General features: G+C 65.5%; 57 protein-coding genes and 1 other RNA gene (2 of these 58 running past the window's edge). 32 read left to right on the top strand and 26 right to left on the bottom strand.

From position 1 onward, the window contains the following. Positions 1 to 530 precede the first annotated feature (530 nt). The gene (locus BRO63_RS02415; RefSeq protein WP_054458545.1) at positions 531 to 1,007 is read right to left on the bottom strand and encodes an Lrp/AsnC family transcriptional regulator; all 477 of its coding nucleotides are present in this window, start codon (positions 1,005 to 1,007) and stop codon (positions 531 to 533) included. Between the two features lie 156 nt (positions 1,008 to 1,163). On the opposite strand from BRO63_RS02415, the gene hppD reads away from it, so the two are divergent. Beyond that, complete coding sequence (hppD, locus tag BRO63_RS02410) at positions 1,164 to 2,276, top strand: 4-hydroxyphenylpyruvate dioxygenase (protein ID WP_088138369.1); 1,113 nt, start codon at positions 1,164 to 1,166, stop codon at positions 2,274 to 2,276. Positions 2,277 to 2,358: 82 nt separating this feature from the next. On the opposite strand, the gene msrA is transcribed toward hppD, so the two are convergent. From msrA to ilvD, 3 genes are all read right to left on the bottom strand, one after another. Continuing rightward, the gene (gene msrA, locus BRO63_RS02405) at positions 2,359 to 2,913 is read right to left on the bottom strand and encodes a peptide-methionine (S)-S-oxide reductase MsrA (protein ID WP_088138368.1); all 555 of its coding nucleotides are present in this window, start codon (positions 2,911 to 2,913) and stop codon (positions 2,359 to 2,361) included. A gap of 79 nt (positions 2,914 to 2,992) precedes the next feature. Next, positions 2,993 to 3,328 (bottom strand): c-type cytochrome, encoded by a 336-nt coding sequence (locus BRO63_RS02400; protein ID WP_088138367.1) that lies wholly within the window; start codon positions 3,326 to 3,328, stop codon positions 2,993 to 2,995. Beyond that, positions 3,312 to 4,997, bottom strand: a complete 1,686-nt coding sequence (gene ilvD, locus BRO63_RS02395) for a dihydroxy-acid dehydratase (protein WP_088138366.1) — start codon at positions 4,995 to 4,997, stop codon at positions 3,312 to 3,314. The genes BRO63_RS02400 and ilvD overlap by 17 nt, the downstream gene beginning before the upstream one ends. Positions 4,998 to 5,122: 125 nt before the next feature. On the opposite strand from ilvD, the gene lgt reads away from it, so the two are divergent. Then, the gene (gene lgt, locus BRO63_RS02390) at positions 5,123 to 5,911 is read left to right on the top strand and encodes a prolipoprotein diacylglyceryl transferase (protein ID WP_088138365.1); all 789 of its coding nucleotides are present in this window, start codon (positions 5,123 to 5,125) and stop codon (positions 5,909 to 5,911) included. Here lgt and BRO63_RS02385 read toward each other — a convergent pair. From BRO63_RS02385 to BRO63_RS02370, 4 genes are all read right to left on the bottom strand, one after another. Then, positions 5,886 to 6,644, bottom strand: coding sequence for an SIMPL domain-containing protein (locus BRO63_RS02385; RefSeq protein ID WP_088138364.1), 759 nt, complete (start codon positions 6,642 to 6,644; stop codon positions 5,886 to 5,888). The two genes, lgt and BRO63_RS02385, sit on opposite strands and share 26 nt — an antisense overlap. Before the next feature lie 81 nt (positions 6,645 to 6,725). Then, a non-coding RNA gene (gene ssrS / locus BRO63_RS02380) (6S RNA) lies at positions 6,726 to 6,910 on the bottom strand. 33 nt (positions 6,911 to 6,943) lie between these two features. Beyond that, positions 6,944 to 7,255 carry a cell division protein ZapA gene (locus BRO63_RS02375; protein WP_006388757.1) on the bottom strand — a complete coding sequence of 104 codons (312 nt, stop codon included), beginning with the start codon at positions 7,253 to 7,255 and terminating at the stop codon, positions 6,944 to 6,946. Beyond that, entirely contained in the window at positions 7,255 to 7,701 is a 447-nt protein-coding gene (locus BRO63_RS02370) for a hypothetical protein (protein WP_088138363.1), read from the bottom strand. The genes BRO63_RS02375 and BRO63_RS02370 overlap by 1 nt, the downstream gene beginning before the upstream one ends. A gap of 424 nt (positions 7,702 to 8,125) precedes the next feature. Here BRO63_RS02370 and BRO63_RS02365 point away from each other — a divergent pair, with 424 nt between their 5' ends. The 4 genes from BRO63_RS02365 (at position 8,126) to BRO63_RS02350 (ending at position 12,884) form a co-directional block, all read left to right on the top strand. Next, complete coding sequence (locus tag BRO63_RS02365; protein WP_013391508.1) at positions 8,126 to 8,590, top strand: tripartite tricarboxylate transporter TctB family protein; 465 nt, start codon at positions 8,126 to 8,128, stop codon at positions 8,588 to 8,590. Positions 8,591 to 8,603: 13 nt separating this feature from the next. Next, on the top strand, positions 8,604 to 10,109 hold the full coding sequence (locus tag BRO63_RS02360; RefSeq protein WP_088138362.1) for a tripartite tricarboxylate transporter permease: 1,506 nt from the start codon (positions 8,604 to 8,606) through the stop codon (positions 10,107 to 10,109). A 188-nt stretch (positions 10,110 to 10,297) separates the two neighbouring features. Continuing rightward, positions 10,298 to 11,902, top strand: a complete 1,605-nt coding sequence (locus BRO63_RS02355) for a gamma-glutamyltransferase family protein (RefSeq protein ID WP_088138361.1) — start codon at positions 10,298 to 10,300, stop codon at positions 11,900 to 11,902. A gap of 76 nt (positions 11,903 to 11,978) precedes the next feature. Next, positions 11,979 to 12,884 (top strand): NAD(P)-dependent oxidoreductase, encoded by a 906-nt coding sequence (locus BRO63_RS02350; protein WP_088138360.1) that lies wholly within the window; start codon positions 11,979 to 11,981, stop codon positions 12,882 to 12,884. A 66-nt stretch (positions 12,885 to 12,950) separates the two neighbouring features. Here BRO63_RS02350 and BRO63_RS02345 read toward each other — a convergent pair whose 3' ends face one another. After that, a complete protein-coding gene (locus BRO63_RS02345) occupies positions 12,951 to 13,580 on the bottom strand; it encodes an FMN-dependent NADH-azoreductase (RefSeq protein WP_088138359.1) in 630 nt (209 codons plus the stop codon). 152 nt (positions 13,581 to 13,732) lie between these two features. Here BRO63_RS02345 and BRO63_RS02340 point away from each other — a divergent pair, with 152 nt between their 5' ends. Beyond that, positions 13,733 to 14,668, top strand: coding sequence for a LysR family transcriptional regulator (locus tag BRO63_RS02340; RefSeq protein WP_088138358.1), 936 nt, complete (start codon positions 13,733 to 13,735; stop codon positions 14,666 to 14,668). Here the strand turns inward: BRO63_RS02340 and BRO63_RS02335 are convergent. From BRO63_RS02335 to BRO63_RS02310, 6 genes are all read right to left on the bottom strand, one after another. Continuing rightward, positions 14,662 to 15,591, bottom strand: a complete 930-nt coding sequence (locus BRO63_RS02335) for a 2-hydroxyacid dehydrogenase (RefSeq protein WP_059373023.1) — start codon at positions 15,589 to 15,591, stop codon at positions 14,662 to 14,664. The genes BRO63_RS02340 and BRO63_RS02335 overlap by 7 nt on opposite strands. A gap of 109 nt (positions 15,592 to 15,700) precedes the next feature. Then, positions 15,701 to 17,230, bottom strand: coding sequence for a tripartite tricarboxylate transporter permease (locus BRO63_RS02330; protein WP_088138357.1), 1,530 nt, complete (start codon positions 17,228 to 17,230; stop codon positions 15,701 to 15,703). A 6-nt stretch (positions 17,231 to 17,236) separates the two neighbouring features. Then, a complete protein-coding gene (locus BRO63_RS02325) occupies positions 17,237 to 17,665 on the bottom strand; it encodes a tripartite tricarboxylate transporter TctB family protein (RefSeq protein WP_088138378.1) in 429 nt (142 codons plus the stop codon). Between the two features lie 243 nt (positions 17,666 to 17,908). Next, the gene (locus tag BRO63_RS02320) at positions 17,909 to 19,411 is read right to left on the bottom strand and encodes a sensor histidine kinase (protein WP_088138377.1); all 1,503 of its coding nucleotides are present in this window, start codon (positions 19,409 to 19,411) and stop codon (positions 17,909 to 17,911) included. A gap of 30 nt (positions 19,412 to 19,441) precedes the next feature. Further along, positions 19,442 to 20,128, bottom strand: a complete 687-nt coding sequence (locus tag BRO63_RS02315; RefSeq protein WP_008157866.1) for a response regulator — start codon at positions 20,126 to 20,128, stop codon at positions 19,442 to 19,444. Continuing rightward, positions 20,109 to 20,681, bottom strand: coding sequence for an RNA pyrophosphohydrolase (locus BRO63_RS02310; protein WP_013391497.1), 573 nt, complete (start codon positions 20,679 to 20,681; stop codon positions 20,109 to 20,111). The genes BRO63_RS02315 and BRO63_RS02310 overlap by 20 nt, the downstream gene beginning before the upstream one ends. Before the next feature lie 65 nt (positions 20,682 to 20,746). On the opposite strand from BRO63_RS02310, the gene BRO63_RS02305 reads away from it, so the two are divergent. From BRO63_RS02305 to BRO63_RS02260, 10 genes are all read left to right on the top strand, one after another. Next, positions 20,747 to 22,474: a proline--tRNA ligase gene (locus BRO63_RS02305; RefSeq protein WP_088138356.1), complete on the top strand. Its 1,728-nt coding sequence runs from the start codon at positions 20,747 to 20,749 to the stop codon at positions 22,472 to 22,474. Positions 22,475 to 22,527: 53 nt separating this feature from the next. Further along, positions 22,528 to 22,950, top strand: a complete 423-nt coding sequence (gene ybgC / locus BRO63_RS02300; RefSeq protein ID WP_088138355.1) for a tol-pal system-associated acyl-CoA thioesterase — start codon at positions 22,528 to 22,530, stop codon at positions 22,948 to 22,950. 2 nt (positions 22,951 to 22,952) lie between these two features. Continuing rightward, positions 22,953 to 23,633: a protein TolQ gene (gene tolQ / locus BRO63_RS02295; protein ID WP_054458511.1), complete on the top strand. Its 681-nt coding sequence runs from the start codon at positions 22,953 to 22,955 to the stop codon at positions 23,631 to 23,633. Continuing rightward, positions 23,633 to 24,091: an ExbD/TolR family protein gene (locus tag BRO63_RS02290; RefSeq protein WP_054458509.1), complete on the top strand. Its 459-nt coding sequence runs from the start codon at positions 23,633 to 23,635 to the stop codon at positions 24,089 to 24,091. The genes tolQ and BRO63_RS02290 overlap by 1 nt, the downstream gene beginning before the upstream one ends. A gap of 39 nt (positions 24,092 to 24,130) precedes the next feature. Beyond that, positions 24,131 to 25,252, top strand: a complete 1,122-nt coding sequence (gene tolA / locus BRO63_RS02285; RefSeq protein ID WP_088138354.1) for a cell envelope integrity protein TolA — start codon at positions 24,131 to 24,133, stop codon at positions 25,250 to 25,252. Between the two features lie 16 nt (positions 25,253 to 25,268). Continuing rightward, on the top strand, positions 25,269 to 26,591 hold the full coding sequence (tolB, locus tag BRO63_RS02280; protein ID WP_179215022.1) for a Tol-Pal system beta propeller repeat protein TolB: 1,323 nt from the start codon (positions 25,269 to 25,271) through the stop codon (positions 26,589 to 26,591). A gap of 31 nt (positions 26,592 to 26,622) precedes the next feature. After that, positions 26,623 to 27,123, top strand: a complete 501-nt coding sequence (pal, locus tag BRO63_RS02275; protein WP_088138352.1) for a peptidoglycan-associated lipoprotein Pal — start codon at positions 26,623 to 26,625, stop codon at positions 27,121 to 27,123. An 87-nt stretch (positions 27,124 to 27,210) separates the two neighbouring features. Further along, complete coding sequence (gene ybgF, locus BRO63_RS02270) at positions 27,211 to 27,900, top strand: tol-pal system protein YbgF (protein ID WP_088138351.1); 690 nt, start codon at positions 27,211 to 27,213, stop codon at positions 27,898 to 27,900. Then, entirely contained in the window at positions 27,900 to 28,943 is a 1,044-nt protein-coding gene (locus tag BRO63_RS02265; protein ID WP_088138350.1) for a FecCD family ABC transporter permease, read from the top strand. The genes ybgF and BRO63_RS02265 overlap by 1 nt, the downstream gene beginning before the upstream one ends. Next, positions 28,940 to 29,755, top strand: a complete 816-nt coding sequence (locus BRO63_RS02260) for an ABC transporter ATP-binding protein (protein ID WP_088138349.1) — start codon at positions 28,940 to 28,942, stop codon at positions 29,753 to 29,755. Before BRO63_RS02265 ends, BRO63_RS02260 begins: the two co-directional genes overlap by 4 nt. A gap of 18 nt (positions 29,756 to 29,773) precedes the next feature. On the opposite strand, the gene BRO63_RS02255 is transcribed toward BRO63_RS02260, so the two are convergent. Beyond that, entirely contained in the window at positions 29,774 to 30,271 is a 498-nt protein-coding gene (locus BRO63_RS02255; RefSeq protein ID WP_088138376.1) for a YbaK/EbsC family protein, read from the bottom strand. Positions 30,272 to 30,402: 131 nt separating this feature from the next. Between BRO63_RS02255 and BRO63_RS02250 the strand changes: the two genes are divergently transcribed. Next, on the top strand, positions 30,403 to 31,212 hold the full coding sequence (locus tag BRO63_RS02250; protein ID WP_088138348.1) for an alpha/beta fold hydrolase: 810 nt from the start codon (positions 30,403 to 30,405) through the stop codon (positions 31,210 to 31,212). 28 nt (positions 31,213 to 31,240) lie between these two features. Here BRO63_RS02250 and BRO63_RS02245 read toward each other — a convergent pair whose 3' ends face one another. Then, a complete protein-coding gene (locus BRO63_RS02245) occupies positions 31,241 to 31,711 on the bottom strand; it encodes an Lrp/AsnC family transcriptional regulator (protein ID WP_088138347.1) in 471 nt (156 codons plus the stop codon). Between the two features lie 244 nt (positions 31,712 to 31,955). On the opposite strand from BRO63_RS02245, the gene BRO63_RS02240 reads away from it, so the two are divergent. Then, positions 31,956 to 32,912 carry a DMT family transporter gene (locus BRO63_RS02240; protein WP_256943225.1) on the top strand — a complete coding sequence of 319 codons (957 nt, stop codon included), beginning with the start codon at positions 31,956 to 31,958 and terminating at the stop codon, positions 32,910 to 32,912. 7 nt (positions 32,913 to 32,919) lie between these two features. Here BRO63_RS02240 and fusA read toward each other — a convergent pair whose 3' ends face one another. The 4 genes from fusA to BRO63_RS02220 form a co-directional block, all read right to left on the bottom strand. Then, positions 32,920 to 35,031 (bottom strand): elongation factor G, encoded by a 2,112-nt coding sequence (fusA, locus tag BRO63_RS02235; RefSeq protein WP_088138345.1) that lies wholly within the window; start codon positions 35,029 to 35,031, stop codon positions 32,920 to 32,922. Positions 35,032 to 35,301: 270 nt separating this feature from the next. Beyond that, the gene (locus BRO63_RS02230; protein WP_013391481.1) at positions 35,302 to 35,766 is read right to left on the bottom strand and encodes a universal stress protein; all 465 of its coding nucleotides are present in this window, start codon (positions 35,764 to 35,766) and stop codon (positions 35,302 to 35,304) included. 100 nt (positions 35,767 to 35,866) lie between these two features. Beyond that, positions 35,867 to 36,211 carry a TIGR01244 family sulfur transferase gene (locus BRO63_RS02225; protein WP_042796377.1) on the bottom strand — a complete coding sequence of 115 codons (345 nt, stop codon included), beginning with the start codon at positions 36,209 to 36,211 and terminating at the stop codon, positions 35,867 to 35,869. A 38-nt stretch (positions 36,212 to 36,249) separates the two neighbouring features. Then, entirely contained in the window at positions 36,250 to 37,665 is a 1,416-nt protein-coding gene (locus BRO63_RS02220) for an aminotransferase-like domain-containing protein (RefSeq protein ID WP_088138375.1), read from the bottom strand. 193 nt (positions 37,666 to 37,858) lie between these two features. Here BRO63_RS02220 and BRO63_RS02215 point away from each other — a divergent pair, with 193 nt between their 5' ends. Further along, the gene (locus tag BRO63_RS02215) at positions 37,859 to 38,773 is read left to right on the top strand and encodes a DMT family transporter (RefSeq protein WP_088138374.1); all 915 of its coding nucleotides are present in this window, start codon (positions 37,859 to 37,861) and stop codon (positions 38,771 to 38,773) included. After that, positions 38,770 to 39,414 (top strand): LysE family translocator, encoded by a 645-nt coding sequence (locus tag BRO63_RS02210; RefSeq protein ID WP_088138344.1) that lies wholly within the window; start codon positions 38,770 to 38,772, stop codon positions 39,412 to 39,414. The genes BRO63_RS02215 and BRO63_RS02210 overlap by 4 nt, the downstream gene beginning before the upstream one ends. An 8-nt stretch (positions 39,415 to 39,422) precedes the next feature. Here BRO63_RS02210 and BRO63_RS02205 read toward each other — a convergent pair whose 3' ends face one another. Both BRO63_RS02205 and BRO63_RS02200 read right to left on the bottom strand, forming a co-directional pair. After that, positions 39,423 to 40,115, bottom strand: a complete 693-nt coding sequence (locus BRO63_RS02205; protein ID WP_088138343.1) for an LrgB family protein — start codon at positions 40,113 to 40,115, stop codon at positions 39,423 to 39,425. Then, on the bottom strand, positions 40,105 to 40,509 hold the full coding sequence (locus BRO63_RS02200) for a CidA/LrgA family protein (RefSeq protein ID WP_088138342.1): 405 nt from the start codon (positions 40,507 to 40,509) through the stop codon (positions 40,105 to 40,107). The genes BRO63_RS02205 and BRO63_RS02200 overlap by 11 nt, the downstream gene beginning before the upstream one ends. Before the next feature lie 97 nt (positions 40,510 to 40,606). Between BRO63_RS02200 and BRO63_RS02195 the strand changes: the two genes are divergently transcribed. From BRO63_RS02195 to BRO63_RS02155, 9 genes are all read left to right on the top strand, one after another. Further along, entirely contained in the window at positions 40,607 to 41,494 is an 888-nt protein-coding gene (locus tag BRO63_RS02195; RefSeq protein WP_088138341.1) for a LysR family transcriptional regulator, read from the top strand. Positions 41,495 to 41,532: 38 nt separating this feature from the next. Further along, the gene (locus BRO63_RS02190) at positions 41,533 to 42,420 is read left to right on the top strand and encodes an alpha/beta hydrolase (protein ID WP_088138340.1); all 888 of its coding nucleotides are present in this window, start codon (positions 41,533 to 41,535) and stop codon (positions 42,418 to 42,420) included. 256 nt (positions 42,421 to 42,676) lie between these two features. After that, on the top strand, positions 42,677 to 43,588 hold the full coding sequence (locus BRO63_RS02185; RefSeq protein ID WP_088138339.1) for a dihydrodipicolinate synthase family protein: 912 nt from the start codon (positions 42,677 to 42,679) through the stop codon (positions 43,586 to 43,588). Positions 43,589 to 43,677: 89 nt separating this feature from the next. Beyond that, entirely contained in the window at positions 43,678 to 44,433 is a 756-nt protein-coding gene (locus tag BRO63_RS02180) for an ABC transporter ATP-binding protein (RefSeq protein ID WP_088138338.1), read from the top strand. After that, complete coding sequence (locus BRO63_RS02175) at positions 44,426 to 45,145, top strand: ABC transporter ATP-binding protein (protein ID WP_088138337.1); 720 nt, start codon at positions 44,426 to 44,428, stop codon at positions 45,143 to 45,145. The genes BRO63_RS02180 and BRO63_RS02175 overlap by 8 nt, the downstream gene beginning before the upstream one ends. A 57-nt stretch (positions 45,146 to 45,202) precedes the next feature. Next, positions 45,203 to 46,408, top strand: a complete 1,206-nt coding sequence (locus BRO63_RS02170; protein ID WP_088138336.1) for an ABC transporter substrate-binding protein — start codon at positions 45,203 to 45,205, stop codon at positions 46,406 to 46,408. A 112-nt stretch (positions 46,409 to 46,520) separates the two neighbouring features. Further along, positions 46,521 to 47,423, top strand: coding sequence for a branched-chain amino acid ABC transporter permease (locus BRO63_RS02165; RefSeq protein WP_088138373.1), 903 nt, complete (start codon positions 46,521 to 46,523; stop codon positions 47,421 to 47,423). Position 47,424: 1 nt separating this feature from the next. After that, positions 47,425 to 48,390 (top strand): branched-chain amino acid ABC transporter permease, encoded by a 966-nt coding sequence (locus BRO63_RS02160; protein WP_088138335.1) that lies wholly within the window; start codon positions 47,425 to 47,427, stop codon positions 48,388 to 48,390. After that, positions 48,390 to 49,040: a GntR family transcriptional regulator gene (locus tag BRO63_RS02155; RefSeq protein WP_088138334.1), complete on the top strand. Its 651-nt coding sequence runs from the start codon at positions 48,390 to 48,392 to the stop codon at positions 49,038 to 49,040. Before BRO63_RS02160 ends, BRO63_RS02155 begins: the two co-directional genes overlap by 1 nt. Here the strand turns inward: BRO63_RS02155 and BRO63_RS02150 are convergent. Further along, the gene (locus BRO63_RS02150; RefSeq protein WP_054458466.1) at positions 49,015 to 49,497 is read right to left on the bottom strand and encodes a multidrug/biocide efflux PACE transporter; all 483 of its coding nucleotides are present in this window, start codon (positions 49,495 to 49,497) and stop codon (positions 49,015 to 49,017) included. The two genes, BRO63_RS02155 and BRO63_RS02150, sit on opposite strands and share 26 nt — an antisense overlap. A 109-nt stretch (positions 49,498 to 49,606) precedes the next feature. On the opposite strand from BRO63_RS02150, the gene BRO63_RS02145 reads away from it, so the two are divergent. After that, entirely contained in the window at positions 49,607 to 50,470 is an 864-nt protein-coding gene (locus BRO63_RS02145; protein WP_088138333.1) for a LysR family transcriptional regulator, read from the top strand. Between the two features lie 33 nt (positions 50,471 to 50,503). Here BRO63_RS02145 and BRO63_RS02140 read toward each other — a convergent pair whose 3' ends face one another. After that, on the bottom strand, positions 50,504 to 51,319 hold the full coding sequence (locus BRO63_RS02140) for a ChbG/HpnK family deacetylase (RefSeq protein WP_088138332.1): 816 nt from the start codon (positions 51,317 to 51,319) through the stop codon (positions 50,504 to 50,506). 36 nt (positions 51,320 to 51,355) lie between these two features. Between BRO63_RS02140 and BRO63_RS02135 the strand changes: the two genes are divergently transcribed. Next, on the top strand, positions 51,356 to 51,725 hold the 5' portion of the coding sequence (locus BRO63_RS02135) for a GtrA family protein (protein ID WP_088138331.1). Its footprint extends 26 nt past the window's final position; the window shows 370 of its 396 coding nt (coding positions 1–370); it begins with the start codon at positions 51,356 to 51,358; its stop codon lies beyond the right edge, outside the window. After that, positions 51,711 to 51,725, bottom strand: the 3' end of a protein-coding gene (locus BRO63_RS02130) for an ArnT family glycosyltransferase (protein WP_088138330.1). 1,563 nt of this gene lie beyond the right edge of the window; only the last 15 of its 1,578 coding nucleotides appear in the window; its start codon lies beyond the right edge, outside the window — the gene reads right to left on this strand; the stop codon is at positions 51,711 to 51,713. The two genes, BRO63_RS02135 and BRO63_RS02130, sit on opposite strands and share 41 nt — an antisense overlap.

Below are 51,725 nucleotides of genomic sequence, written 5' to 3'. Positions count from 1 at the left end.
CAACTGCCAAGCCCAAGACTATAACACGATTTTTGCAGATTGTGCAACCGGCTTTTGCCTAATTTGCACCCTATCCTGCAACCCCGCAGCCCAACTTTCGTCTCAGCCTTGGCCCTGGAATCCAGGGATCGGTTACCGCCACCGGGTGGCTGGAAATATAAGGGAAAACCCTTGCTTAACATCTCCAGCCAAGCCCAAGACTATAGCACGATTTTTGCGGATTGCGCAACTAGCTTCTGCCTGATTTGCTGCAATCCTTGCAATAACCGCTGAGCTGGCATCGCTGCCTGCCTGGCGGCAGGTCGACTTGGTTGCCCATGTTGACCTGTGTGCTTGCTTGGTTTCGCGTTCCGAAAACTGCCCGAATCGCGAAGGAGCGAGACTATAGCACGGAATTTTGCCTGGACTTGGAAGGTGACACCCTTTTTTCAAAAAGATGAAGATTTTTGGGGACGCAGTACTCGTTCCATGCATCTGCCCCGGCAGGATCCATACAACGATGCCTATATATAGGGGCACAAGACAAGCGGCTAGAGCCGGAGCTCCGTGGTCTCCTTGATTTGCTGAAGCGCGAAGAACGAGCGCATGTCCACCACTGCGGGGTGCCGCATCAGCGTGTCCATGGCGAACCGGGAGAAGTGCGCCAGATCGGCAACCTGTATGCGCAACAGGTAGTCCATGTCTCCCGACATGGCGTAGCACTCGACCACCTCCGGCCAGAGCTGCACATCGCGGGCGAAGTCGCTCATGGGGGCATGACTGGATCCGCTGTGCTTGTTCAGGCGGATGTTCACGTAGGCGAGCAGGCCCAGGCCGACTTTCTTGGCGTCGATCAGCGCGACGTACTTCTTAATGAAGCCCTTCTCTTCCAGCCTCCGGACCCGCCGCAAGCAAGGGCTGGGCGATAGCGACACGCGGTCGGCCAGTTCCTGATTGCTGAGGCGGCCATCGCGCTGCAGCTCGGCCAGAATCCGTATATCTGTCCTATCTAGCTCAATGTCAGACATTTTCAGCCCTGAATATTTTATGTACAGCAATATTATTGCTCAACCTCCTGGCTTTCGCGACATGTTTGCAATTGTCTGCCCGTCGTTCCTTCCTACAATCTCCGTCTAGACTTGAAGAACAAGTCGTCCTTAAAAACGATGCAAGGGAGCAGACTTATGAGCAGCGCTTTCCAACCCTGGGAGAACCCGATGGGCACCGCCGGGTTCGAGTTCATTGAGTACGCCGCGCCGGACCCCGCCGCGCTGCGCAAGGTGTTCGAACTGTTGGGCTTTAAAGCCATCGCCAAGCACCGCCACAAGGATGTGACCCTGTACCGCCAGGGTGGCGTGAACTTCCTGATCAACGCCGAGCCGGATTCCTTCGCCCAGCGCTTCGCGCGCCTGCACGGCCCGTCGATCTGTGCGATCGGCTTTCGGGTGCAGGACGCCAATGCTGCCTACAAGCGCGCGCTGGAGCTGGGCGCGTGGGGCTTCGATTCGCACAGCGGTCCGATGGAATTGAACATTCCCGCGATCAAGGGTATCGGCGACTCGCTGATCTACCTGGTGGATCGCTGGAGCGGCAAGGACGGCCACGGCGGCATCGGCGACATCAGCATCTACGACGTGGACTTCGTGCCGGTGGATCCTCAGAACGCCCAGGCCGACCTGAATCACCGCGGCGCCGGCCTCACGCTGGTGGACCACCTGACGCACAACGTGCACAAGGGCCGCATGGCCGAGTGGGCCGAGTTCTACGAACGCCTCTTCAACTTCCGCGAAGTGCGCTACTTCGACATCGAGGGCAAGGTGACGGGCGTGAAGTCCAAGGCCATGACCTCGCCCTGCGGCAATATCCGCATTCCGATCAACGAGGAAGGCACTGAAGAGAAGGGCCAGATCCAGGAATACCTGGACCTGTACCGTGGCGAGGGCATTCAGCACATCGCCATGGCCACGGAAGACATTTACGCGACTATCGAGGCGCTGCGCCAGAATGGCGTGGTGTTCCTCGATACGCCGGAAACCTACTACGAACTGCTGGACCGCCGCTTGCCGAACCACGGCGAGGACGTGGCGCGCCTGCAGAAGAACCGCATCCTGCTGGACGGCGCCCCCGGTGGCGGCCTGCTGCTGCAGATCTTCACCGAAAACCAGATCGGCCCGATCTTCTTCGAGATCATCCAGCGCAAGGGCAACGACGGCTTCGGCGAAGGGAATTTCAAGGCCCTGTTCGAATCGATCGAACTGGACCAGATGCGCCGCGGCGTGGTGAAGACCGTCGAATAAAGACTTCCCCCGCCAGCGCCCGGTGCTCGGGCATCTGCGCTGGCTTTGAAACCTCACCTTGCGGTGAGGTTTTTTTTGCCCATTACTTTTGCAGCCGGTCCTGGAACTGCTTGCGGAACTTGGCGACCTTGGGCGCGATCACGAACTGGCAATAGCCTTGTTCGGGATGCAGGGCAAAGTAGTTGCTGTGATAGTCCTCGGCCTGCCAAAACTTGGCGGGTGGCAGCACCTGCGTCACGATGGGCGCGTCATAGACTTTCTGCGCCTCGACCTCGGCGATGACCGATTGCGCCTGCTCGCGCTGCGTTTCGTTCTGCCAGAAGATGGCGGATTCGTATTGCGGGCCAACGTCGTTGCCCTGGCGGCCCGGCGTCGTGGGATCGTGGGTCGCGAAGAATACGCGCAATAGATCGCTGTAAGACAGCTCGGCGGGGTCGAACTCGATGCGGGCGACTTCGATGTGCCCCGTGCCCTTGCCGCAGACCTGTTCATAACTGGGATTGTCCACATGCCCGCCGCTGTAGCCGGGCAGCACGCTTTTGACTCCACGCAGCTCGGTGAACACCGCTTCGACGCACCAGAAGCAACCGCCGCCGAGTACGGCGACTTCGTTGCCCGCAGAGGGTTGTTCTGCCATGACGATTCCTTCCTGATAGGCGGCCGCGGAATGCGGCCAGGCGACCCGGCTTTCATGCGCGGGGCGCGAGAGATTAAGACTACTGCTTGGGCGGAGCCAGCGACAAGATCCATTCGGCGAGCGCGCGGGCGTCGTCCGGGCTGACCTGGGTTTGCGCGGGCATGGGCACGGCGCCCCAGGCGCCGCGGCCGCCGCCGCGGATCTTGCCTGCCAGGTAATCGACCATGGCGTCGCCCTGCCCCGCATAGCGTTCGGCCACGCTCTTGAGCGGTGGGCCGACGCGCTTGGCTTCGACCTGGTGGCAGGCCATACAGGCCTTGTTCTTGGCCAGATCCAACCCGGTGGTTTGCGCTTGTGCCGCCCCCACGCCCAGGACGCAGGCGGCGGCCAACAACAGACTACTCTTCAAATGCATCGGTAACTGCCCCACGGCTCGCGGTGCTGGCGAGCTTGCCGAACTTGGCAAGCACACCGCGTGTATAACGCGGCCGGGGCTGCACCCAGGCCTGGCGACGAGCCGCCATTTCTTCGTCGCTGATATTGAGCTGCAACAGCAGCTTGTGGGCATCGATGGTAACCGAATCGCCCTCGCGGATCAGCGCGATGGGACCGCCCACGAAAGCCTCCGGCGCGACATGGCCCACGACCATGCCCCAGGTGCCGCCGGAAAAACGGCCGTCGGTGATGAGACCCACCGTTTCGCCCAGTCCCTGTCCGACCAGCGCGGAGGTCGGCGCGAGCATCTCGCGCATGCCGGGACCGCCCTTCGGACCTTCGTAGCGGATGACCACCACATCGCCATCGCGGATCTCGCGCGCCATGATGGCCGTCATGGCGTCATCCTCGGAATCGAAGACGCGCGCCGGGCCCGTGATGACGGGATTCTTCAGGCCGGTGATCTTGGCGACGCAACCTTCGGGCGAGAGATTGCCTTTCAGGATGGCGAGATGGCCCTGCGGATACAGCGCCCGGTCCAGCGGCATGATGACGTCCTGGTCCGCCCTGGGCGCATCAGGCACGGCGGCCAGGGTCTCGGCGATGGTCTTGCCGGTGATGGTGATGCAGTCGCCGTGCAACAGGCCGGCATTGAGCAGCAGCTTCATGACCTGCGGAATGCCGCCGGCGCGATGCAGGTCCGTCGCCACGTATTTGCCCGAGGGCTTCAGGTCGCACAGCACGGGAACGCGTTTGCGGATGCGCTCGAAGTCGTCGATGGTCCAGGGCACTTCGGCGGCATGCGCGATTGCCAGGAAATGCAGCACGGCATTGGTGGAGCCGCCCGTGGCCATGATGACGGACACCGCGTTTTCGATGGACTCGCGCGTGATGATGTCGCGCGGGCGCAGGCCCTTCCTGACCGCTTCGACCAATACGCGCGCAGATTCCGCGGCCGATACGACCTTTTCCTCGTCCTCGTTGGCCATGGTGCTGGAATACGGCAGGCTCATGCCCATGGCCTCGAACGCGGAGCTCATGGTGTTGGCCGTGTACATGCCGCCACAGGACCCCGAACCCGGAATCGCGCATTTCTCTATCTGCTTGAAGTCTTCTTCGGCCATGCGGCCCATGGTGTATTCGCCCACGGCCTCGAAGACGGAGACGATGGTGAGGTCATTGCCTTTGTAATGGCCGGGCTTGATGGTGCCGCCATAGACATAGATGCCGGGCACGTTGGTGCGCGCCAACGCGATCATGCCGCCGGGCATGTTCTTGTCGCAGCCGCCTATCACCACCACGCCGTCCATCCACTGCCCTTGCGCGGCGGTTTCGATACAGTCGGCGATGACTTCGCGGGAGACCAGGGAATACTTCATGCCCTCGGTGCCCATGGACATGCCATCGGAGATGGTGGGCGTGCCGAACACCTGGGGGTTGGCGCGCGATGCGCTGATGGCGTCGATGGCGGCATCGGCCAGGCGCTGCAGGCCGCTATTGCACGGCGTGATCGTCGAATGGCCGTTGGCCACGCCGATCATGGGATTCTCGAAGTCGGTTTCCTGGTAGCCCAGCGCGTAGTACATGGCACGGTTGGGCGCGCGCGCGACACCGTGCGTGATATGGCGGGAACGATCGTTATGCGGCATGGTCTGTCTCCTGTCGGCCGCCGGGGCTCGGACATGGCGACCGCCCCGGGGAACTGGCTCGCTTGCGCGCGAATCTTCAATGTTCGCCGGTTATTATCATTCAACTTTATTGTGTCGGGCAGAACATGCTGCAATATCCCCAATTTGACCCCGTCGCCCTGCAGATCGGGCCGCTAGCCATCCACTGGTACGGACTGATGTACCTGGTGGGCTTTGCCCTGGTGTACCTGCTGGGACGCCGGCGCATCACCAGCGGCCACACCACCTCGCTGAACGTGAAGGACCTGGAAGACCTGATCTTCTATAGCGTGCTGGGCGTGGTGCTGGGCGGGCGGCTGGGCTACGTGCTGTTCTACAAGCCTTCTTATTACCTGTCCCATCCGCTGGAAGTGCTGTACCTATGGCAGGGCGGCATGTCGTTCCATGGCGGCCTGATCGGCGTGATCGTGGTGATGCTGCTGTTCGCGCGCAAGAAGAAGCTGCCGTTCTTCGCGGTCAGCGATTTCATCGCGCCGCTGATTCCGCTGGGCCTGGGCTTCGGCCGCCTGGGCAATTTCATCAACGGCGAACTCTGGGGCCGGCCCACCGATGTGCCGTGGGCCATGGTGTTTCCGAGCAGCGGCGACGGCCTGGCGCGCCACCCGTCGCAGCTTTATGAGCTGGGCCTGGAAGGCATCGTGCTGTTTGCGCTGCTGTGGTGGTTTTCGAGCAAGCCACGCCCGCTGGGGCAGGTGAGCGGGCTCTTCCTGATGGGTTACGGAACGTTCCGCTTCCTGGTGGAATTTACCCGCGAGCCGGACAACTTCCTGGGCCTGCTCGCGGGCGGTTTGAGCATGGGACAGTGGCTGTCCGTGCCGATGGTCGCCCTGGGCGCCATCATGTTCAGCCTTACTGCAAAACGATCGTCCCGTTGACCGCGATGCTGACCGTGACGTTGCCCGCTTCCAGCGGCACGTCCGGACTGTAGCCACCCGAGGCGTCCTTGGCCATGGCCGCGGCGCCCATCATGCGCGGCATCGGCACCGGGCCGCCCGAGCCGCCCAGCTCCAGCTTGGACAGGCGATAGCCCGAGAAACCGAAGGCGTTGGCTGCGGCCAGCGCGCGGTCCTTGAAGGCTTGCGCGGCTTCCTTGAGCAGCTTGCGTTCCTCGGCCTCGCGCACTTCGCGCGACAGCAGGAAGCTGATGTTGGAGATGGCGGTCTTGTCGGACAGCTTGGACGCCAGTGCGGCCGCGGCTTCGAAGTCCTTGGATTCCAGGATCACTTCGCCCTGGCCGCGCCAGGAACCGATCTTGCCCTTGCTGGACGTGTTCGGCCAGACGTTGTAGCCGCCCGTGCGTACTTCCACGCCCTTGACGTCGCGCGCGCGCTTGACCACGTCGTCCAAGGCCGCGCTCAGCTTCTTGCCTGCGGCGGGCTGGTCGGGCGCCTCGACTTCGGCGGACAGGGAAATGCGAACCGTGTCCTGCTTGACCTCGGAAGACGCATTGGCCTGCAGCGTCAGTTCCGGCGCGCGACTGGCCGCGGCTTCCGTCGCGGCGGCGGGCGCCTGGGTCTGCGCATGGGCAAGCGGCGCGGCGCTCAGAGCGGCCACGGTTGCGCACGCCGCGCCGAGTTTGGTCAGCGAGAAAACAGGGTGTTTGAACATGGACTGGTCCTAGGAGGGAGGACGAAGGGGAGTGGTGAGGCGCCCGGGGCGGACCTGCTCTTATGGCAGGCCCGCTGGGATAGATGCCCCGCCTGTGCCGTCAAGGCCGGCATCTCGAACCCTGAGGTTCAAGGTGGTCGCGTTCCGAAGAGCGTCGGGTTCGTCTACAGGAGACGATCACTCCAGCTCTGCACTCCCGCAACCAATATGCCAAAAGACATAGGTTCAGAGAATGTATGGCCTAGTCACGAACACGGCAGGGACAAACTGAAAATACTTGAATACTGCTTTATGAACTGTCAGAGCAGCTTTTCCTGACCCGACAAGGCGTCATCGAGTACTGCGTTCATATCCTCGATTCTACGCTTGAAGTCGCCGACCGCCAAACCGCCCAGCGGACCATCGGGCGCTTTCATGGCGAGCAGTTCGCCCGCGACTTGCAGCGCTGCCATCACGGCGATGCGTTCATTGCTGGAGACCTTGCCGGTGCCCTGGATGCGCAGCATCAGCTGATCAACATGGCGCACGGCGGCCAACAGCGTCGGTTTCTCTTCGGCGGAACACGCCAGGGAATAGTCGCGCCCCAGTATGGTGACATCTACGCGTTCCATCAGTGTTGCTCTCCAGACGGTGCGCCCGGCAGGCGGGCCAGCACGGCGTCAATGCGCTCGCGGGCCGATGCGGCGGCCACGCGCAAGCGCTGTAATTCGGTGTCGCGGGTCTGCAGATTGCCCTGCAGTTCGGTTTCCCTGGCGGAGAAACGCGATTCGAGCGATTGGCGCTCGGAGGTTTCGCGAGCCAGCTGCTCGCGCAGCGAGGCTTCAGCCTGCTGGGCTTGCTCGAGCATGGCGGTGACCGCGCCGTCGTTGTCCTGAAGCTTGCTCTGCAGCGTGACGATCTCGGCCTCGCGCTCGGCGGCGCGCTGCTTGAGCACGCGCTGCTCAGCTTCGGTTTCGTTCAGGCGGTTGCGCAACGCGTCACGCTCTGCGTGGAGTTGGCGGGTGCGTTGCACCAGTTGCCCTATGCGGGCGGCGAGTTGGTCTAGATCTTGCAGCATGGGCGCTATCGTAAACCATCCTGAGTTGAACGGGGTCTCTTCACGCAAGGTGAGAAACCCGGCAATATTCAGTAGGATTTAGGCCTGCCTCGTTCGAAAGCCACGCATCCGGCCGATCCTGCTTTCGTCTTTCTTTCTATAAACTTTCACTTAGCTTTCAAAAAGCCCTCAAACTTCCTGGCCCGTTACAACTCGGGGTCGGGAGTTCCCGAATTCTAGGGAAAACCCCAGCCTTTCACCGACCTTACAGGGTTTGCAGCGTGGCGGGCGTCCATTACCATTCGCCCTTTCAAGAATCCCAGCCTTACCTTTCATAAGAACAAATGGCACCCCGAAGTGCCTTTTTTGTGCCTGTCACTCGCCTGTCGGCGGGATTGGCCACAGACCTTTTTATCTACATGCTGTAAACAGGAGCCAACCAATCATGCAGCTACGCAATCGACAGGACTTCTGGTCGGGGGTGATGTTCATCGCCCTTGGACTGGGATTCGCCTGGCAGGCCAGCAGCTACCAAATGGGTACTGCCGCCCGAATGGGCCCAGGGTATTTTCCTTTCTGGCTAGGCATTGTTCTGGCATTGCTGGGCGCCATCGTGCTGCTTGGCTCGATGTCGAAGAAGGCGCACGACACCCACGTCGACAAGTTCGACTGGCGCATCGTGTTCCTGGTGGTCGGATCGGTCGTGCTCTACGGCTTCATCCTCAAACTGCTGGGCATCTACATCTCGGTGTTCGTCCTGGTTGTGGTCAGCAGCCTGGCCAGCCATGAGTTCAGCCTGAAGGTCGCCGTCGCCAACGGCATCTTCCTGGTGCTGTTCTCGTATCTGGCATTCGTCAAGGGGCTGGGGCTGATTTTCCCGCTGTGGCCGTCGTTTCTGGGCATGAACTAAGGAGCCTCCGGTCATGGAACTGTTTGACAACCTCATGTTGGGCTTCTCGGTGGCGTTCACGCCCGAGAACCTGCTTTACGCATTGCTGGGCTGCATCCTGGGCACGCTGATCGGCGTGCTGCCGGGCATCGGCCCGGTCCCGACCATCGCGATGCTGCTGCCGATCACGTACGTGCTGCCCCCGGTGGCCGGCCTGATCATGTTGGCAGGCATCTATTACGGCGCCCAATACGGCGGCTCCACGACGGCAATTCTTGTGGCCTTGCCAGGGGAAACGTCCGCGGTGGTGACCGTGCTGGACGGCCACCAGATGGCCCGCAACGGCCGTGCTGGCGCCGCGCTGGCAATCGCCGCGCTGGGTTCGTTCTTCGCGGGCTGCGTGGCCACGCTGCTGCTGGCCGCCTTCGCGCCCCCGCTGGCTGAAGTCGCGTTCAAGTTCGGTCCTGCCGAATACTTCTCGCTGATGTGCCTGGGCCTGGTCGGCGCCGTGGTGCTGGCTTCGGGTTCGCTGCCCAAGGCCATCGCGATGATCCTGCTGGGCCTGCTGCTGGGCATGGTGGGCACCGACGTGAACTCGGGCGTTGCCCGCTTCGACTTCGGCATCCCCGAACTGCAGGACGGCATCGACTTCGCCATCGTGGCCATGGGCGTGTTCGGCTTCGCCGAAATCATGACCAACCTCGAGCAGAAGGAAAACCGCGTCGACATCACCGACAAGATCGGCACGCTGTACCCCAACAAGCAGGAATTCAAGGAAGCCGCTCCCGCCGTGCTGCGCGGCACGGCCCTGGGTTCGGCCCTGGGCATCCTGCCGGGCGGTGGCGCGGTGCTGTCGTCGTTCGCGTCCTACACGCTGGAAAAGAAGATCTCGAAGAATCCGGAACGCTTCGGCAAGGGCCACCCGGCCGGCCTGGCTGGCCCGGAATCGGCGAACAACGCCGCTGCCCAGACTTCGTTCATCCCGCTGCTGACCCTGGGTATCCCGGGCAACGCCGTGATGGCGCTGATGGTCGGCGCGATGACCATCCACAACATCCAGCCCGGCCCGCAAGTCATGACGAGCCACCCGGAGCTGTTCTGGGGCCTGATCGCCTCGATGTGGATCGGCAACCTGATGCTGGTGGTGCTGAACCTGCCGCTGATCGGCCTGTGGGTCAAGCTGCTGAAGGTGCCTTACCGCATCCTGTTCCCGGCGATTCTGGTGTTCTGCACCATCGGTGTGTACTCGTTGAACTACAACACGTTCGACATCTTCACCACCGCCATCTTCGGCATCATCGGCTACGTGTGGTCCAAGCTGAAGTGCGAAGGCGCCCCGCTGCTGCTGGGCCTGGTGCTGGGCCCCATGATGGAAGAGAACTTCCGTCGCGCCCTGCTGCTGTCGCGCGGCGACTTCACGACCTTCGTGACGCGTCCGCTGTCGGCCTCGCTGCTGGCCATCGCCGTGTTCCTGGTGATCCTGGTGGCTCTGCCCGCGATCCGCAAGAAGCGCGAAGAGACCTTCGTCGAAGAAGAGTAAAGCGCGGTCTGCCGCCCACCGCGGCAGTCCCGCTCTGAAAACCCCCGGGTTCCACCCCGGGGGTTTTTCTTTGCGCGTCCGGAATCCCGTCCGATAAACGCTACCAACGACTACAACCCAATACGGATTATGTTCAAACGTCGTTCCGGTACGTTAAGCTAGGGGTTTACCCCACGCGATGATTCGAGATGAATTTCAACTGGAACAACCCCTATCCCAGCACCCGGCGCCCGGTGTTCGCACGCAACGTGGTCGCCACCTCGCAACCATTGGCCGCGCAGGCAGGCTTGCGGATCCTGGCGCAAGGCGGCAACGCCGTCGACGCGGCGATCGCCGCGGCCGCCACGCTGGCCCTGACGGAGCCCGTCAGCAACGGGCTGGGATCGGATTGTTTCGCCATCGTCTGGGACGGCTCCAAGCTGCATGGCCTGAATGCATCGGGCACGGCGCCGGCAGCCTGGAACATGGATTACTTCCGGCGCAAGCATCAGGGCGCCATCCCGACCCGCGGCTGGGACAGCGTGACGGTGCCGGGTTGCGTGGCCGGCTGGGCCGCGCTGCATGAAAAGCTGGGCCGCCTGGCCTACGCCGACGTGCTGGCGCCCGCCATCGAATACGCCGAGCGCGGTTTTGCCGTGTCGCCCGTCGTGCAGGAAAAGTGGGCGGCGCAGGCCGACGTCCTGCAGCCGCAGCCAGGCTTTGCCGAACACTTCCTGCCGCGCGGCCGCGCCCCGCAGGTCGGCGAGCACTTCGTGCTGCAAGGCGCGGCCGCCACGCTCAAACGCATCGCCGCCAGCGGCGGCAGGGACTTCTACGAAGGCGAAACCGCCCACAAGCTGGTGGCCCATGCCCAGGCCCACGACGCCGCGCTGACGCTGGCGGATCTGCGCGATTACGCGCCGCAGTGGGTCACGCCGATCAGCCAGACGTACCGCGGCCATACCCTGCATCAGATTCCGCCCAACGGCCAGGGCATCGCCGCCCTGATCGCCCTGGGCATTCTGCAGAACTTCGACGTGGCGGCGCGGCCCGTGGACCACCCCGAAACGCAGCACCTGCTGATCGAGACGATGAAGCTGGCCTTCGCCGATGTCTACGCGCACGTGGCCGACGCGCAGCACATGCGGGTCACGCCCGAGCAGATGCTGGCCCCGGACTATCTGGCGCAGCGCGCGCGCCTGATCGACCGCAATGCGGCTCAGGCGCATGCCAGCGGCCATGCGCCGCGCGGCGGCACCGTCTATCTGACGGCCGCGGACAAGTGCGGCATGATGGTCAGCTTCATCCAGTCGAACTACATGGGCTTCGGCTCCGGGGTGGTGGTGCCGGGCACCGGCGTCAGCCTGCAGAACCGCGGCCATTGCTTCAGCACCGATCCCGGCCACCCGAATGCGGTGGCGGGCGGCAAGCGCCCCTTTCACACCATCATCCCCGGCTTCCTGATGCGCAACGGCGCTCCCGTCATGAGTTTCGGGGTCATGGGAGGCAATATGCAGCCCCAGGGGCAATTGCAGACGCTGGTGCGGATGCTGGACTACGGCCAGCAACCGCAGGCTGCCTGCGACGCGCCTCGCTGGAAATGGAACCATGGGCTCTCGCTGGACACGGAGAGCGGGCTGGCCCCGGCCGTGGCCGAGGGGCTGCGCGCGCGCGGTCATGTGCTCGAAAGCATGGCGGATCCCTATATGGACTTCGGATCGGGCCAATTCATCTGGCGCCTGGGCGACCCGGCCGTGGACGGCTATGTCAGCGCCAGCGACAGCCGGCGCGATGGACTCGCCGCGGGCTTTTGATTGCGTTAAGGTTAGGGCCTGTTTACAGGCGCCAGCGCCCCTGATGACCCTAATCACATAAAGCGGAGTTCCCTGCATGGCAACGATCGGTACCAAGAGCTACGACGCTGTCGTACCCCAGAAAGTCACTTTCCTCGGTTTGGGCGTGATGGGCCTGCCCATGGCCGGCCACCTGGCGCGCGCGGGACACGACGTCACGGTCTACAACCGATCACCCGCCAAGGCCCAGGCCTGGGTCGCCGAGTTCGGCGGCAAGAGCGCGGCCACGCCGCGCGAAGCCGTGGCCGGCGCGCAGATCGTGTTCGCCTGCGTCGGCAACGATGATGACCTGCGCAGCGTGGTGCTGGGACCGGACGGCGCTTTCGCCGGCATGACGCCGGGCGCGGTCTTCGTCGACCACACCACCGCGTCCGCCGACGTGGCGCGCGAACTCTATGCGCAGGCCAAGGACCTGGGCCTGAATTTCGTCGACGCCCCGGTGTCGGGCGGGCAGGCGGGCGCGGTAAACGGCGCGCTGACCATCATGTGCGGCGGCGAACAGGCCGTGTTCGATGCGATCAAGCCCGTGGCGCAGTGCTTCGGCCGCGCCGTCACGCTGGTGGGGCCGCCCGGAGCGGGCCAGCTGGCCAAGATGGTCAACCAGATCTGCATCGCCGGCGTGGTGCAGGGCCTGTCCGAAGCCATCGCTTTCGGCCAGGCGGCCGACCTGGACATGAAGCTGGTGCTGGACGTGATCAGCAAGGGCGCGGCGCAAAGCTGGCAGATGGAGAACCGCGGCGGCACCATGGTCGACGACAAGTTCGACTTCGGCTTCGCGGTGGACTGGATGCGCAAGGATCTGGGCCTGGTGCTGGCCGAGGCCCGCCACAATGGCGCGCGCCTGCCGCTGACGGCGCTGGTGGACCAGTTCTATGGCGACGTCCAGAAAATGGGCGGCAACCGCTGGGATACCTCCAGCCTGATCAAGCGCCTGCGCGACTGAGCCCTGCTCTCTCGGCAAGAAAAAAGGCGAGCCGCAAGGCTCGCCTTTTGCTTTGGGCGCCTGCGCTTACGCGGCCAGGCTGTCCTGCCGCGCGGCGGGCAGCAAGGCGTCGATGCGCTGCTTGGCCTGCGCCATGCCTTCGAGCGCGGCCACTTCGCCCATGGCCATGCCTTCGGCGGCGATGAAGGTGACGTCGTTCATGCCCAGGAAGGCGAGCATCTGGCGCAGGTAAGGCGTCAGCGTGTCCGAGGGCGTGCCTTCGGCCTTGCCGCCGCGGGCGGTCAGCACAAATACCTGCTTGCCCTTGACCAGGCCTTCCGGCACGCCTTCGGCGGTGTAGCGGAAGGTGACGCCGGCGCGGGCGAGATGGTCGAGGTAGCTCTTGAACTGCGCGGGCATGTTGAAGTTGTAGACCGGAACGGCGAAGACGATGCGATCGGCCTCCATCAATTCGGCGACCAGCGCGTCGCTCATCTCAACCAGGCGTTGCTGGTCCACGCTGCGGGCATCCGCCGGAGTGAACAGGGCGCCGGCGGTGTTGCCGTCGAAGTAAGGGATGGGCTGGGCGCCGATGTCGCGGACCTTGATGGCCGCGGCCGGATTGGACGCCTTGACGCGGTTGATCAGGTGATCGGCCAATTGCTTGCTGTTGGAACGATCGCCGAGAATAGAGGAAAGGATAACCAGGGTCTTCATTGCAAATTTCTCCAGTGAGGGCCCGCTCGCTGCGGGCGGTCAGGATCCGTAGGCTTTGATCAGATCCCGAGTGCATGGCGTCACTGTAGACCGGTTAATTGTTCACATAAATACGGTTATGATGAACTATACGTTCCAGGAATAGAACAATAATGCAAGATCTCAACGACCTCTATTACTTCTCCCAGGTGGTCGAGCAGGGAGGCTTCAGCGCTGCGGCCCGCGCGCTGGACATCCCGAAATCCCGCCTGTCGCGCCGGATCTCGCATCTGGAGGAAAGCCTGGGTGTGCGCCTGCTGCAACGCACGACGCGCCGCCTGCGCCTGACCTCGGCTGGCGAGCGCTATCTGCACTATTGCCGCGAAATGGCCGCTTCGGCGCGCGCCGCGGACGACGCCATGCGGCAGTTGCAGGCCGAGCCCACCGGCCCCGTGATCGTGAGCTGCCCCGTGTCCATCGCGCAGGACGTGCTGTCGCCGCTGCTGCCGGAGTTCCTGGACGCCTGGCCCGCCGTGTCGGTGCAGTTGCTGGTGACCAACCGCCGCGTGGACCTGATCCGCGAGGGGGTGGATCTGGCGTTGCGGGTGCGCACCAAGCTGGATACCGACGCCGAACTGGTCGTGCGCCACTTCGGCACGGCGCGCGGCACGCTGGTCGCCAGCCCCAGCTACCTGCAACGGCATGGCACACCCGACACCCCACAAGATCTTGCCACGCACACCACGCTGAGCTTCAGCGATCCGCAAAACGAAGTGCGCTGGCCGTTGCGCAACGACAAGGGCGAAGAGGTGCACGTGGAATTGAAGCCGCAGCTGTCATGCAACGATTTCATCGTGCTGACCGAGGCCGCGGTGCGGGGCCGCGGCATCGCCCTGCTGCCTTCGATCGCCACGCATGAACAGCTGCGGCGCGGCCAGCTGGTGCAGGTTCTGCCGCAATGGCAGTCGCCCGAGGGCATCGTGCACTGCATCTATCCGTCGCGGCGGGGCATGATGCCCGCCGTGCGCGCCCTGCTCGACTTCCTGTCGGAGCGCCTGCCCGCGATGTACCAGCGGCTGGAAAAAGCCCCGCTGCCGCCGGCTCAGTAGCCGCGCGAGCGGTCCACCACGCCGGTGATGGCTTCGCCGCGCTGCAACTGCGCGACCTTGCCCGCGATCTGGCGGATGCTTTCGTCGCGCAAGGTGCGCGCCGCGATGTGCGGCGTGACATGCACGCGCGCGTCGCGCCAGAACGCGTGGTCCTTGGGCAAGGGCTCGGTGTGGAAGACGTCCAGCGTGGCGCCGTCGATCTCGCCTTCTTCGAGCATCTGCACCAGGTCGTCCTCGACCAGGTGTTCACCGCGGCCCACGTTGACCAGATGCGCATGCGGCAGCAACTGCGACAGCGTTTCGCGATTGAGGATGCCGACCGTGTCCGGCGTGAGCGGCAGCACGTTCACCAGGAAGCGCGTGCGGGCCAGGAACGCCGGCAAGGCGGCCGCGCCCGCAAAGGTTTCGACGCCGGGAATCTCGCGCGGCGTGCGCGACCAGCCCGCCACCGGATAGCCGAATTCGGCCAGGGTCTGCGCCACGCGCGCGCCCACCTGCCCCAGGCCCAGCACGCCCACCGGCCAGTCCGCCTGCCGCGAGCCTTCGCGGGTGTCCCAGTGCTGCCGCGCCTGCGCATGGTCGAAGGCCTCGAAATCGCGCGAGACGCGCAGCAGCGCATACAGCGCGTACTCGGCCATCTGCACCGACATGCCCGCGTCTTCCAGGCGGACGATGCGCACCTGCGGCGGGATCTCGGGCATCTTCAGCAAGGCGTCGACGCCGGCGCCCAGATTGAACAGCGTGGTCAGGCCGGTCTCGTGCTTGAAGAGTTCGGCCGGCGGACGCCAGACCAGAGCCGCCTGGGCGCCGGAAGGCGGGCCATCCGGGTTCCACACCGAAATGCGGCATCCGGGCATGGCGGCTTCCAGCAGCGGAACCCAGGCGGCGGGATCATGGTGGGGACAGGCAAAGAGTATGTGCATGATGGCTAGGTGTGCAGGGCTCGGGAAGCCTCAAGCATGAGGGATGCCGCCGCACAAATCAAACGGCCCGGCAGGTAGCCGGGCCGCGTGCGGACAAACGGAACAGCGCTCAGGCCGCCTGCGGCACTTCGGGCTTGCCCTTGCCCTTGTTCTTGTTGCGGCGCAGGAACGTCCACACCTGCAGGAAGATCAGCAACGCGCTTGCGCCGATGAACCAGGCGCTGATCGGCCGCTCCACGAACACTGCCAGGTCGCCGCGCGACAGCAGCAGCGCGCGGCGGAAGTTCTCTTCGACCATCGGCCCCAGCACGAAGCCAAGCAGGATGGGCGCAACGGAAAACTCCAGCGTCATCAGGATCGCGCCGATCACGCCGAACGCCAGCACTTCCCAGATCTGGAAGAGACTGTTCTGCGTGCTGAACACCCCCACCGCGATGAAAAACAGCGCCGACGGGAACAGGTAGCGGTACGGCACCTGCAGCAGTTTCACCCACACGCCGATCAGCGGCACGTTCAGCACCATGAGCAGCACGTTGCCCACCCAGAAGCTGGCGATCAGACCCCAGAAGATGTCCGGATGCTCGGTGATCAGCTGCGGGCCGGGCTGGATGCCCTGGATCAACAACGCGCCCAGGATCAGCGCCATCACCGCGTCGCCGGGGATGCCCAGGCTCATGGTGGGGATGAAGTCGACCTGCGTCTTGGAGTGCGAGGACGCTTCCGGCGACGCCACGCCAGCGATCATGCCAGTGCCGAATTTCTCGGGCGTCTTGGAGATCTTGCGCTCCAGCGCATAGGCCACGAAGGTGGTGATGGTGGGGCCGGTGCCGGGCATGGCGCCGAACAGCGTGCCGACCGCCGTGCCGCGCACCATGGGCCAGAAGGCGGTCTTGAGTTCCTGCTTGCTGGGCCGCATGTCGCGCAGGCGCAGCTTGGCGCCGCTGCCGATGATGGTCATGCGGTTGACGCTCATGAGGAAGTCGGCCACGCCGAACAGGCCCATGGAAATCGCCACCAGCTCCAGGCCATCGGACAGGTCGAGCAAGCCGAACGAGAAGCGGATGGTGCCGGTGTTCACGTCCGTGCCCACCACGCCGCACATCAGGCCGAACAAGGTCATCGCCACGCCCTTGAGCGGCGAGCCGCGCGACATCGTGGCGCCGGCCAAGAGGCCCAGCAGCATGATCGAAAAGATTTCGGTGGGCCCGAACTTGAACGCGACTTCGACCAGCAGCGGCGACGCGAAGATCATGACGATGATCCCCACCGACGCGGCGAAGAACGAACAGATCATCGTGATGCCCAGCGCCGTGCCGCCCTTGCCTTGTTTGGTCAGCGGATAGCCGTCCAGGCAGGTGACCGCGTGCGGCGGGTGCGAAGGCAGATTCAGCAGGATCGCGCCGATGGCGCCGCCGTACTGCGAACCGTAGAAGATGCCGGCCAGCATCAGGATGGCGGGCACCGGATGCATCACATAGGTGAGCGGCAGCAGAATGGAAATGGCCGACAGCGCGCCCATGCCGGGCAGCACGCCGATCAGGTTGCCCACCAGCACGCCGAAGAACGACCACATCAGGTTATGCCACTGGAAGGCGACGCCGAAACCGTACCAGAGGTCCATCAAGGATTGGGAAATCATGGCGCATCAACCCCAGCGAAACAGCGGAAGCTGCAACTGCAGCGCCCACCAGAAAACGACGACCGCGATGACGGTCATGGCGATCGACAGCAGCAGGGCCTGCTTGATCGTGTTGTTGCGGTCGCCCAGCGCCGAAATGAAAACGATGGCGAACGTGGCGGGCAGCAAGCCGCCGTAATGGCCCAGCAGCAGGAAAGCCAGGATGCCCAGCAGGATGCAGGCGCCGCCGCGGAAATCGGGCAGGCCGTGGGCATGGCCGTCGCCGGGAGCGGGCCCGGACGATTCGCCCGAACGCGCCGAGATGGCGATCAGCACGCCGGTCAGCGCCAGCAGGCCGCCAAGCGCCGCGGGGAAAAAGCCGGGACCCATATGGCTCAGGGTGCCGATGTGATAGTCGGTTCCGCCGTAGATCGCCCCCAGCCCGATGAGGACCATCAGCGCTCCGCCGTAATAGTCCTTTCTATTGATTGTCTTTTGCACTTCATCCTCCTTCGTGGTGCGGCCGCGCGCCTGGCAGGAACGCACGCTCGAAACGCGCGCCACCCGGTGCCTAGCGACAGGCCCGGACGCAGATTACGGAAGGAAGCTGCTAATCCGCTTTCTGTGCGCTGTCGCATTCCTGAATTCGGGGGTTATCCCTGAACGGAAGCCGCGGATGAAAGCGAAAATGCAGAGAAGTTACTGATCGCCCTTGAGCTCGACATCGAGCGGGCGCGGATACTGCGAGACAGTCGAGGCGAGCGGCAACCACAGCACGGAAGCCAGGCCGACGCCGCCTTGCGCATTCGGCTCGCCGTCGCGCAGTTCGATATCGCCGTCATTGCGTCGCGCGTAGGCGCGCGCGATCGCCAGGCCCAGGCCCGAGCCGGACGAGGCGACCGGCTTGTCCGTGCCGACCCGCTCGAAACGCGCGAAGGCGCGCTGGCGCAGTATCGGATCCAGCCCTGGTCCGTTGTCGGAAACGGCCACCTCGGCGCGGTTGTCGTGGCAGCAGACCGACACGGTGATGCGTGCGCCCGCAGGCGCGTAATGGATGGCGTTGTGCACCAGGTTCGACAGCGCCTCGTGCAGTTCGGCCTCATTGCCCGACACCGGCGCCGGAATCTCCAGGCCCTCTTCGGAGCCCGCCTGCACCCAGCCCAGGTCCTGCTGCTTTTCATGCGCCAACGGCAGGTATTGCAGCACCACCTCGCGCGATACGCTGTTCATGTCCAGCAGCTGCCGCGGCTGCTGATCGGCCTGGTTGGCGTGCGCCAATGCCAGCAGCTGCTCGGTCAGGCGGCGCGTGCGGCCCAACTGGTCGACGATGCCGCGCAGACCCTCCTGCGCGCGGGCTGGATCACGTTCGCGCAAGGCGTATTGCGCCTGCGTCAGCATGATGGCCAGCGGCGTGCGCAGCTGATGAGAGGCATCGGCCAGGAACTGCGACTGCTCATCCAGGACGCGGCGGTAGCGGGCGATATGGTGATTGACCGCGTCGACCAGCGGCGCCACTTCGCTGGGCACGCGCGAGGCGTCCAGCGGCGTCAAATCATCGGGGCGGCGCGCGCGGATATCGTTGCGCAGGCGGCGCAGCGGCTTCAGCGCCCACGACACGCCCCACCAGACCAGCAGCGCGACCAGCGCCAGCATGCGCGTGTCGCGCAGGATTTCCTGGCGCCGCGCGTTGTTCTCGGCCTCGATGCGCTTGCCCGTGCTTTCCGCCACGACCACCAGCACCTGGCGATGCTGTCCTTGGTAGTACAGATCCCGCACGACGGCGACGACCCGCACGGGATCGTTGCGATAGACGCTGTCGTAGAAAATCGGCTGGCTGTTGGAACGCGGCCAGGTGGGCGGACGCGGCATTTCCGGCATGCCCAGCAGGGTCTTGCCCGGCTCGGTAGGCACGGCCGCGCCGTCCGGCAGGGGCGGGTCGATCTCCTCGATGCGGAAATACTTGCGCAGACCCGCGCGGGATTCGAGCATCACCTGCGCGTACAGGGGCGTGGCGACCTGCAGGTTGCCGTCAGGGGTGAACTCCAGGCTGCTTTCCAGCACCCGGGCCGGCTCCACCAGGGCGCTGTCGTAGGCCTCGTTGGTGATCTCGGCCAGCGTGCGGTAGTCGTTCACGCTGTCCACGACCAGCAGCATGATCACGCCCGGCAGCAACAGAATGATCAGCAGCGCGCGGATACCCACGCGCGGCAGTTCGGATAGCCGCAGCCTCACTCAGGATTCCGCAGACTCGCTGGCGACGCTTTCCAGCATGTAGCCCAGCCCGCGCACGGTGACGATGCGCACGTCGCTGCCGGCCAGCTTCTTGCGCAGCCGGTGCAACACGACCTCGATGGCATCCGGATTGGCTTCGCTGTCATGAGTGAAAACCTTGCCGAACAGCTGGGACTTGTCCACCGGATAGCCGCTGCGGGTCAGCAAGGCGGCCAGGGCGGCATGTTCGCGCGGGGTCAGGAACAGCAGCGAGCCGTCCAGGGTGAAGGCGCGGCTTTCGCTGTCGTAGGACAGTGAACCGCATTGCAGGCGCGGATGCTGGCGGCCGCGGCTGCGGCGCACCAGCGCCGTCAGGCGCGCTTCGAGTTCCTCGAGCGCGAAAGGCTTGGTGAGGAAATCGTCGGCGCCCAGGTTCAGGCCGCGCACGCGGTCCTGCAGGGCGCCCTGGGCGGTCAGCAGCAGCACGGGGGTGCGATCGTCGCGGTTGCGCATTTCGCGCAGCACCACCAAGCCATGCTTGTCGGGCAGGCGCAGGTCCATGACGATGGCGTCGTACTCCGTGCCCGCCATGAAGGCTTCGGCGGTACGGGCATCGGCCGCGTGGTCCGGCACGAACCCGCTCTGGGCGAGCGCGCGCATCAACCAGGACGCCATGTCCCGTTCGTCTTCAACCAACAATATGCGCATGACCGTCCGTTCCTTCGGGCAGATTGTCTGCCGCCCGTTGCCCGTGCACCCGTTGGCGCAGGTAGCGGGTTTCGTGATGGCGCCGGAAGAGGATAGCCGACAACTCGTTCAGCGCCTGGGTGTAGACATCGCGCTTGAACTCGATCACGGCGTCCAGGGGCACCCAATACTGGCTCCAGCGCCAGGCATCGAATTCCGGATGCTGCGTCGCGCGCAAGCACACATCACTGTCACGTCCTACCAGGCGCAACAAGAACCAAATCTGTTTTTGTCCTTTATAGTGGCCGCGCCACTCACGCCGGACGAAGTGATCGGGCACGTTATAACGTAACCAATCGCGTGTACGCCCCAAAATACGGACATGCTCGGGCTTCAAGCCCACCTCTTCATGGAGTTCGCGATACATGGCCTGCACCGGGCTTTCGCCGTACTTGATGCCACCCTGCGGGAACTGCCAGGCATGTTCCCTGATACGCTTGCCCCAAAAGACCTCGTTTCTACCGTTGACGAGAATGATGCCGACATTGGGGCGGTAGCCTTCGCGGTCAAGCATGGGCCACCCCCACCGAATTCAATACAATTACGGTCGATTATACGTATCTGCTGCCACCTTTAAACATGCGCGCATCCAACTACCACATCAACACCCTCAAAGAAGCCCCTTCCGAAGCCGAAGTCGCCAGCCACCAGCTGATGACCCGGGCCGGGATGATCCGCAAGCTCGCGGGCGGCATCTACACCTACATGCCCCTGGGGCTGAAAGTCATCCGCAAGGTCGAGGCCATCGTCCGCGACGAGATGAACGCCGCGGGCGCGATCGAGCTGCTGATGCCGGTGGTCCAGCCGGCCGAGCTCTGGCAGGAGTCGGGCCGCTGGGAGCAGTACGGCGCCGAGCTGCTGCGCATCAAGGACCGGCACCAGCGCGATTTCGTGCTGCAGCCCACGTCCGAGGAAGTCATCACGGACATCGCCCGCAACGAGATCCACAGCTATCGCCAGCTGCCGGTGAACTTCTATCACATCCAGACCAAGTTCCGGGACGAACGCCGTCCGCGCTTCGGCCTGATGCGCGGACGCGAATTCACCATGAAGGACGCCTATTCCTTCGACCGCGACGAGGCCGGCGCGCAGGCCAGCTACGACACCATGTTCAACGCCTACATGCGCATTTTCGGCCGCCTGGGCCTGGAATTCCGTGCCGTGGCCGCTGATACGGGCTCGATCGGCGGCACCCGCAGCCACGAATTCCAGGTGATCGCCGACACCGGCGAAGACCTGCTGGTCTACAACGCCGACTCGGACTACGCCGCCAACATGGAGCTGGCCGAGGCCCCCGGCCTGTACCCGACCCGCGCCGAACCCGCGCAGGCCATGGCCGACGTGGCCACGCCGGGCGCCGCCAAGTGCGAGGACGTGGCCAAGCTGCTGGGCCTGCCGCTGGAGCGCACGATCAAGTCCATCGTGCTGGCCACGGACGGCGAGAAAGGCGCCGACATCTGGCTGCTGCTGCTGCGCGGCGACCACGAACTCAATGAAATCAAGGCCGGCAAGCTGCCCGGCCTGGCCGGCTTCCGTTTCGCCACGGAGACCGAGATCGTCGAGGCCTTCGGCTCCAAGCCCGGCTACCTGGGCCCGGTCAAGACCGTCCGCCCCGTGCACGTCATCGCCGATCGCACCGTGGCCAACATGGCCGATTTCGTCTGCGGCGCGAACAAGGAAGACTTCCACATCCAGGGCGTGAACTGGGGCCGCGACCTGCCCGAGCCCGAACTGGTGGCCGACCTGCGCAACGTGGTCGCCGGCGACCCCTCGCCGGACGGCAAGGGCACCCTGTCGATCCAGCGCGGCATCGAAGTGGGCCATGTCTTCTACCTGGGCAAGAAGTACTCCGAAGCGCTCAAGGCCACCTTCCTGGACGAGACCGGCAAACCCGCCGTCCTGGAAATGGGCTGCTACGGCATCGGCGTGACCCGCATCGTGGGCGCAGCCATCGAACAGAACCACGACGCCCGCGGCATCATCTGGCCGCGCGCGATCGCCCCCTTCGAGGTGGTAATCTGCCCGGTCGGCTGGGGCAAAAGTGAAACCGTGCGTGACACCGCGCAAAAGCTCTACGAATCGCTCCTGGCGCGCGGCGTGGACGTCATCCTGGACGACCGCGATGCCCGCCCGGGCGTGATGTTTGCTGAATGGGAGCTGATCGGCGCGCCGCTGCGTGTAACAGTTGGAGAACGCGGCTTGAACGATGGTGTGGTGGAATTGCAGGCCCGTCGGGAAACCGAAGCGGCCAAGATTCCGGTAGAGTCCGCGCTTGAAGCCGTGCTGACGAAACTCGACACGCTGTAAACCTTATAGTAACTACGGACTTTTCGCGTCCCGACCGCCCTTTCCTATTCATCGTGACCGATCCGAAGTCCGCCGAATCCGTCCTGCAGGTCCGTGTCTACTACGAGGACACGGATGCAGGCGGAGTGGTTTTCTACGCCAATTACTTGAAATTCCTGGAGCGCGCACGCACCGAGTGGCTGCGCGACCTGGGGGTCAACCAGTCCAATCTGGCAGTCAGCGAACAACGCCTGTTCGTTGTCCGCTCCCTGGACATGTCCTACCGCAAGCCGGCCAGGCTGGACGATTTGCTTACCATACGCAGCCGAGTCACACGACTGGGCCGCGCTTCGATACACTTCGCGCAACGCGCGGAACGCGACGGGGAACTGCTTGCCGAAGGCAACATCCAAGTCTGCTGCGTCGATGCCATTCACATGCGGCCGGCGGAGTTGCCGGCTGACGTTCGCGCCAAACTGGAATTCATTCAGGAATAACCATGCAAGTCACCAACGACATGTCGTTGCTTTCGCTGATTTCGCACGCCAGCGTGCCGGTCCAGCTGATCATGTTGATGCTGTTGGGCATTTCGATCATGTCCTGGACCTACATCTTCGCCAAGCGGCTGGCGATCAAGCGGGCCCATGCCCAGACCCGCCGCTTCGAAGACGATTTCTGGTCTGGCGGCGACCTGTCCATGCTGCAGCAGGCTGTCGCCTCGCGCCGCGATGAGCAAGGCGCGCTGGCCCGCATCTTCGATGCCGGCATGACCGAATTCCTGAAGGCCCGCCGCGGCAATGCCTCCGGCGATGCCACCGCGCTGCTGGACGGCCCGCGCCGCGCCATGCGCGCCGCCTACCAGCGTGAGATGGATTCGCTGGAATCGCACCTGAACTTCCTGGCCTCGGCCGGTTCCGTGTCTCCCTACATCGGCCTGCTGGGCACGGTCTGGGGGATCATGCACGCCTTCATCGGCCTGTCGAACATGCAGCAGGCCACGCTGGCCTCGGTGGCTCCCGGTATCGCGGAAGCGCTGATCGCCACCGCCATCGGCCTGTTCGCGGCAATTCCCGCCGTGGTCGCCTACAACCGCTTCACGAACGACATCGATCGCATCTCGATCCGTTTCGACAGCTTCGTCGATGAATTCCTGAACATTCTGCAACGGCAGGTACGCTAATGCCTTCGGTAAGCTCACGCGGCAGGTCCGGCCGCCGCATGAAGGCCGACATCAACGTGGTGCCGTACATCGACGTGATGCTGGTGCTGCTGGTCATCTTCATGGTGACCGCCCCTCTCATCACGCCCGGCCTGATCCAGCTGCCTTCGGTGGGCGCGGCCTCCGACGTGCCGGTCAAGCCGCTGGAAGTCCAGATTTCGGAAGACGGCAAGATCGCCCTGCGCGTGCGCGAACCCGGCGCCACCATGCAGGACATCGCGCGCCCCGAGCTGGTGGCGCAAGTGCGTTCGCGCATTACCGCGGAAACCCCGGTGGTCATCGCCGCCGACGGCAAGGTGCCCTACGAGACGGTCGTGAAGGTCATGGATGAACTTCGCACCAGCGGCATCACCCGCCTGGGCCTGCTGGTGGACCAGTCCGCCGGCGCTTCCCAGCCCGCACCCGCGAAAAAACGCTAACGCGACGCCTTCCGCCGGCGCCGCCGGCATGCAACGCTCATGACGCCACCCATAATCCGACACCGCAGCGGCCCCCCGGCCACCCCGCCCAACCACGACAACCGGAAGGCATTGATCCTGGCCGTGGCCGTGCACGTGCTGCTGCTGATCGTCTTGATCTTTGGCGTGAACTGGCGCTCGGAGAGCCCCGGCCCCGTGCAGGTGCAGCTCTGGGCAGACGGCAATTCGCCCGTCTCTCCGCCGCCCACGCCGCAACCCGAACCCCCAAAGCCTCAGCCCAAGCCGGAACCGAAGCCGGAGCCTGAAAAGGCGCCCGAGCCTCCCCCGCCGCCGCCCCCCAAGCCCGAGCCGGAGCCCCAGGCCCAGCCCAAGACCGAGGAAGTCGACCCCGAGATCGCGCTGCAGGAAGCCAAGAAAAAGCGCGAGCAAGAGGAAAAGGCGCGCCAGGCCGCCGAAGCCGCCAAGGAAAAGGCGCGCCTCGACGAAGAGCGCAAGCAGGCCGAGCTGAAGGAAAAGAAGCGCCTGGAGCAGGAACGCCAGGCTGCTGAAAAGGCTGCTGCCGAAAAGGCCGCCGAGAAAGCCGCCGCCGACAAGGCTGCCGCCGAGAAGAAGGCCAAGGACGACGCCGCCAAGAAGGCCGCGGCGGAAAAGGCCGCTGCTGAAAAGGCCGCCGCCGACAAGGCTGCGGAGGAAAAGGCTGAAAAGGCTGCCGCCGAGAAGGCTGCCGCCGAGAAAAAAGCCGCGGCCGAGAAGAAGGCCAAGGAAGAAGCCGCCAAGAAGGCCGCCGCCGACAAGGCGCTGAAGGATGCCTTCCGCAACGACGCCCTGGGCGCCGCCGGCATCCCTGGCGGCACGGCCGACCGCAATCAGGCGGGCGGCGGACGCGACAGCGGCTATGGCGCCAAGGTCCGCGCCTGCGTACAACCCGGGGTGGCTTATCCGCCCCCGGCCCGCAGCGGATCGGAAAATCCCACGGCACAATACCGGGTACAGTTAGGTTCCGACGGGAAGGTCAATGGCGTTACCTTGACCAGTTCTTCGGGCAATGTCGGCTTCGACCGCGCGGTCGAGACGGGCATCCGCCGTTGCAACCCCTTCCCGAAGCCCTCGACGGGCCGCTACGAACCCATTATTGACGTTGTGTACAGAATGTATGATTGACAGGAGATTGATGAATATGACTCCCGCTTATAGCCGACGAGTACCCCCCCTCGCTCTCTGGCGATCGTATGGACTCGGGCTGCTGATGCTGACCCTGGCCTGCCTGATGGCCATCAAGCCCGCCCATGCGCAGCTGCGCGTCGATATTTCCGGTACCGGCGCCACCCAATACCCCGTGGCCATCGCCGACTTCGCGGTCGACGACACCCATGGCCGCGCCCTGGCCGAAGTCATCCGCGCCGACCTGACCCGCACGGGCCAGTTCCGCCTGATCAACGCCGCCGGTTCCGGCCTGAACGTGGACTCCCCCATCGCCCATGACGACTGGCGCGGCAAGGGTGCCGATTTCATCGCCTACGGCAGCATCGTGCGCGGCGCCGACGGCCGCTACGACGTCCGCTACCGCCTGGCCGACACGGTCAAGAAGGGCCAGCTGGACGGCGTGGCGTTCTCGGGCACCGAGCAGGAACTGCGCCGTGTGGCGCACCAGATCGCCGACCGCATTTACGAGAAGATCACCGGCGTTAAGGGCGTCTTCTCGACCCGTATCGCGTACGTGCTGAAGAAGGGCGCCACCTATGAACTGCAGGTGGCGGACGCCGACGGGCAGAACCCCCAGGTCGCCCTGCGTTCGCGCGAGCCCATCATTTCGCCGTCCTGGTCGCCCGATGGCAGCAAGCTCGCCTATGTGAGCTTCGAATCCGGCAAACCTGTCGTCTACGTGCACAATCTGGCAACCAGCGCCCGTTCGCCTGTTGCCAACTTCAAGGGCAACAACAGCGCCCCGGGCTGGTCGCCCGATGGCAGCAAGCTGGCGGTGGCTCTGACCCGCGATGGTTTGTCGCAAATTTACATCGTTGGCGCGACCGACGGCTCGAATCCGACCCGAGTTACGCGTTCTCCCGGGATTGACACCGAACCGAGCTTTACGCCAGACGGTGCTTCCATTATCTTTACGAGTGACCGCAGCGGCGGGCCGCAGATCTACCAGACCGGCTCGAGTGGTGGCGAAGCACGCCGCCTCACGTTTAATGGTGGTTACAACATATCACCCCGAATTTCCCCCGATGGATCGACGCTACTGTACGTTGCAAGACGCGACGGCGCGTTTCGAATCGCATCGTTGAACCTGTCCTCAGGCTCCGAGACCTTGTTGACTGATGGTCGTGACGATCAGTCCCCGAGTTTTGCGCCGAATGGAATGCAAGTCCTTTACGCCGCCATCCAAAATGGCCGTAGCGTGCTTGCTGGTGTCTCGAGCGATGGCCGCGTACGGCAGACGCTTTCGGTACTGAATGGGGAAATACGTGAACCGACTTGGGGCCCATTTACCCGATAACACGTGTGACTCTCTTTGCAAAGGAACTATCATGAAGTCGCGCATTGCCAAAAGCCTAACCATCGCCGCTCTGGCTGCCACCCTGGCAGCTTGCAGCTCCGTCCCTCTCGACGATAAAGCGGGTCAGGGCGGAGGCGCTGGCCAAGGATCCTCGGCCTCTGGCCAGATCCTTGATCCCTTCAACCCCCAAAGCATCCTGGCGCAACAGCGCTCGGTGTACTTTGACTTCGACAGCTACACGGTGTCGGACCAGTACCGCAGCTTGGTCGAAACCCACGCCAAGTACCTGGCCTCGCATCAGCAGCAGACCATCAAGATCGAAGGCAACACCGACGAACGCGGCGGCGCTGAATACAACCTGGCCCTGGGCCAGCGCCGTGCCGACGCTGTGCGCCGCATGATGACCCTGCTGGGCGTCAGCGACAACCAGATCGAAACCATCAGCTTCGGTAAAGAAAAGCCGAAGTCGACGGGCACGTCGGAAGCCGACTTTGCGGAAAACCGCCGCGCCGATATCGTTTATCGCCGCTAAGCTTTTTCGTATAGTCTAGAGCCCTACCACGCGTCGGGACGGTCAACCGGCCGTCCCGACGTTTGCTTTTATACCCCGGGAATTTTCATGCGCGATAACGTTCTGTCCCTGCGTCCTCTGATTGCGGCCACCGGCTTGGTGTTTGCGACCCTTGCGGTGCCCGCCCACGCTTTTTCCGATGATGAAGCCCGCCGGGCCATCCTGGATTTGCGCCAACAGGTGCAGCAACAGAACGAACAAAGCCAGCGCGCCAAGCTGCAATTGGCCGACCAGATCCAGGCCTTGCAGCAGGAAGTCGCGCAACTGCGCGACCAGCTCGAACTGGTGTCGCGCCAGCAGCCCTCGGCCAAGCCGGGTGGCGCCGCGGGCAGCGCCAATCCGCCGGGAGCCGCCGCTGGCGATGCCCAGGAGCAGGCCGCCTATGACGGCGCGATCGATCTGTTCCGCAAGGGCCAGTACAAGGAAGCCTCCGAATCGCTGGCCGCCTTCACCGCCCTGTATCCCGCCAGCCAGCTCGCGCCCAGCGCCCAGTTCTACCTGGGCAGCAGCCGCTACGCGCTGAAGGATTTCAAGGGCGCCATCGAACAGCTGAACGCCATGGTGCAGAAGGCCCCGGACAACGCGCGCGCGCCGGACGCCTTGCTGGTCATCGCCGGCAGCCAGATCGAAATGAACAACCGCGCCGGCGCCAAGACCACGCTGCAGCGCATCGTCCGCGACTACCCGACCACGCCGGCCGCCAGCACGGCCAAGAGCCGCCTGCAGCTGCTGCAGTAATGCCGCCTGCCGCAAGCGCGGTTGCCGCTTACCGGCACATCCTGCGCCGCCGGGCAGGGCTTATCGCCCTGCTGCTGGCGGCGCTTTTCATTGCGCTGCTGGCCGACTTCACGGTGGGTCCCTCGGGCCTGCCCTGGGGCGAACTGTGGCGCACGCTCACCAATCCCGACTCGGCCGATCCGACCACCCGCGTGATCGTGTGGGACATCCGCCTGCCCTCCGCCCTTATGGCCGCGCTGGTCGGCATGGCGCTGGGGATGGCGGGCGCGGAAATGCAGACGATCCTGAACAATCCCCTGGCCAGCCCGTTCACGCTGGGCGTGTCGTCCGCCGCGGCCTTTGGCGCCTCGCTGGCCATCGTGTTGCAGCTGGGCGTGCCCGGCCTCCCCGCCGGCTGGCTGGTGGCGGGCAACGCCTTCCTGTTCGCGCTGCTGGCGGCGCTGATGCTGGACGCCGTGACCCGCTGGGGCGGCATGAATACCTCGGGCGTGGTGCTGTTCGGCATCGCCATGCTGTTCACCTTCAATGCGCTGGTGTCGCTGGTGCAGTTCATGGCCAGCGCCGAGGCGCTGCAGAACCTGGTGTTCTGGACCATGGGCAGCCTGTCGCGCTCCAGCTGGACAACGGTCGTCGTGCTAGCTGCGGCCTTTGCCGTGGCGCTGCCGCTGGCCATGCGCCAATCCTGGAAACTGACCGCGCTGCGCCTGGGCGAGGACCGCGCCGCGAGCTTCGGCGTGGACGTGCGCCGCGTGCGCGTCGCGGCGCTGGCCCGGGTCAGCCTGCTATCGGCGCTGGCGGTGGCCTTTGTCGGCACCATAGGCTTCATCGGCCTGGTCGCGCCGCACATCGCGCGGCGGCTGTTTGGCGAGGACCATCGATTCTTCCTGCCGGGCAGCGCGCTGGTCGGCGCGGTGATCCTGTCGCTGGCGTCGATCGCCTCCAAGAACCTCATGCCGGGCGTGATCGTGCCGGTGGGCATCGTGACCGCCCTGGTCGGCATCCCCTTCTTTGCGTCGGTCGTGCTGCGCCGGCAGATGCCATGACCGAGTCCCCCACGGCACCCACAGCCGCAGCCGCGCTTGCCGTGCGCGGCTTGACGGCCGGCTACGGGCGCGCGGACGTGCTGCACGGGCTATCGATACCCGAACTGCCCGCCGGTAAGGTCACCGCCCTGCTCGGCCCCAACGGCAGCGGCAAGTCGACCTTGCTCAAGGCGCTGGCAGGCCTGGTCCGCGCGCGCGCCGGCGACGTCACCCTGGACGGCCGCGACCTGCTGCGCCAGAGCTTCGGCGAACGCGCGCGGCACCTGGTCTATCTGCCCCAGGGCCTGCCTGCCGCGGTGCACTTGCGGGTATTCGAATCCGTGCTGGTGGCGGCCAAGGCCGGCGACGGCCTGGGCACGCCGGTGGACATGCAGGCCATAGACCGACTGCTGGAGCGCCTGGGCATCGCCCATCTGGCCTTGCAGTACCTGGATTCGCTATCCGGCGGACAGAAGCAGCTGGTGGGGCTGGCGCAGGCATTGATCCGCCATCCGCGCGTGCTGCTCCTGGACGAACCGCTGTCGGCCCTGGACCTGAATTACCAGTTCCATGTCATGCAACTGCTGCGGCAGGAAACCCGGGAGCATGGCCTGATCAGCGTCATCGTGCTGCATGACCTGAACGTGGCGCTACAGCACGCAGACCGGGTCGTCATGATCCATGACGGCCGGCTGCACGCGGCGGGCCTGCCGGCGGACGTGATCACGCCCGCCTCGCTGGCGGCCGTCTACGGGGTGGAAGGACGGGTGGAGACCTGCTCGCGCGGTTTGCGGCAGGTGCTGATCGATGGACTGCAAGCGCACCCGCACTGATTGCGGGCAGGCGCGATTTCAGGCGCGCAGCGCCACATCCACGACCGGCGCGCCGGTCATGTCCGCCAGTTGCCGCGGCGTCAGGTTGAACACCGCATGCGGGTGCCCGGCGGCGGCCCACAGGCTGTCGTAGTTGAAGAGATCCGCGTCCAGCAGCATCACCGGCTTGACCGCATGACCAATGGGGCAAACACCGCCGATCGCGTAGCCGGTCATGTCGCGCACGAACTTCGCGTCCGCCTTGGCCAGCGGGCCCACCTGCGAGGCCACCTTGGCCTCGTCCACGCGGTTCGCGCCGCTGGCGATGACCAGCACCGGCGCGTCATCCGTGGCGCGCCGGAAGATGATGGACTTGGCGATCTGCGCGACCTCGCAGCCTAGCCCCGCCGCCGCTTCCGCCGAAGTCTTGCCGGTTTGCGGCAGGACGACCACGGGCTTGTCATGCCCCAATTCCAGCAGCAGGCGCGCGACGCGTTGGGCGGATTCGGGCAAGGCGGCAAGAGACTCGGGGGACATCAGGGCGGCTCCGTTGAATTGGGAAATCGGCGCGGGCATCCGTGCCAGCGCATCGGAAAACGAGTTTATCAGCGCCGGGGCGCGACGCCAGCGGGCTAGAATGCGCTCCTGGCTTTCCCCATACGACACCCATGCGTTCCGAACCCGTCCTGCCCCTGCAAACCGCCCTGGTCGGCGGCTACGCCCTGTCATACACCGAGTACGGCAGCGGCGCGCCCTTGGTGCTGGTGCATGGTTCCCTGTCCGACTGCCGCTATTGGAAGTCGCAGATGGCGCCGCTGGGCAAGTCGTTCCGGGTGCTGGCGGTCTGCCTGCGCCGCTACTGGCCCGAGACCTGGGACGGCGAGGGGGACGGCTTTTCCATCGAACAGCATGCCAGCGACGTGCTGGAATTCATCGATACCGTGGCGGGCGAACCGGCCCATCTGGTGGGCCATTCCCGCGGCGGCCGCGTGGCGCTGGAAGCGGCGCTGCAGCAGCCCGGCGCGCTGCGCAGCCTGACCCTGGCCGATCCTGGCCTGCCGCTGCCCGGCGACGACGACCTGCGCGGGGGCTTTCGCCAGCGCGCGCTGGCGCTCATCCGCGACGGCGAGATCGAAGACGGCCTGGCGCTGTTCGTGGATACCGTGACCGGACCCGACACCTGGCACCGCATGGTGCCGTGGTTCAAGGAGATGGTGCGCGACAACGTCGGCACGCTGTTCGGACAGGCCGAGGAAAAGCCCGAAGCGCTGACGCGCGCGCAGATCGGCACGCTGAAGCTGCCGACCCTGCTGATTGGCGGCGCGCTCAGCCCCGCGCCCTATCCGGCCGTTTTGGATGCCCTGTCGCAATGGCTGCCGCAAGCGCAGCGCGTGACGATCACCGGATCGTCGCATGGCATGAACCTGGGCAATCCGCGCGCCTTCAACGGCGCGATCGAGGCATTCATCAACGGCTGACGCCGGCGCTGTCCGGCCGCAGCCCGCCTCAGGGCTCGACCGAAGGCGTGTGCTTCAGGCGCCGCAACACGAAGGTGGAACGGCTGTGGCGCACGCCGCGCAGCTTGTACAGCCGCTTGCGCAGGAACTCCTCGTAGCCTTCGGTGCCCGCCACCGCCACCTTGATCAGGTAGTCGTATTCGCCCGTCACGAGAAAGGCCTCGACCACTTCCGGCAGCCGCGTGATCTCTTCGCCGAAGCGCGCCAGCGTGTCGTCGTCGTGATGTTCCAGCGTCACCTCGATCATGACGGTGTCCGGCAGGCCCAGCGCCTTCTGGTTCAAAAGGGCCGCGTAGCCCTCGATCACGCCCGCCTCTTCCAGCGCCTTGACCCGGTTCCAGCATGGCGTGGGCGACAGGCCCACCTGCTCGGCCAGCTTCAGGTTGGTGAGGCGTCCGTCCGCACGCAGCGCGCGCAGGATCTTGCGGTCGGTTTCGTCGATTTTGGGGGGTGTGGACATGGTTGACGCAGCAAAAGGAGAATATCTCTTAAGAATCTAATTGTATTAGATAGATATTTCCCATATTCCCCAAATATGGCGTGAATCAGGAAACCTATTTTGCTTTCCTGCCCGTAGACTTTCCAGCAAGACGGCCACCTATCCCGGCCGTCCGATTTCGGCGTCCACGCTGCGGCACAACCCGACGCGGAAGCCGGCAGTATCAACGCAGCACGCCGCGCGCCGATCCGCGCGGCAGGAAACCATGTCTCTCGCAGCAGCAGCACCCGCAAGAACCGGCCTGGGCTTTTCCGGCACCGCCATGCTTTTCGCCGCTCCGGCGCTCTTCGCCTCCAACATGGTGGCGGCCCGCTGGGCCCACGACGCCAACCTTCCCCCTGTTTTCCTGGCCTTCGGCCGCTGGCTGATCGCCCTGCTGATCCTGCTGCCGCTGGCCGCGCCCGCCCTGCGCGCGCATCGCAAGACACTGTGGCGCGCCCTGCCCTCGCTGGCGCCGCTGGCGGTGCTGGGCATGGGCGTGGCCGTGGCGCCGCAGTACATCGGCGCCCAGAACACCAGCGCGACCAATATCGCGCTGATCTTTTCGTGCAGCCCCATCCTGGTGGCGCTGCTGGAAGCCGTCATCTGGCGCAAGCCGCTGTCAGCCCTGCGCGGCGCGGGCCTGGCGCTGGCGCTGGGCGGCGTGCTGGTGGTGCTGGCGCGCGGCGACGCGCAGACACTGGCCCGCCTGGATTTCGGCCAAGGCGATCTCTGGGTGCTGCTGGCCGCCACCGGCTGGGCCTTCTACACCGTGCTGCAAAAGCGCTTGAGCCTGCCCGCGGTGCCGGACAGCGCCCGGCTGGCGACCCTGATGCTGGGCGGCGTGCTGGCGCTGGCGCCGTTTGCCGCGATCGAGGCCGCGGTCGGCGCCACGCCGCCCTGGGGCGATCCGCGCCTGGCCGCGGTGCTGCTGTTCCTGGCGGTGGTGCCCAGCCTGGGCGCGTACTACGTGTACGGCCGCCTGATCAGCCAGGCCGGACCGGCCACGGCGGGCCTGTCGATGTTCCTGGTGCCGGTCTATGCCGCGCTGCTGGCCTGGCCGCTGCTGGGCGAGGCCCCGCAGCTGTTCCATGCCTACGGCTTCGTGATGATCCTGCTGGGCGTGAAGCTGGCCTCGTCGCGCATGCGCGCGGCGGCGGCCACGGCCGCCGCCCCCGCCTGAAACGGACTCAGCGGCCCGAGCCCTGGGCCGCCATCACTTCCTGCGCCACCTGGCGCGGCGCCTCGGCATAGTGCTTGAACTCCATGCTGTAGGTCGCACGCCCCTGGGTCAGCGAACGCAAGGAAGTGGAATAGCCGAACATCTCGGCCAGCGGCACTTCGGCGCGCACCAGCTTGCCGCTGCCCCCGGCGATGTCCTCCATGCCCTGGACCATGCCGCGGCGCGAGGACAGGTCGCCCATGACGTTGCCGGTGAAGTCCTCGGGCGTTTCCACTTCGACGTGCATCATGGGTTCCAGCAGCACCGGATCCGCGCGGCGCATGCCTTCCTTGAAGGCCATCGAGCCCGCCATCTTGAAGGCGTTCTCGTTCGAGTCCACGTCGTGGTACGAGCCGAAGAACAGCGTCGCCTTCACGTCCACCACGGGATAGCCTGCCAAGATGCCCGCGTTCAGCGCCTCGCGTATGCCCTTGTCGACGGCTGGAATGAACTCGCGCGGCACCACGCCGCCCTTGATGGCGTCGACGAATTCATAACCCTTGCCGGGCTCTTGCGGCTCCAGCTTGAGCACCACATGGCCGTACTGGCCGCGCCCGCCGGATTGCTTGACGAACTTGCCTTCGACCTCGTTGCAGGCCTTGCGGATGGTCTCGCGGTACGCGACCTGGGGCTTGCCCACCGTGGCCTCGACACCGAACTCGCGCTTCATGCGGTCGACCAGGATTTCCAGGTGCAGCTCGCCCATGCCGGAAATGATGGTCTGCCCGGATTCCTCGTCCGTGCGCACGCGGAAGGACGGGTCTTCCTGTGCCAGACGGCCCAGCGCGATGCCCATTTTTTCCTGGTCGGCCTTGGTCTTGGGCTCCACGGCCTGGGAAATCACGGGCTCCGGAAAGACCATGCGCTCCAGGATGATGATGTGGGCGGGATCGGTCAGTGTGTCGCCGGTGGTGACGTCCTTGATGCCCACCGCCGCCGCGATGTCGCCCGCGTAGACCTCGGTGATCTCGCGCCGCTCGTTGGCGTGCATCTGCAGGATGCGGCCCAGCCTTTCCTTCTTTTCCTTGATGGGGTTGTAGACCGAGTCGCCCGACTTCACCACGCCGGAATAGACGCGGAAGAACACCAGTTGGCCGACAAACGGGTCCGTCATGATCTTGAAGGCCAAGGCCGAGAACGGTTCGTTGTCGGTGGGATGGCGTTCGATTTCGCGGTCGCGCTGGTCGTGGCCCTTGATGGCGGGCACATCCACGGGCGAAGGCATGTAATCGATGACCGCGTCCAGCATGGCCTGCACGCCCTTGTTCTTGAACGCGCTGCCACAGAGCATGGGCACGATTTCGTTGGCGACCGTGCGCATGCGCAGGCCTTGCTTGATTTCGTCCTCGGTCAAGGGTTCGCCCGACAGGTATTTTTCCAGCAGGGTTTCGTTGGCTTCCGCGGCCTTCTCCACCATCTTGTCGTGCCATTCCTGCGCCTGCGCCTGCATCGCGGCGGGGATGTCGCGGTACTCGAAGCGCACGCCCTGGCTGGCCTCGTCCCAGATGATGGCCTTCATCTTGACCAGGTCGATCACGCCTTCGAAATGATCCTCGGCGCCCACCGGCAGCTGGATGGGCACGGCATCGCCCTTCAGGCGTTCGGCGATCTGGCGCTGCACGCGCAGGAAGTCCGCGCCGACGCGGTCCATCTTGTTGACGAAGGCCAGGCGCGGCACCTTGTACTTGTTGGCCTGGCGCCAGACGGTTTCGGATTGCGGCTGCACGCCGCCCACGGCGTCGTAGACCATGACCGCGCCATCCAGCACGCGCATGGAGCGTTCGACCTCGATGGTGAAGTCGACGTGGCCCGGCGTGTCGATGATATTGATGCGGTGTTCGGGGTAATTGCCCGCCATGCCCTTCCAGAAGGCGGTGGTGGCGGCCGACGTGATGGTGATGCCGCGCTCCTGCTCCTGCTCCATCCAGTCCATCACGGCGGCGCCGTCATGCACTTCGCCGATCTTGTGGGTGATGCCGGTATAGAAGAGGATGCGCTCGGTGGTCGTCGTTTTGCCCGCGTCGATATGGGCGCTGATGCCGATATTGCGGTATAGCTCGATACGCGTCTTGCGAGTCATGGCCTCTTCCCTTGCAGTGAACTACCGGGCGAAGACGGCAAGCCCGACCGGGCCTTGCCGCGGCGGGCGCCATGCCGCGTAGGGTGCTTGAGAATGGCGAAATCGCGCCCGCACTGATTCACAAATATTACGCGCGGCACGGCAAGAAACAAGCCTAGTCCCTGCAAGGGCCAAGGATAAAAAAAGCCCCTCCGACAGGAGGGGCTCGTTTGCCATGCACCAGCCTGGGGCGAGCCTCAGGGGCTGCCCACAGCGGCGTATCCGTGCAGGCTACTTCTTTTCTTCCTTGACGCGGTACACCAGCACCGCCGTGCTGGCCAGCGACAGGACCTTGGCGGTGACGCTGCCCAGCAGCAGGCGCGACAGGCCGCTGCGGCCGTGGCTGCCGATGAAGATCAGGTCGCAACCGGCGTCGGCGGCGGCTTGCACGATGCCGTCGGCCACGTTGAAGTTCGACACGGCGCGCGACTCGGACTTCACGCCGGCGGTGTCGGCGCGGTCGGTGATCTGCTTGAGGTACTTGTCGGCCTGCTCGGCGGAAGCTTTTTCGTAGTCTTCGTCGGTGATGGCGTAGGCGGCGGCCATGCCGTCGAAGCCGATGGTGGCTGCGAAAGGCTGGGTCACGTAGAGCGCGACGACTTCAGCGCCCACGGAGCGCGCGAAGCAAATACCGGCATTGGCGGCTTGGGCCGAGAGCGGGGAACCGTCGGTGGGAATCAGGATCTTCTTGAACATCTTGCCTGCTCCTGTTTGTGAGGTACCTCCATGCTACCGGAAACGCGCCAGGTTCACATCAACCGAACCCGGCGCGCCTTGACGCGCGTCAAGCGCGCGTTCAGCCCAGCTGCTGGGCGGCGGCAAACAGATTGGTGCAGCGGGTGCCGGTGCGGCAGTAGGCCAGGACCGGACCCGGCAGGGTGCGCAGCAGCTCGGCGAAACGCACCACGTCGGCCGCGGTCATGGCGCTGCCGACCACGGGCTGGTATTCGATCTGCAGGCCGGCGGCCAGGGCGGCCTTGGACACGTCCGCGGCGGTGGGCTGGTCCGGACCGCCTTCGAAATCGGGACGGTTGATGATGACGCTCTTGTAGCCGGCGGCGGCGACGTCCGCCATGTCGTCCGGGCCGAGCTGGGGCGCGACGGCAAAATTCTGGGTCAGGGGCTTGATGGGTGCGGACATGGCGTTTCCTTCAATGGCTTCAACGGGATAGCTCTCTATTATTGATTGCTCGCGGCGTTTTGCGCGAAGATTTTTTCCAGATCGGTCCAGACGCCGCGGTGATCCACGATGGTGACTGAAAAGCGCAGCATGGTCGAAGGCGCCTGGGACGGGGAAAACAGCGTGCCCGGCGCCAGCAGCATGCCGTGGTCGGCTGCCACGCGCGCCAGCGCCTCGGTATCGCGGCCGTAATCGGCCCACACGAACATGCCGGCGTGCGGCTCGTGGTGCACGGTCAGCCCCAGTTTCAACAGGCCTTTCAGGCAGCGCTGGCGGGCGTCGTCCACCCGCAGGCGCACGCGCTCGATGTGGCGGCGGTACTGCCCTTCCATCAGCACGCGGTGGATGACCCGCTCGCCCAACTCGGGCGAGGTCAGGCCGGCCAGCATCTTCAGGTCGGCGAGCTTCTGCAGGATCTCGGGATTGGCGGCCAGATAGCCCACGCGCAGACTGGCCGCCAGCATCTTGGAATAGCCGCCCACCAGGATCACCCGCTTCAGGCGGTCCAGCGCGGCCAGTTTCATGGCGCCGCCCGGATGCAGTTCGCCGTAGGTGTCGTCCTCGACCACCAGGAAATCGTGGCGTTCGGCGATGCGCAGGATGTCGTAGGCGGCGCCGGCCGACAGCGTGTGGCCGGTGGGGTTGTGCACCGAACCGTTGATGATGAAAAGCTTGGGTTTGTGCTGGGCCGCCAGTTGCTCCAGCAGCGCCGTGTCGGGGCCGTCCGGGCCGCGCGGCACGCCGATCAGGCGCGCGCCGAAGGCGGCCAGCCGGCCGAAGATGACGAACCAGGCCGGGTCTTCGACCAGTACGGTGTCGCCCGGCTTGACCAGGTGCCGCGCGATCAGGTCCAGTCCGTGCGTGACGCCGTTGGTCGTAAGCAGGTTGTGTTCCGGATGCGCCGGGACGCCCTCGTTCTGCAGGAAGGCGGCGATCTGCTGGCGCAGCGGCGCGAAGCCCTGGGGATGCCCATAGCTGACCAGGTGGCCGCGCACCGAGCGCCCCACGGCACGCACCGCGCCCGCCACCATCTCGGGATCCAGCCAGTCCGCCGGCAGCAGCCCCGCCCCGCCCGGCATGCCCGAGGGATTGGTATCGCGGAACATGCTGCGCAGCAGCCAGGCGACGTCGATCCGGGCAGGCGGCGCAAGCGACGCGGGCGCCGCGCTGGCCACCGCGGCCAGTTGGCCGCTGCGCGCCCGCACAAAGAACCCGGCGCCACGGCGCGACTGCACCAGGCCGCTCGCCACCAGCCGGTCGTAGGCTTCGACCACGGTGAAACGGCTGACGCCCGACTGTTCCGCCATTTTGCGGATCGACGGCAGGCGGGTGCCGGGCCGCAGGCCCTGTTCGTCGATGCGGCGCGCCAGCCCGTCGGCCAGCTGCGCCACCAGGGTGGCGTCGGCCTGGCGCACGGGTTGCCAGGGCATGGGGGAAGAAGCGGCGGCAGCAACTGTCATGGGGATTTCACCAGGCCAGTAAGTAAAGTGATATGCAAAAGTGTACCGGTACTGTACCGATGACTATGCGTAGAGTGACAGCAATGCCGAAAACCCGCAATAGCGGGCGGGCGCGATGTCCGCGGCGTTCCCGAACCTTGGTGCCGTGATGACCCGTCCCGCCTTCTATCCGACCGCCCCGAGCGCGCCCGCCACGCTTTGGGAGGGCTACGGCTATGGCTTTCTGGGAGTGTTGGTTTTTTCCCTGACGCTGCCCATGACCCGTCTTGCGGTCGGCGAGCTGACGCCTCTGCTGGTGGGATTGGGCCGCGCGCTGCTGGCGGCGGTACCGGCCATCGCCGTGCTCTGGCTGACGCGCGCCCGCAGGCCGAACCGCGAGGAGTGGCCTGGCGTGATCCTGGCCGCGCTGGGCATCGTGGTGGGCTGGCCGCTGGCCTCGTCGCTCGCCATGCAGACCGTGCCCGCTGCGCAGGGCGCGGTGTTCAATGGGCTGCTGCCCCTGTCGACCGCGGCCTTTGCCGCGCTGCGCAGCGGCGAACGCCCGTCGCCCGCCTTCTGGGCCTGGGCGGTACTGGGCGCCGCCCTGGTGACGGCGTACGCCCTGCGCCAGGGCGAGGGCGCGCTGCAGCCCGGCTATCTCTGGCTGCTGCTGGCCGTGGTGCTAGGCGGCATGGGCTATGCCGAAGGCGCGCGCGCTTCCCGCACGCTGGGCGGCGGGCGCACCATCTGCTGGGCCCTGGTGATCAGCGCGCCCGTGGTGGCGGCGCCCGTCGGCTGGATGGCGGCGCAGCAGGCCAGTTGGCCTACCGCCTCGGTGATCTACGCCTGCGCCTATCTGGCGCTGGGTTCGATGTTCCTGGGCTTTTTTGCCTGGTATCGCGGCCTGGCCGTGGGCGGCATCGCCCGGGTCGGCCAGGTGCAGCTGCTGCAGCCGTTCCTGACGGTGGTGGCGGCCGCATTGTTGTTTGGCGAATCCGTGGAGCCGGCGACGTATGTCTTCGCCGTTGCCGTGATCGCCGTTATCGCCGGCGGACGCCGCGCCATCGTCAGGACCAAAAAATGAATCTGCTCCCCTCCAACTGGGCCGACGTGCCCCTGATGTCCCTGTCCCTGCTGGGCCCGCTGGCCATGTTCGCGCTGGTCAGCTCGATTACGCCCGGCCCCAACAACGTGATGCTGGCCTCGTCCGGCCTGAACTTCGGTTTCCGCCGCAGCGTGCCGCATCTGCTGGGCGTGAACCTGGGCTTCACCTTCATGATCTTCCTGGTGGGCATCGGGCTGGGTTCGGTCTTCCAGCAGGTGCCGCAGCTATACGCCGTGCTGAAGTACGCCGGCGCGGCCTATCTGCTGTACCTGGCCTGGAAGATCGCGAATTCGGGCGAAATGGATGACGGCGAAGCGCGCGGCAAGCCCTTTACCTTTCTGCAGGCCGCCGCCTTCCAGTGGGTCAACCCCAAGGCCTGGGTCATGGCGGTGGGCGTGATCGCAACCTACACGCCGCAGAACGGCTTCTTCGCCAACCTGGTCATCGCCACCATCGTCTGCGGCATCGTCAACCTGCCCAGCATCGGCATTTGGGTGACCTTCGGCACCGCGCTGCGCCGCGTGCTGCACAAGCCCTGGGCGATCCGCGCCTTCAATGTGGGCATGGCGCTGCTGCTGGTGGCCTCGCTGTATCCGGTGGCGCTGGAAATGCTGCACTGACGCGGCCCTCAAGCCAGCAGCCCCACGACCACGGCGGGCGTGACCAGCACGTTGAACAAGCCGGCCATCACCATCACCAGGCCCGCGACGGCGCCTTCATCGGCCGCCAGTTCGCGGGCCTTGGCCGTTCCAGCGCCGTGCGCGCCCATGCCGAACAGCGCGCCGCGCGCCAGCGCCGAGCGCAGCGGCAGCCAGCGCCGCATCAATTGGCCCAGGGCCGCGCCGAACACGCCCGTAACGATCACGAAGACGGCGGTCAGATCCGGCACGCCGCCCACGTGCGACGACACGGCCACCGCGAACGGCGTGGCCACCGAGCGCGGCAGCAGGCTCAAGCGCAGGTCCGGCGACAGGCCTAGCAGGCTGCCCAGCATCCAGGCGCTGGCGCCCGCGATCAGGCTGCCCACCGCCACGCCCGCCACCAGCACGGGCCAGTAACGGCGGATCAGCGCGCGCTGTTCGTACAAGGGCAGCGCGAAGGCCACGATGACCGGCCCCAGCATCGCCATCAGCCAGTGCGAACCGGCCATGTAATCGCGGTAACCCGTGTGCAGCGCGATCGCCAGCGCCAGCAGCAGCGCCGGCGCCACCACCAGCGTCGAGGTGCACCAATAGGCGTAGCGCCGGTAGAACAACCGGGCGCAGACGTAGGCCAGCACGGTCGCGGCGGGCCAGAACAACAGGTTGAAATCAGCCGGCATGGCGGTTCATCCAGCGGTAGCAAAGGTCGATGGTCAGTGCCGTGCCCGTCATCACCAGGGCCGTGCCCAGCAGGATGACGGCCAGCAGCTTCAAGCCCAGCAGGCCGAGGAATTCGCGATGGTCCAGCAGCGACATGACGGCGGGCACGAAGAACAACAGCATCTCGCCCAGCAGCCAGCTGGCGCCGCGGTGCACGTTGCGCACCCGCAGGCGGCGCGTGGCCAGCAGTAGCAGCACCAGCGCCATGCCAACGACGCCGCCCGGCACGGGCAGGCCCAGCAATTGGGCCAACGCCTGGCCCAGCAGGGAGAACAGGACCAGCAGGCAGATTTGCAGCACGCGGCTGCGGCGCAGCGTGCTGCGTAGAAGAATGGCGAGGCGTGGGCGAGACATGGGAGGAGGTTCCTGCGGCAAGTAGATGTTTTACGCCTGCGCGACCCATAGATAAAATGAATTCCTTGAATTCACTTCATTCCAAATAGGCATAACCATGGAACTACGCCCACTGCGCGCCCTGGTCGAGGTCGTCCGCCAGGGCGGTTTCTCCCAGGCGGCCAAGGCCGTCTTCGCCACCCAGCCCACCGTGAGCAAGGCGGTGCGCCAGCTGGAAGACGAGCTGGGCATGCCCTTGCTGGACCGCCACGCCCAGCCGCCGCGGCTGACCGCCGCCGGCGAGATCGTCTACCGCCGCGCCGTGGCCATGCTGGCGCAACGCGACGACCTGTACGCCGAACTCGACGAACTGAAGGGGCTCCAGCGCGGCGTGCTGCGGTTGGGCCTGCCGCCCTTGGGCAGCAGCACCTTGTTCGCGCCGATGTTCGCGCGCTTTCGCAGCCGCTATCCGCAAGTGGAGATCAGCCTGGTGGAACACGGCAGCCGCCGCCTGGAAGAAATGGTGATGGCCGGCGAGATCGAGCTGGCGGGCTCGCTCAAGCCGGTGCCCGATATCTTCGAATGGCAGCCGGTGGCGCGCGAGCCGCTGGTGGCGCTGATGCCCGCCGACCATCCCATGGCGGGCGCCGCAACCGTCGGACTGGGCGAGCTGCGGGACTCGCCCTTCATCCTGTTCGAGACCGGCTTTGCCCTGAACCGCATCATCCACGACGCCTGCCAGCGGGCGGGCTTTGCCCCTGCCATTGCGGCGCGCAGCGGCCAGATCGATTTCATCGTGGCGCTGGTGGCCGCCGGCCTGGGCGTGGCCTTCCTGCCGCGCCTGAAGGCCCGCGAAGAGCTGCACGCCGGCGTGGCGCGCGTGCCATTGCGCGATGCCGGCACGGACTGGGAAATGGTGCTGGTCTGGCGCCGCGGCGGCTACCTGTCGCACGCCGCCCAAGCCTGGCTGGCCTTGACGCGGGAAGTCCATCCCGAAGTATGCTGATGCCGGAACCCAGCCGCTCCGCCCGGGTCAGATATTCCATGCCAGCCCTACCCCGCCTCTCTCCCCGCCGCCTGTTCGCCGTTGCCCTCCTGGCCGGCGCCAGCGTCGTCGGCTGCACCCAGCTCGATTCCTGGCAGCGCCAGACCATCTTCTCTCCCCAGTCCGAACCGCAGACCTGGTGGCGCGAACCCGCCGCCGGGACCCAGGTCTACGACCTGACGCTGGCCGGCGGCGACAAGGTGCGCGCCTGGTATTGGCAAAGCCCCAAAGCCGGCGCGCCCACCGTGCTGTACCTGCATGGCGCGCGCTGGAACCTGAACGGCAGCGCCTTCCGCATCGAGGGCTGGGCCCGCATGGGCTATTCCGTGCTGGCCATCGACTACCGCGGCTTCGGCGCCTCGACCCCGCGCCTGCCTTCCGAGGACAGCGCGCTGGAAGACGCGATGGCGGGGCTTGCGGAACTGGCCCGCATCCAGCCCGATCCGTCGCGCCGTTTCATCTACGGCCACAGCCTGGGCGGCGCCATCGCCATCGACCTGGCCGCGCGCCCCGACCAGCCGGCATTCGCCGGCCTGATCGTGGAATCCAGCTTCACCAGCATCGGCGCGATGCTGGCCACGCTGCGCTGGGGCAAGGTGCCGGGCGCCAGCCTGCTCGTCACGCAGCCATTCGCCTCGGTGGAAAAGCTGGCGCGCATGCGCACGCCCATGCTCTTCATGCACGGCACCGCCGACCGCGTGGTGCCGCACACCATGAGCGACGAGCTCTACGCCGCCGCCAGCAACGTCGCGCCCGAGCTCAAGCGCCTGGTCAAGATCGAAGGCGCCTCGCATTCCGGCGCCTTCCGCAGCGGCGCGCAATACGAGACCGCGGTGCAGACCTTCATGCAGGACGCGAGCCGCGCGTATCCGCGCAAGGCCGGCTAGCCGCCTGAGCCAAGGCCGGCCCTGAAGCAACCTCGCCCACGCGCCCGTCAGCGGCGCGTCCCCTCTCTCCTGCCCGTCCCTCTGGGAAAACGCGCGGCGGCGAGGTCCGCCATGCATCCCCCTAGTTACCCCCGGGTTGACCCGCCCCGGGAAATCCCCGAATCAAAATATCTTCTAAATATATTTATCAGATATTAGACTTTGCACCTGCTCGCCGCTCCGCCATTGAAGCGACGGCATCTTGAGGAGAAGCCAGTTGAGTAACGTGCATTGGCAGGGCGTCTTCCCTGCCGTAACGAGTAAGTTCCATGCCGACGAGACCCTCGACTTCGAGGCGATGCGCAAGCACTTCGGCTTCCTGATCGACAACGGCGTGCATGGCCTGGTCACCTGCGGCTCGCTGGGCGAAGCCAGCACCCTGAGCCTGGAAGAAAAGCTGGAAGTGACGCGCTGCGCGGTGGAAGTCAGCGCCGGCCGCATTCCGGTCCTGGCCAACGTGTCCGAGACCAGCACCCGCGAAGCGCTGCGCTTCATCAAGGCCGCCGTGGAACTGGGCGTGGACGGCTTCATGCTGATGCCCTCGCTGATCTACGTGGCGGACTCGCGCGAAGCCATGCAGAGCATCCGCACCATGGCCGAAGCCGCGCAAAAGCCCTGCATGATCTACAACAACCCCGTCGCCTACCGCGTCGACCTCAAGCCCGAGCACATGGCCGAACTGGCCGACTGCAAATGGCTGGTCGCCATCAAGGAAAGCAGCGACGACGTGCGCCGCCTGACCGACCTGCGCAACGCCCTGGGCACGCGCTACCAACTGTTCATCGGCGTGGACGACCTGTCGTTCGAGGCGCTGGCGCTGGGCGCGGACGGCCTGCTGGCAGGACTGGTGACCGCCTTCCCGCGCGAAACCGTGGCCCTGTACGACCTGATGAAGGCCGGCAAGTGGCAGGAAGCGCTGGCGCTGTACCAATGGTTCACGCCGCTCCTGCACCTGGATGTGTCGACCAAGCTGGTGCAGAACATCAAGCTGGCCGAGACGCTGGCCGGCGTGGGCAACGAGCACGTGCGCCGCCCGCGCCTGCCGCTGGTGGGCGCCGAGCGCGAACGCTGCGCCGCCATCATCCAAGCCTCGCTGGCCAAGCGCCCCGCGCAGTACCAGTCGAAGTAAGGCCGGGCTCCGGAAGAAGCACGAACCTCCTGGCGCGTGGCGGGACCGCGACGCGCCAGGGCCTGTCCCCAGCAAGCCCAACGGACATCATGCAAAGCGACATCATTCTTCAGACCCGGGGCCTGAGCAAGGAATTCCGCGGCTTCGTGGCCGTCAACAACGTCGACATGAGCGTGCGCCGCGGCGCCATCCACGCGCTCATCGGCCCCAACGGCGCGGGCAAGACCACCTTCTTCAATCTGCTGACCAAGTTCCACATTCCGACGCGCGGCGAGATCCTGTACGACGGCGTGGACATCACGCAGGAACGCCCCGCGCAGACCGCGCGCCGCGGCATCGTGCGCTCGTTCCAGATCTCGGCCGTGTTCCCGCAGTTGTCGGTGCGCGAGAACGTGCGCGTGGCCTTGCAGCGCAAGCTGGGCGTGGACTATTGCTTCTGGCGTTCGGAACGCACGCTGGAAAGCCTGCACCACCGCGTCGAGGAACTGCTGGACCAGGTCGGCCTGCGCACGCACCTGGACGTGGCCGCGGGCGACCTGCCCTATGGCCGCAAGCGCACATTGGAGATCGCCACCACGCTGGCGCTGGAACCCGAACTGCTGTTGCTGGACGAACCCACCCAGGGCATGGGCCAGGAAGACGTGGACCGGGTCAAGCACCTGATCAAGCAGGTATCCGCGGGCCGCACCATCCTCATGGTCGAACACAACATGAAAGTCGTGGCGGACATCTCCGACACGATCACCGTGCTGCAACGGGGCGAGATCCTGGCCGAAGGCCCCTACGCGACCGTGTCGGAAAACCCGGCGGTGCGCGAGGCCTACATGGGAGCCGAAGATGAATGAAGCCGCCGCTGGCTCCAGCATGCTGGAGATCCGCAACCTGCACGCCTGGTACGGCGAATCGCACATCCTGCACGGCATCGACCTGGACGTGAAGCCGGGCGAATGCGTGACCCTGCTGGGCAGGAACGGCGCGGGCCGCAGCTCGACGCTGAAGTCCATCCTGGGCCTGGTGGGCCGGCGCAGCGGTTCCATCAGGATCCAGGGCCAGGAGACCGTCGGCCTGCCGCCCCACAAGATCGCGCGCCGCGGCATCGGCTATTGCCCTGAAGAGCGCGGCATCTATGCGTCCTTGAGCGCCGAGGAAAACCTCATGCTGCTGCCCTCGGTAGGGCCGGACGGCATGTCGGTACAGGAAATCTACGAGATGTTCCCCAACCTCAAAGAGCGCGCCCACAGCCCCGGCACGCGCCTGTCGGGCGGCGAACAGCAGATGCTGGCGATGGCGCGCATCCTGCGCACCGGCGCCCGCCTGTTGTTGCTGGACGAAATCACCGAAGGCCTGGCCCCCGTCATCGTGCAGTCCCTGGGCCGCGTCATCCGGCAATTGAAAGAGCGCGGCTACACCACCGTGCTGGTCGAGCAGAACTTCCGCTTTGCCCAGCACCTGGCCGACCGCCATTACGTCATCGAGCACGGCCAGGTGGTGGCGGTGATAGACCGCGCCGAAGTCCGGCAATCGCAGGACAAGCTGAACGCCCTGCTCGGCATTTGAGTTTTCCAGCCGCATTCCTTCCGACCGCAGTCCCCTTCCTACACGGAGCGTAGTCAGATGAAATTGAATCGAATCGCAGCAGCGCTGTTCGCCGTCGGCATGATCGGCGCCGCCCAAGCCCAGACCAAGGTCAGCGACGACGTGGTCAAGATCGGCGTCCTGACCGATCTGTCCGGCGTCTATTCCGACCTGGCCGGCAACGGCTCCGTGATCGCGGCCCGCATGGCTGCCGAGGAAATGGGCAACAAGGTGCTGGGCAAGCCGGTGGAAGTGGTTTCCGCCGACCACCAGAACAAGCCCGACGTCGCCGCCAACCTGGCGCGCGAATGGTTCGACCAGGGCAAGGTCGACATGATCACCGACTTCCCCACCGCGTCCACCGCGCTGGCGGTGATGGAAATCGCCAAGCAGAAGAACCGCGTGACCATGCCGTCGGCCGGCCTGTCCACCGCCATCCTGGGCGAAAAATGCTCGCCCCTGAACGCCCAGTGGACCACCAACACCTACGCGCTGGCCGCCGGCACCGCCCGCGCGCTGGTCAAGGAAGGCAAGAAGACCTGGTACTTCATCACCGCCGACTACACCTTCGGCCACTCGCTGGAAAAGGACGGCACCGAAGTCATCCAGGAAAACGGCGGCAATGTGGTGGGCGTGTCGCGCCATCCTTTCCCCGGCAATGATTTCTCCTCGTTCCTGTTGAAGGCGCAGGCCTCGAAGGCCGACGTGATCGCGCTGGCCAATGCCGGCAACGACACGGTCAACGCGGTCAAGCAGGCCAACGAGTTCGGCATCAACAAGAAGCAGATCGTGGCGCCGCTGCTCACCTACATCTCGGACGTGCACAGCATGGGCCTGGCCAAGGCGCAGGGCATGTACCTGACCGAAGCCTTCTACTGGGACTATGACGATGCCTCGCGCGCCTGGGCCAAGAAGTTCTACGAGAAGGCCAAGAAGATGCCGACCGCCTCGCAGGCCGGCGTGTATTCGGCCACGCTGTCCTACCTGAAGGCGATCGAAGCGGCGGGCACCGACGACGCGCCCGCCGTGATGGCCAAGATGCGCGAGATGACCATCAACGACGCCGTGATCCGCAACGGCAAGCTGCGCGCCGACGGCGCGCTGGTGCACGACATGCTGCTGTTGCAGGTGAAGTCGCCCGCCGAATCCAAGGCGCCCTGGGACTACTACAACGTGAAGTCGGTGCTCAAGGGCGAGGAAGTCTTCCCCAAGCCCCAGGCCGCGTGCTCGTTGAACAAGACCTGATGCCGCCACGCGCCGCGCGCATGGCGTGCGGCGCCGGCTGCCCTGGCCGCGGCGCACCGGCGCCGCGCGCTTCCCGGAAATCGACGCGACACCTTTCCGCCCGCCGCCTACCATGTTCGACATCTCGCTTTCCGCCTTGCTCGCCCAACTGCTGGTGGGGCTGATCAACGGCTGCTTTTACGCCATCCTCAGCATGGGCCTGGCCATCATCTTCGGCCTGCTCAACATCGTCAATTTCACGCACGGCGCCCAGTTCATGATGGCGGCGTTCCTGGCCTGGATCGGCTTCACGCAGCTGCCGCAGCTGCTGGGACCCGGCGTGCAGATCAACTTCTGGGCCGCGCTGGTCCTGGCTCCCCTGCTGGTGGGGCTGGTGGGCGTCGTGATCGAGAAGACGCTGCTCAAGCGCCTGTACCACCTGGACCACCTGTACGGCCTCTTGCTGACCTTCGGCATCGCGCTGATGATGGAAGGCGGCTTTCGCTACTTCTACGGCATCTCGGGCGTGGGCTACGAGCCGCCCGAGGTCCTGCAGGGCGGCTTCGACCTGGGCTTCATGTTCCTGCCGGCCTACCGCGCCTTCGTGGTGGTGGCGTCCCTGACGCTGTGCCTGGCCACCTGGTATCTGTTCGAGCGGACCCGGCTGGGCGCCATGCTGCGCGCGGGCACCGAAAACCCCAAGCTGCTGCAGGCTTTCGGCGTCAACGTGCCGGTGATGATCACCCTGACCTATGGCTTCGGCGTGGCGCTGGCCGGCGTGGCCGGGGTGCTGGCCGCGCCCGTCATGCAGATCAATCCACTGATGGGCTCGAACCTGCTGAACATCGTGTTCGCCGTGGTGGTGATCGGCGGGCTCGGCTCCATCATGGGCGCCATCGTCACCGGGCTGGCCCTGGGCCTGCTGGAAGGGCTGACCAAAGTGTTCTATCCCGAAGCCTCGACGGTGGTGGTCTTCATCGTCATGGCGATCGTTCTGCTGACGCGCCCCGCCGGCCTGTTCGGCAAGGAGAAATAAGGTGCAGCGCATACCCTCCTCGATCCGCATCCTGGCGCTGCTGCTGGCGCCGGCCCTGCTGGTGCCACTGTTCCCGCAGATCGTCTACCCCGTGTTTGTGATGAAGGTGCTGTGCTTTGCGCTGTTCGCGCTGGCCTTCAACCTGCTGACCGGCTTTACCGGACTGGTGTCCTTCGGCCATGCCGCGTTCTTCGGCTGGGCCGGCTACGCGGCCGGTGAAATGATGATCCTGTTCGGCGCGCGCGGCCTGCCGCCCGAGGTCGCCATGGCTTGCGGCGTGGCCATGGCCGCGGCCATCGGCTGGGCCATCGGCTGGCTGGCGATCCGGCGCACCGGCATCTACTTCGCGATGATCACGCTGGCGCTGTCGCAAGTGGCGTACTTCATGGCGGTGCAGGTGGGCTGGACGCGCGGCGAGGACGGCATGCAGGGCATCCCGCGCGGCAAGTTCCTGGGCCTGGTGGACCTGAGCGTGGACGCCAACATGTATTACTTCACGCTGGGAGTCTTCGTGCTGGGCTTTCTGTTCGTCTACCGGGTGATCCATTCGCCCTTCGGCCAGGTGCTCAAGACCATCCGGGACAACGCGCCGCGGGCGATATCGCTAGGTTACGATACAGACCGGTGCAAGCTGCTGGCCTTCGTGCTGTCGGCCTCGGTGGCCGGACTGGCCGGTTCGCTGAAGGCGCTGGTGCTCCAGCTGGTTGCATTGAACGACGTTTCGCTCGCCACCTCCACGGAAGTGCTGCTGATGACGCTGCTGGGCGGCATCGGCACGGTGTGGGGGCCGGTGGTGGGCGCGACGCTGGTCGTCAGCTTGCAGAATTACCTTGCCACCCTGGGCGACATCGTCACCATCGTCATCGGACTGATTTTCGTGTTGTGCGTGTCGTTCTTCCGGCGCGGATTCGTCGGCGAATGGCTGGCCTACGCGCAGTGGCGCAAAACGAAGGAAAACAATAGTTGATGGCAGCAGCAGAATCCAAACGGCGCGCCGCCGATGTCGCCTACGACCAGATCGAAAGCATGATCGCCACGCTGCAATTGCAGCCGGGCAGCGCGGTCGTGGAAGCGGATCTGGTGGAAATGACCGGCCTGGGGCGCACGCCGCTGCGCGAGGCGCTGCTGCGCATGGTGGCCGCCGGGCTGATACGCCAGGAGCCGCGGCGCGGCCTGCGCGTGTCCATGATCCAGCTGGCGGACCACATGGACCTGATCCAGACCCGCCGGGCGCTGGAACAACTGATCGCCGCCAGCGCCGCGCGCCGCGCCACCCCTGCGCAACGCAGCCAGATCGTGGATTGCGCGGCGCAGATGATCCGCGCGGCGGAAGGCGGCAATCTCGACGACTACATGCATGCCGACCAGATGCTGGATCACGTCTGCCACCAGGCCTGCCGCAACGCCTCGGCCGTGAACGCGGTGGCGCCGCTGATCATCCAGTGCCGCCGCTTCTGGTACGCCTACCAGCACGAGGGCGACATCGCCGAGGGCGCGCGCCGCCACATGCTGATGGCCGAAGGCATCGCCACTGGCAACGAGTCCGCGGCCATCAAGGGCGCGGACTCGCTGATGGACTACCTGGAGATGTTCACGCGCAAGGTGATTGACGCGTGACGGCCGGCGCGGCCTGCCCCTTGCGGCGGGCCAGCCACTGCAGGACCCGCGGCCGCGAACGGTCGTAGGCCAGGTTGTAGAGGAAGGCGTAGGGCAGATAGAACAGCACCAGCGCGATATCCAGCACAAAGGCCTGCCACAGGCTGATGTCGAGCCACCAGGCCGCCAGCGGAATCACGATCAGGATCAGGCCCAGCTCGAAGCCGAAGGCATGCACCACGCGCAGCCGCAGCGTGCGGGTCCAGCCCATGCGGTTCTCGATGCGGTCAAAGCCCGCGTTGTAGATCATGTTCCAGACCAGCGCGATCCAGGCGATCACCGCGGTCAGCACGCCCATTTCGAACAGGGACTTGCCCATGGCCCAGGCGGCCGCCGGGGCGCACAGGCCGATGGCGATGATTTCGAACAGAAAGGCGTGGAGGAAACGTTCTTTAATGGATTTCTTGGCTTGCGTCATGACCCACCTGCGGTCGGTTGATACTGAGTGACAGGGATTTTCGACGACATTTCCGTTACGATAAAGATGGTTTTCATCGGAAAAACCGATAACACCGGAACCCACGCCCATGCGCCATTCCCTGGAATCCCTGGCGGCGTTCGCCCAGGTCGCCTCCGAAGGCACGTTTTCCGCCGCCGCCCGCAAGCTCGGGAAAAGCCAGTCCACCGTCAGCGAAACCGTCGCCAACCTCGAGGTGGACCTGAACGTGACGCTGTTCGACCGCAGCCAGCGCCAGCCGGCCCTGACCGAGGCGGGCCGCGTGCTGCTGGGCCAGGCCTTGCAGGTGCTGGCCGCCAACGACAGGCTGAATCGCAGCGCCAGCCAACTATCCGAAGGCCTGGAGCCCCGGCTGACGGTGGTGCTGTCCGACACGTTCCAGTCCGAGACCTTCGAGAACATGCTCAGCCAGATCGACCAGCGCTATCCGGCGTTGCGCTTCGAATGCCTGATCGCGGAGTACGAGGATGTGGTGGCGCTGGTACAGCAGGGTCGCGCGCACCTGGGGCTGATGGCCGCCCAGGAAAGCTATCCGCCCGACGTCGCGCACGCCGCCCTGGCGGAGCTTTCGGAAATCGTCCTGTGCGTGAGCCGCAAGCACCCGCTGGCCAGGCTGCCCCGGGTCACCGAGGACCAGCTGAAATCCGAACGCGCGCTGCGCCTGAGCACGTACGAGCTGGGCGACAAGGAGCCCGAACCCGCGTACGCGACCTGGTCGGCGCCCGGCTATCTGATGCTGATGGACATGGCGACCCTGGGGTTTGGGTGGACAGAGCTGCCGCGCTGGATGTTCCAGCGCTTCGGCCAGGATCAGCTGGTTGAACTGAAGGCGCCGGGCTGGCCGCGCCACATCCGCGTCGATGCGGTCTGGTCGCGACGCCGCGCGCTGGGGCCGGCGGGCGCCTGGCTGCTGCAGAGCCTGACGGGCGGCTAGAGCCGGCCCGCGCCGCAACGGCCTGGCAGCCGATCAGCGCGCCGCGGCCGGCAAGCGCGAGATGTGCACGCCGTTGACGTTGAGCCAGTCGCCCAGCTTGGGGCTGGCCAGCACATCGAATTCCGCGCGGCGCTGGCGCGACATGGCGCAGCCGTCCTGGCTGCCCAGCGCCGGGTGGCACATGAGCAGGTCGCAGTCGCGCGCATTGAACAGCCAGTTCTGCAGCAGGTCCGCGTAACGGCGCTTGCCGCCCGCGAAGCCGTAGACGCCCAACAGCCGGCGGTTGGTGCGCATGCCGTCCTTGCGCGCCTGGCGCGCCAGCGCCGCCGAGCCCAGCGCGCCGATGACGCGCGCCTTGATGGCTTCCTTCAAGGGAATGCCGAACTGCATGCCGGGCGCCGTCTGGCGCAGCCACGGCATATGGGCTCCGTAACGGCGCTTGAGCAACTGCAGCAGGCGCTCGCGGATGCCGGGCAGCTGATGCACGTGCTGATGGCCATCGACGTAATCCGGCGCGCGGCCGAAGGCGGCCTCGAAGGCGTCGAACTGGCGCTCCAGCTGCGCCTCGACCCAATCGCCATCCAGCCTGCCCGTGTAGGCATTGAGGATCAGCCGGCTCAGCGTGGGCATGGGATCGGCGCCGGGCATGAGCGCTTCGGTGAAGTTCACATGCAGGCCGACATCCACGTTCAGCGACGCCAGCCGCCCCGCGTTCGCCGCGAACGAAGGGCCCAGCGTCAGGCAGCTGACCGCGCTCAGGCGGCCCATGCCGGCCAGCGCAATCATGCCTTCATCGATGTCGGCATTCATGCCAAAATCATCACCGCAGACCACAATACGTTTGCTCATCGCTATACCTTTGACTTCCTTATCCCCACGGCTTTCATGCGCGCCCTGCTGCAACAAGTAAGCACCTTCATTGCTGTCGGATGCGCCGCCGCAGCCACCCATTGGGCTGTCGCCGTGGCTTGCGTCGAACTCTTCCGCATCCCGCCCCTGGCCGCCAACCTGGCGGGCTGGCTGGTCGCCTTCGCGGTATCCTTCACCGGCCACTACCGGCTTACATTCCGACATTCCAAAACTCCCTGGACGGTAGCAGCGCGCCGTTTCTTCTTTGTGTCAGCCATAGGCTTTCTCATCAACGAAGCCGCTTATGCCTGGCTGCTGCACAGCACTGCCATCCGTTACGACATCCTGCTCGCGCTGATCCTGCTCGGACTCGCCGTGGCGACCTTCATCGTCAGCCGGTTCTGGG

Source organism: Achromobacter xylosoxidans (assembly GCF_002192695.1).
Taxonomy (GTDB): domain Bacteria; phylum Pseudomonadota; class Gammaproteobacteria; order Burkholderiales; family Burkholderiaceae_B; genus Achromobacter; species Achromobacter xylosoxidans_C.
The sequence above is the reverse complement of the archived record's forward strand: the minus strand, read 5'-3'. Positions and strand labels throughout refer to the sequence as shown.

Bases quoted from the DNA above. Each gene is read 5' to 3' on its own strand.
- BRO63_RS02415 (WP_054458545.1), bottom strand. From the start codon at position 1,007: ATGTCTGACATTGAGCTAGATAGGACAGATATACGGATTCTGGCCGAG.
- hppD (WP_088138369.1), top strand. From the start codon at position 1,164: ATGAGCAGCGCTTTCCAACCCTGGGAGAACCCGATGGGCACCGCCGGG.
- msrA (WP_088138368.1), bottom strand. From the start codon at position 2,913: ATGGCAGAACAACCCTCTGCGGGCAACGAAGTCGCCGTACTCGGCGGC.
- BRO63_RS02400 (WP_088138367.1), bottom strand. From the start codon at position 3,328: ATGCATTTGAAGAGTAGTCTGTTGTTGGCCGCCGCCTGCGTCCTGGGC.
- ilvD (WP_088138366.1), bottom strand. From the start codon at position 4,997: ATGCCGCATAACGATCGTTCCCGCCATATCACGCACGGTGTCGCGCGC.
- lgt (WP_088138365.1), top strand. From the start codon at position 5,123: ATGCTGCAATATCCCCAATTTGACCCCGTCGCCCTGCAGATCGGGCCG.
- BRO63_RS02385 (WP_088138364.1), bottom strand. From the start codon at position 6,644: ATGTTCAAACACCCTGTTTTCTCGCTGACCAAACTCGGCGCGGCGTGC.
- BRO63_RS02375 (WP_006388757.1), bottom strand. From the start codon at position 7,255: ATGGAACGCGTAGATGTCACCATACTGGGGCGCGACTATTCCCTGGCG.
- BRO63_RS02370 (WP_088138363.1), bottom strand. From the start codon at position 7,701: ATGCTGCAAGATCTAGACCAACTCGCCGCCCGCATAGGGCAACTGGTG.
- BRO63_RS02365 (WP_013391508.1), top strand. From the start codon at position 8,126: ATGCAGCTACGCAATCGACAGGACTTCTGGTCGGGGGTGATGTTCATC.
- BRO63_RS02360 (WP_088138362.1), top strand. From the start codon at position 8,604: ATGGAACTGTTTGACAACCTCATGTTGGGCTTCTCGGTGGCGTTCACG.
- BRO63_RS02355 (WP_088138361.1), top strand. From the start codon at position 10,298: ATGAATTTCAACTGGAACAACCCCTATCCCAGCACCCGGCGCCCGGTG.
- BRO63_RS02350 (WP_088138360.1), top strand. From the start codon at position 11,979: ATGGCAACGATCGGTACCAAGAGCTACGACGCTGTCGTACCCCAGAAA.
- BRO63_RS02345 (WP_088138359.1), bottom strand. From the start codon at position 13,580: ATGAAGACCCTGGTTATCCTTTCCTCTATTCTCGGCGATCGTTCCAAC.
- BRO63_RS02340 (WP_088138358.1), top strand. From the start codon at position 13,733: ATGCAAGATCTCAACGACCTCTATTACTTCTCCCAGGTGGTCGAGCAG.
- BRO63_RS02335 (WP_059373023.1), bottom strand. From the start codon at position 15,591: ATGCACATACTCTTTGCCTGTCCCCACCATGATCCCGCCGCCTGGGTT.
- BRO63_RS02330 (WP_088138357.1), bottom strand. From the start codon at position 17,230: ATGATTTCCCAATCCTTGATGGACCTCTGGTACGGTTTCGGCGTCGCC.
- BRO63_RS02325 (WP_088138378.1), bottom strand. From the start codon at position 17,665: ATGGTCCTCATCGGGCTGGGGGCGATCTACGGCGGAACCGACTATCAC.
- BRO63_RS02315 (WP_008157866.1), bottom strand. From the start codon at position 20,128: ATGCGCATATTGTTGGTTGAAGACGAACGGGACATGGCGTCCTGGTTG.
- BRO63_RS02310 (WP_013391497.1), bottom strand. From the start codon at position 20,681: ATGCTTGACCGCGAAGGCTACCGCCCCAATGTCGGCATCATTCTCGTC.
- BRO63_RS02305 (WP_088138356.1), top strand. From the start codon at position 20,747: ATGCGCGCATCCAACTACCACATCAACACCCTCAAAGAAGCCCCTTCC.
- tolQ (WP_054458511.1), top strand. From the start codon at position 22,953: ATGCAAGTCACCAACGACATGTCGTTGCTTTCGCTGATTTCGCACGCC.
- BRO63_RS02290 (WP_054458509.1), top strand. From the start codon at position 23,633: ATGCCTTCGGTAAGCTCACGCGGCAGGTCCGGCCGCCGCATGAAGGCC.
- tolA (WP_088138354.1), top strand. From the start codon at position 24,131: ATGACGCCACCCATAATCCGACACCGCAGCGGCCCCCCGGCCACCCCG.
- tolB (WP_179215022.1), top strand. From the start codon at position 25,269: ATGACTCCCGCTTATAGCCGACGAGTACCCCCCCTCGCTCTCTGGCGA.
- pal (WP_088138352.1), top strand. From the start codon at position 26,623: ATGAAGTCGCGCATTGCCAAAAGCCTAACCATCGCCGCTCTGGCTGCC.
- ybgF (WP_088138351.1), top strand. From the start codon at position 27,211: ATGCGCGATAACGTTCTGTCCCTGCGTCCTCTGATTGCGGCCACCGGC.
- BRO63_RS02265 (WP_088138350.1), top strand. From the start codon at position 27,900: ATGCCGCCTGCCGCAAGCGCGGTTGCCGCTTACCGGCACATCCTGCGC.
- BRO63_RS02260 (WP_088138349.1), top strand. From the start codon at position 28,940: ATGACCGAGTCCCCCACGGCACCCACAGCCGCAGCCGCGCTTGCCGTG.
- BRO63_RS02255 (WP_088138376.1), bottom strand. From the start codon at position 30,271: ATGTCCCCCGAGTCTCTTGCCGCCTTGCCCGAATCCGCCCAACGCGTC.
- BRO63_RS02250 (WP_088138348.1), top strand. From the start codon at position 30,403: ATGCGTTCCGAACCCGTCCTGCCCCTGCAAACCGCCCTGGTCGGCGGC.
- BRO63_RS02245 (WP_088138347.1), bottom strand. From the start codon at position 31,711: ATGTCCACACCCCCCAAAATCGACGAAACCGACCGCAAGATCCTGCGC.
- BRO63_RS02240 (WP_256943225.1), top strand. From the start codon at position 31,956: ATGTCTCTCGCAGCAGCAGCACCCGCAAGAACCGGCCTGGGCTTTTCC.
- fusA (WP_088138345.1), bottom strand. From the start codon at position 35,031: ATGACTCGCAAGACGCGTATCGAGCTATACCGCAATATCGGCATCAGC.
- BRO63_RS02230 (WP_013391481.1), bottom strand. From the start codon at position 35,766: ATGTTCAAGAAGATCCTGATTCCCACCGACGGTTCCCCGCTCTCGGCC.
- BRO63_RS02225 (WP_042796377.1), bottom strand. From the start codon at position 36,211: ATGTCCGCACCCATCAAGCCCCTGACCCAGAATTTTGCCGTCGCGCCC.
- BRO63_RS02215 (WP_088138374.1), top strand. From the start codon at position 37,859: ATGACCCGTCCCGCCTTCTATCCGACCGCCCCGAGCGCGCCCGCCACG.
- BRO63_RS02210 (WP_088138344.1), top strand. From the start codon at position 38,770: ATGAATCTGCTCCCCTCCAACTGGGCCGACGTGCCCCTGATGTCCCTG.
- BRO63_RS02205 (WP_088138343.1), bottom strand. From the start codon at position 40,115: ATGCCGGCTGATTTCAACCTGTTGTTCTGGCCCGCCGCGACCGTGCTG.
- BRO63_RS02200 (WP_088138342.1), bottom strand. From the start codon at position 40,509: ATGTCTCGCCCACGCCTCGCCATTCTTCTACGCAGCACGCTGCGCCGC.
- BRO63_RS02195 (WP_088138341.1), top strand. From the start codon at position 40,607: ATGGAACTACGCCCACTGCGCGCCCTGGTCGAGGTCGTCCGCCAGGGC.
- BRO63_RS02190 (WP_088138340.1), top strand. From the start codon at position 41,533: ATGCCAGCCCTACCCCGCCTCTCTCCCCGCCGCCTGTTCGCCGTTGCC.
- BRO63_RS02180 (WP_088138338.1), top strand. From the start codon at position 43,678: ATGCAAAGCGACATCATTCTTCAGACCCGGGGCCTGAGCAAGGAATTC.
- BRO63_RS02175 (WP_088138337.1), top strand. From the start codon at position 44,426: ATGAATGAAGCCGCCGCTGGCTCCAGCATGCTGGAGATCCGCAACCTG.
- BRO63_RS02170 (WP_088138336.1), top strand. From the start codon at position 45,203: ATGAAATTGAATCGAATCGCAGCAGCGCTGTTCGCCGTCGGCATGATC.
- BRO63_RS02165 (WP_088138373.1), top strand. From the start codon at position 46,521: ATGTTCGACATCTCGCTTTCCGCCTTGCTCGCCCAACTGCTGGTGGGG.
- BRO63_RS02155 (WP_088138334.1), top strand. From the start codon at position 48,390: ATGGCAGCAGCAGAATCCAAACGGCGCGCCGCCGATGTCGCCTACGAC.
- BRO63_RS02150 (WP_054458466.1), bottom strand. From the start codon at position 49,497: ATGACGCAAGCCAAGAAATCCATTAAAGAACGTTTCCTCCACGCCTTT.
- BRO63_RS02145 (WP_088138333.1), top strand. From the start codon at position 49,607: ATGCGCCATTCCCTGGAATCCCTGGCGGCGTTCGCCCAGGTCGCCTCC.
- BRO63_RS02140 (WP_088138332.1), bottom strand. From the start codon at position 51,319: ATGAGCAAACGTATTGTGGTCTGCGGTGATGATTTTGGCATGAATGCC.